At 59.4% G+C, this 57,186-nt stretch carries 51 protein-coding genes and 2 pseudogenes (1 of these 53 only partly in view); 27 read left to right on the top strand and 26 right to left on the bottom strand.

The window, feature by feature from the left end:
• Positions 1–84, top strand: a pseudogene (locus HGP16_RS26820) (glycoside hydrolase family 3 C-terminal domain-containing protein) (its annotated part extends 1,524 nt beyond the left edge of the window); the annotation flags it as partial.
• A gap of 101 nt (positions 85–185) precedes the next feature.
• Here the strand turns inward: HGP16_RS26820 and HGP16_RS26815 are convergent.
• Positions 186–2,261, bottom strand: coding sequence for a bifunctional diguanylate cyclase/phosphodiesterase (locus tag HGP16_RS26815; protein ID WP_168843013.1), 2,076 nt, complete (start codon positions 2,259–2,261; stop codon positions 186–188).
• A gap of 497 nt (positions 2,262–2,758) precedes the next feature.
• Between HGP16_RS26815 and HGP16_RS26810 the strand changes: the two genes are divergently transcribed.
• Positions 2,759–4,051, top strand: coding sequence for a TadE/TadG family type IV pilus assembly protein (locus tag HGP16_RS26810; RefSeq protein WP_168843074.1), 1,293 nt, complete (start codon positions 2,759–2,761; stop codon positions 4,049–4,051).
• Between the two features lie 37 nt (positions 4,052–4,088).
• Here the strand turns inward: HGP16_RS26810 and HGP16_RS26805 are convergent, their stop codons facing one another.
• Entirely contained in the window at positions 4,089–4,526 is a 438-nt protein-coding gene (locus HGP16_RS26805) for a helix-turn-helix transcriptional regulator (RefSeq protein WP_312867336.1), read from the bottom strand.
• A gap of 221 nt (positions 4,527–4,747) precedes the next feature.
• On the bottom strand, positions 4,748–5,659 hold the full coding sequence (locus HGP16_RS26800) for a LysR family transcriptional regulator (protein WP_168843011.1): 912 nt from the start codon (positions 5,657–5,659) through the stop codon (positions 4,748–4,750).
• A 140-nt stretch (positions 5,660–5,799) separates the two neighbouring features.
• Here HGP16_RS26800 and HGP16_RS26795 point away from each other — a divergent pair, with 140 nt between their 5' ends.
• The 4 genes from HGP16_RS26795 (at position 5,800) to queE (ending at position 8,865) form a co-directional block, all read left to right on the top strand.
• The gene (locus tag HGP16_RS26795; protein WP_168843010.1) at positions 5,800–6,906 is read left to right on the top strand and encodes an aldo/keto reductase; all 1,107 of its coding nucleotides are present in this window, start codon (positions 5,800–5,802) and stop codon (positions 6,904–6,906) included.
• A gap of 167 nt (positions 6,907–7,073) precedes the next feature.
• Positions 7,074–7,784 (top strand): 7-cyano-7-deazaguanine synthase QueC, encoded by a 711-nt coding sequence (gene queC, locus HGP16_RS26790; RefSeq protein ID WP_168843009.1) that lies wholly within the window; start codon positions 7,074–7,076, stop codon positions 7,782–7,784.
• Positions 7,784–8,140, top strand: coding sequence for a 6-carboxytetrahydropterin synthase QueD (gene queD, locus HGP16_RS26785; protein ID WP_168843008.1), 357 nt, complete (start codon positions 7,784–7,786; stop codon positions 8,138–8,140). The genes queC and queD overlap by 1 nt, the downstream gene beginning before the upstream one ends.
• Positions 8,137–8,865: a 7-carboxy-7-deazaguanine synthase QueE gene (gene queE, locus HGP16_RS26780; RefSeq protein ID WP_168843007.1), complete on the top strand. Its 729-nt coding sequence runs from the start codon at positions 8,137–8,139 to the stop codon at positions 8,863–8,865. Before queD ends, queE begins: the two co-directional genes overlap by 4 nt.
• A gap of 65 nt (positions 8,866–8,930) precedes the next feature.
• Here the strand turns inward: queE and HGP16_RS26775 are convergent, their stop codons facing one another.
• Positions 8,931–9,287 carry an ArsR/SmtB family transcription factor gene (locus HGP16_RS26775; RefSeq protein WP_168843006.1) on the bottom strand — a complete coding sequence of 119 codons (357 nt, stop codon included), beginning with the start codon at positions 9,285–9,287 and terminating at the stop codon, positions 8,931–8,933.
• A 328-nt stretch (positions 9,288–9,615) separates the two neighbouring features.
• Here HGP16_RS26775 and HGP16_RS26770 point away from each other — a divergent pair, with 328 nt between their 5' ends.
• Positions 9,616–9,819: a hypothetical protein gene (locus HGP16_RS26770; protein WP_168843005.1), complete on the top strand. Its 204-nt coding sequence runs from the start codon at positions 9,616–9,618 to the stop codon at positions 9,817–9,819.
• 103 nt (positions 9,820–9,922) lie between these two features.
• Here HGP16_RS26770 and HGP16_RS26765 read toward each other — a convergent pair whose 3' ends face one another.
• Positions 9,923–10,813 (bottom strand): SMP-30/gluconolactonase/LRE family protein, encoded by an 891-nt coding sequence (locus tag HGP16_RS26765; RefSeq protein ID WP_168843004.1) that lies wholly within the window; start codon positions 10,811–10,813, stop codon positions 9,923–9,925.
• A gap of 90 nt (positions 10,814–10,903) precedes the next feature.
• Here HGP16_RS26765 and HGP16_RS26760 point away from each other — a divergent pair, with 90 nt between their 5' ends.
• Positions 10,904–11,323 carry a heme-binding protein gene (locus HGP16_RS26760; protein WP_168843003.1) on the top strand — a complete coding sequence of 140 codons (420 nt, stop codon included), beginning with the start codon at positions 10,904–10,906 and terminating at the stop codon, positions 11,321–11,323.
• 52 nt (positions 11,324–11,375) lie between these two features.
• Here HGP16_RS26760 and HGP16_RS26755 read toward each other — a convergent pair whose 3' ends face one another.
• Positions 11,376–12,407: an L-idonate 5-dehydrogenase gene (locus HGP16_RS26755; RefSeq protein WP_168843002.1), complete on the bottom strand. Its 1,032-nt coding sequence runs from the start codon at positions 12,405–12,407 to the stop codon at positions 11,376–11,378.
• Between the two features lie 10 nt (positions 12,408–12,417).
• The gene (locus tag HGP16_RS26750) at positions 12,418–13,365 is read right to left on the bottom strand and encodes a 2-hydroxyacid dehydrogenase (RefSeq protein ID WP_168843001.1); all 948 of its coding nucleotides are present in this window, start codon (positions 13,363–13,365) and stop codon (positions 12,418–12,420) included.
• 89 nt (positions 13,366–13,454) lie between these two features.
• Between HGP16_RS26750 and HGP16_RS26745 the strand changes: the two genes are divergently transcribed.
• The 5 genes from HGP16_RS26745 to HGP16_RS26725 all read left to right on the top strand — a co-directional run bounded on the left by HGP16_RS26745 (position 13,455) and on the right by HGP16_RS26725 (position 17,086).
• On the top strand, positions 13,455–14,213 hold the full coding sequence (locus tag HGP16_RS26745) for an SDR family oxidoreductase (protein WP_168843000.1): 759 nt from the start codon (positions 13,455–13,457) through the stop codon (positions 14,211–14,213).
• A complete protein-coding gene (locus tag HGP16_RS26740) occupies positions 14,188–14,724 on the top strand; it encodes a gluconokinase (RefSeq protein ID WP_409526865.1) in 537 nt (178 codons plus the stop codon). Before HGP16_RS26745 ends, HGP16_RS26740 begins: the two co-directional genes overlap by 26 nt.
• Complete coding sequence (locus HGP16_RS26735; protein WP_168842998.1) at positions 14,721–15,608, top strand: NAD(P)-dependent oxidoreductase; 888 nt, start codon at positions 14,721–14,723, stop codon at positions 15,606–15,608. The genes HGP16_RS26740 and HGP16_RS26735 overlap by 4 nt, the downstream gene beginning before the upstream one ends.
• Positions 15,605–15,937 (top strand): hypothetical protein, encoded by a 333-nt coding sequence (locus HGP16_RS26730; protein WP_168842997.1) that lies wholly within the window; start codon positions 15,605–15,607, stop codon positions 15,935–15,937. Before HGP16_RS26735 ends, HGP16_RS26730 begins: the two co-directional genes overlap by 4 nt.
• 129 nt (positions 15,938–16,066) lie before the next feature.
• Positions 16,067–17,086, top strand: coding sequence for a LacI family DNA-binding transcriptional regulator (locus HGP16_RS26725; RefSeq protein WP_168842996.1), 1,020 nt, complete (start codon positions 16,067–16,069; stop codon positions 17,084–17,086).
• Positions 17,087–17,143: 57 nt separating this feature from the next.
• Here HGP16_RS26725 and HGP16_RS26720 read toward each other — a convergent pair whose 3' ends face one another.
• Genes HGP16_RS26720 through HGP16_RS26710 form a run of 3 tightly spaced genes read right to left on the bottom strand, consistent with a single transcriptional unit; the run spans position 17,144 to position 20,862 of the window.
• Positions 17,144–18,238: a substrate-binding domain-containing protein gene (locus HGP16_RS26720; RefSeq protein WP_168842995.1), complete on the bottom strand. Its 1,095-nt coding sequence runs from the start codon at positions 18,236–18,238 to the stop codon at positions 17,144–17,146.
• A gap of 40 nt (positions 18,239–18,278) precedes the next feature.
• A complete protein-coding gene (locus HGP16_RS26715) occupies positions 18,279–19,349 on the bottom strand; it encodes an ABC transporter permease (protein ID WP_168842994.1) in 1,071 nt (356 codons plus the stop codon).
• Positions 19,350–19,365: 16 nt separating this feature from the next.
• Positions 19,366–20,862, bottom strand: a complete 1,497-nt coding sequence (locus tag HGP16_RS26710) for a sugar ABC transporter ATP-binding protein (protein ID WP_168842993.1) — start codon at positions 20,860–20,862, stop codon at positions 19,366–19,368.
• 442 nt (positions 20,863–21,304) lie between these two features.
• On the opposite strand from HGP16_RS26710, the gene HGP16_RS26705 reads away from it, so the two are divergent.
• Positions 21,305–22,237 carry an AraC family transcriptional regulator gene (locus HGP16_RS26705; RefSeq protein ID WP_312862965.1) on the top strand — a complete coding sequence of 311 codons (933 nt, stop codon included), beginning with the start codon at positions 21,305–21,307 and terminating at the stop codon, positions 22,235–22,237.
• A gap of 42 nt (positions 22,238–22,279) precedes the next feature.
• On the opposite strand, the gene HGP16_RS26700 is transcribed toward HGP16_RS26705, so the two are convergent.
• Positions 22,280–22,690 (bottom strand): hypothetical protein, encoded by a 411-nt coding sequence (locus tag HGP16_RS26700; RefSeq protein WP_168842991.1) that lies wholly within the window; start codon positions 22,688–22,690, stop codon positions 22,280–22,282.
• 447 nt (positions 22,691–23,137) lie between these two features.
• On the opposite strand from HGP16_RS26700, the gene HGP16_RS26695 reads away from it, so the two are divergent.
• Positions 23,138–24,280, top strand: coding sequence for a polysaccharide biosynthesis/export family protein (locus HGP16_RS26695; protein ID WP_168842990.1), 1,143 nt, complete (start codon positions 23,138–23,140; stop codon positions 24,278–24,280).
• Between the two features lie 11 nt (positions 24,281–24,291).
• Here HGP16_RS26695 and HGP16_RS26690 read toward each other — a convergent pair whose 3' ends face one another.
• From HGP16_RS26690 to tssA, 14 genes are all read right to left on the bottom strand, one after another.
• Positions 24,292–25,176 carry a protein kinase domain-containing protein gene (locus HGP16_RS26690; protein ID WP_168842989.1) on the bottom strand — a complete coding sequence of 295 codons (885 nt, stop codon included), beginning with the start codon at positions 25,174–25,176 and terminating at the stop codon, positions 24,292–24,294.
• Positions 25,177–25,199: 23 nt separating this feature from the next.
• On the bottom strand, positions 25,200–26,591 hold the full coding sequence (gene tagF, locus HGP16_RS26685) for a type VI secretion system-associated protein TagF (protein WP_168842988.1): 1,392 nt from the start codon (positions 26,589–26,591) through the stop codon (positions 25,200–25,202).
• A gap of 10 nt (positions 26,592–26,601) precedes the next feature.
• Positions 26,602–30,081, bottom strand: a complete 3,480-nt coding sequence (gene tssM / locus HGP16_RS26680) for a type VI secretion system membrane subunit TssM (RefSeq protein ID WP_168842987.1) — start codon at positions 30,079–30,081, stop codon at positions 26,602–26,604.
• Positions 30,078–31,601, bottom strand: a complete 1,524-nt coding sequence (gene tssL / locus HGP16_RS26675; protein WP_168842986.1) for a type VI secretion system protein TssL, long form — start codon at positions 31,599–31,601, stop codon at positions 30,078–30,080. Before tssL ends, tssM begins: the two co-directional genes overlap by 4 nt.
• Complete coding sequence (gene tssK / locus HGP16_RS26670) at positions 31,598–32,938, bottom strand: type VI secretion system baseplate subunit TssK (protein WP_168842985.1); 1,341 nt, start codon at positions 32,936–32,938, stop codon at positions 31,598–31,600. The genes tssL and tssK overlap by 4 nt, the downstream gene beginning before the upstream one ends.
• Positions 32,935–34,128 carry a type VI secretion system-associated FHA domain protein gene (locus HGP16_RS26665; RefSeq protein ID WP_168842984.1) on the bottom strand — a complete coding sequence of 398 codons (1,194 nt, stop codon included), beginning with the start codon at positions 34,126–34,128 and terminating at the stop codon, positions 32,935–32,937. Before HGP16_RS26665 ends, tssK begins: the two co-directional genes overlap by 4 nt.
• A complete protein-coding gene (tssG, locus tag HGP16_RS26660) occupies positions 34,118–35,143 on the bottom strand; it encodes a type VI secretion system baseplate subunit TssG (protein ID WP_168842983.1) in 1,026 nt (341 codons plus the stop codon). The genes HGP16_RS26665 and tssG overlap by 11 nt, the downstream gene beginning before the upstream one ends.
• A gap of 21 nt (positions 35,144–35,164) precedes the next feature.
• Positions 35,165–36,946, bottom strand: a complete 1,782-nt coding sequence (gene tssF / locus HGP16_RS26655) for a type VI secretion system baseplate subunit TssF (RefSeq protein ID WP_168842982.1) — start codon at positions 36,944–36,946, stop codon at positions 35,165–35,167.
• A complete protein-coding gene (gene tssE / locus HGP16_RS26650) occupies positions 36,939–37,448 on the bottom strand; it encodes a type VI secretion system baseplate subunit TssE (protein ID WP_168842981.1) in 510 nt (169 codons plus the stop codon). The genes tssF and tssE overlap by 8 nt, the downstream gene beginning before the upstream one ends.
• Positions 37,441–38,265 (bottom strand): type VI secretion system accessory protein TagJ, encoded by an 825-nt coding sequence (locus HGP16_RS26645; RefSeq protein WP_168842980.1) that lies wholly within the window; start codon positions 38,263–38,265, stop codon positions 37,441–37,443. Before HGP16_RS26645 ends, tssE begins: the two co-directional genes overlap by 8 nt.
• A complete protein-coding gene (gene tssC / locus HGP16_RS26640; RefSeq protein WP_246703633.1) occupies positions 38,262–39,665 on the bottom strand; it encodes a type VI secretion system contractile sheath large subunit in 1,404 nt (467 codons plus the stop codon). Before tssC (HGP16_RS26640) ends, HGP16_RS26645 begins: the two co-directional genes overlap by 4 nt.
• A gap of 47 nt (positions 39,666–39,712) precedes the next feature.
• Complete coding sequence (gene tssC / locus HGP16_RS26635; RefSeq protein WP_168842979.1) at positions 39,713–41,191, bottom strand: type VI secretion system contractile sheath large subunit; 1,479 nt, start codon at positions 41,189–41,191, stop codon at positions 39,713–39,715.
• Positions 41,192–41,303: 112 nt separating this feature from the next.
• Positions 41,304–41,816, bottom strand: a complete 513-nt coding sequence (gene tssB / locus HGP16_RS26630; protein WP_168842978.1) for a type VI secretion system contractile sheath small subunit — start codon at positions 41,814–41,816, stop codon at positions 41,304–41,306.
• 106 nt (positions 41,817–41,922) lie between these two features.
• Entirely contained in the window at positions 41,923–42,894 is a 972-nt protein-coding gene (gene tssA / locus HGP16_RS26625; RefSeq protein WP_246703635.1) for a type VI secretion system protein TssA, read from the bottom strand.
• Between the two features lie 304 nt (positions 42,895–43,198).
• Here tssA and tssH point away from each other — a divergent pair, with 304 nt between their 5' ends.
• The 12 genes from tssH (at position 43,199) to HGP16_RS26565 (ending at position 56,347) form a co-directional block, all read left to right on the top strand.
• Positions 43,199–45,955, top strand: a complete 2,757-nt coding sequence (tssH, locus tag HGP16_RS26620; protein WP_168842976.1) for a type VI secretion system ATPase TssH — start codon at positions 43,199–43,201, stop codon at positions 45,953–45,955.
• 66 nt (positions 45,956–46,021) lie between these two features.
• Positions 46,022–46,498 (top strand): Hcp family type VI secretion system effector, encoded by a 477-nt coding sequence (locus HGP16_RS26615; protein WP_168842975.1) that lies wholly within the window; start codon positions 46,022–46,024, stop codon positions 46,496–46,498.
• A gap of 116 nt (positions 46,499–46,614) precedes the next feature.
• Positions 46,615–47,163 carry a hypothetical protein gene (locus HGP16_RS26610; protein WP_168842974.1) on the top strand — a complete coding sequence of 183 codons (549 nt, stop codon included), beginning with the start codon at positions 46,615–46,617 and terminating at the stop codon, positions 47,161–47,163.
• 6 nt (positions 47,164–47,169) lie between these two features.
• On the top strand, positions 47,170–49,326 hold the full coding sequence (gene tssI / locus HGP16_RS26605) for a type VI secretion system tip protein TssI/VgrG (protein ID WP_168842973.1): 2,157 nt from the start codon (positions 47,170–47,172) through the stop codon (positions 49,324–49,326).
• Positions 49,327–49,333: 7 nt separating this feature from the next.
• Positions 49,334–49,723, top strand: coding sequence for a hypothetical protein (locus HGP16_RS26600; RefSeq protein WP_168842972.1), 390 nt, complete (start codon positions 49,334–49,336; stop codon positions 49,721–49,723).
• 1 nt (position 49,724) lies between these two features.
• Entirely contained in the window at positions 49,725–51,014 is a 1,290-nt protein-coding gene (locus tag HGP16_RS26595) for a DNA/RNA non-specific endonuclease (protein WP_168842971.1), read from the top strand.
• Between the two features lie 3 nt (positions 51,015–51,017).
• On the top strand, positions 51,018–51,410 hold the full coding sequence (locus HGP16_RS26590; RefSeq protein ID WP_168842970.1) for a hypothetical protein: 393 nt from the start codon (positions 51,018–51,020) through the stop codon (positions 51,408–51,410).
• Between the two features lie 491 nt (positions 51,411–51,901).
• The gene (locus tag HGP16_RS26585) at positions 51,902–52,222 is read left to right on the top strand and encodes a hypothetical protein (RefSeq protein ID WP_168842969.1); all 321 of its coding nucleotides are present in this window, start codon (positions 51,902–51,904) and stop codon (positions 52,220–52,222) included.
• A 9-nt stretch (positions 52,223–52,231) separates the two neighbouring features.
• Positions 52,232–53,248 (top strand): DUF2169 domain-containing protein, encoded by a 1,017-nt coding sequence (locus HGP16_RS26580; RefSeq protein WP_168842968.1) that lies wholly within the window; start codon positions 52,232–52,234, stop codon positions 53,246–53,248.
• Positions 53,242–54,297, top strand: a complete 1,056-nt coding sequence (locus tag HGP16_RS26575) for a hypothetical protein (protein ID WP_168842967.1) — start codon at positions 53,242–53,244, stop codon at positions 54,295–54,297. Before HGP16_RS26580 ends, HGP16_RS26575 begins: the two co-directional genes overlap by 7 nt.
• A 5-nt stretch (positions 54,298–54,302) precedes the next feature.
• A complete protein-coding gene (locus tag HGP16_RS26570) occupies positions 54,303–55,289 on the top strand; it encodes a DUF4150 domain-containing protein (protein ID WP_168842966.1) in 987 nt (328 codons plus the stop codon).
• 35 nt (positions 55,290–55,324) lie between these two features.
• The gene (locus HGP16_RS26565) at positions 55,325–56,347 is read left to right on the top strand and encodes a type VI immunity family protein (protein ID WP_168842965.1); all 1,023 of its coding nucleotides are present in this window, start codon (positions 55,325–55,327) and stop codon (positions 56,345–56,347) included.
• A 314-nt stretch (positions 56,348–56,661) separates the two neighbouring features.
• Here HGP16_RS26565 and HGP16_RS26560 read toward each other — a convergent pair.
• A pseudogene (locus HGP16_RS26560) lies at positions 56,662–56,973 on the bottom strand (integrase core domain-containing protein); the annotation flags it as partial.
• Positions 56,974–57,186: the final 213 nt, after the last annotated feature.

Raw genomic sequence — 57,186 nt, 5'->3', positions numbered from 1 at the left:
GCCAATGCCGCCGACATCCGCTCCACGGTGACGATCGAGCTTGCAGATGAATGGATCGGCGAAACCGGCGACCGTTCGATTTGACGTTACGGTCAGCAGCAAACGGATCCGGGGGGATGGGCGCCAGGGCGCAACGACTGCGCCCTTGGACGACCGGTCAGCGTGCCGTTGCGTCCGGAACGCTCCTAGCGACGGCGCATGCGTTGCGGCGGAATGCGTCCGGAGAATGGTGATTCCTCGTCCTCGTCGGCAGCCGTCATCTGAAAGATCTGCGCGACCGGCTTCGGCCGCCCAAGGAAGAAGCCCTGTGCTTCGTCGCAGCCTTCGACGCGCAGGATTTCCAGCTGATGATCGGTTTCCACACCCTCTGCCAAAACCGGAATTTCCAGGCTCTTGCCGAGTGTCAGCACGGCGCGCACGATTGCTTTTGCCTGGATGCTCCGGTCTACCTCGTTCATGAAGGATCGGTCGAGCTTGATCTTGTCGAATGGGAATGAGCGCAGTGTGTCGAGCGACGAGTATCCGGTTCCGAAATCATCGATGGCGATGGTGACGCCCAGCGCCCGGATCTGCCGAAGCACATGCAAGGTGCGGCTCTTGTCGGCGATGATGGTGGACTCGGTGATTTCCAATTCCAGCCGTTTTGGCGACAGGCCGGTTTCAACAAGGATCGAATGAACCAGCCGGGCAAGATCGGCATGGGCGAATTGTACCGGCGAAAGATTGACGGCGATCTTGTAGGGCTTGTCCCATGATGCGGCCTCCCTGCAGGCGGTACGCAACACCCATTCACCGATAACGAGGATCGTGCCGCTCTCTTCCGCGATGGGAATAAATTCCGCAGGCGGCACGGCGCCGTGCTCGGGATGGTACCAGCGGACCAGAACCTCATAACCGCAGATCTCGCCGGTGCTGACGGAAGTCTGCACCTGATAGTGCAGTTCGAGCTGATCCAGCTCGACCGCGCGGCGCAGATCTTGCGCCAGCATATGCCGGGCGCGCGCCGCCTCATCCATTTTGGACTCGTAGAAGCAGACCGCGCGACCAACATCGGCCTTGGCGCGATACATGGCGAGATCGGCATTGCTCACCAGGCGCTCCTCATCGATGCCGTCATCCGGATAGACAGCGACGCCGATGCTCGCGCCGGTCGCCGTCTCGAAATCATCGATGCGGATGGGCTCGAACAGGGTCTTTTCAAGGCGAGCCACGAAATCCAGGAGTTCGCTTTGAACCTGGAACCGTTTGGTTGCGGCGAACTCGTCGCCGCCGACACGTGCGACGAACTCTCCATCCTTGACGAGACGCGCAAGCCGCCGGCCGATCGCCTTGAGGGCCTGGTCGCCGGCCTTGTGACCACGCAGGTCGTTGATCTGCTTGAAGCGGTCGAGATCGATGCCGATCACGGCAAGCTTTGCGCCGTCTTCCTTGGCATGTTGCATTTCGCCCTGAAGATAATCGGCGAAGCTGCCGCGATTGGGCAGGCCGGTCAGCAGATCGTTCAATGCCATATGCTGGAGTTTCTGGATGGATTCGCGCGAGGCGCGCTCATCGATCATGTAGCTGGCGACGCCCGTGCCGATGATGATGAGCCCGCCGCCGGCGACCGCCACGGCCATGGCCTTTAGCGCATAGGAATCGGCAAGTCCGGCGCCGGTTACCAGCGGCGTGACCGATACGGCTGTCATCGCGGTAAAATGGAGCGATACGACGGCAACGACGAAAAGGACGAGTGCCGCAAGTCCTGAAAAATGCGAGGGACGACGGATCGCCTGATGGTGGGCGAGCGTGGCGAAGATCACCGAAAGCACGACGGAACCGACGACATAGCTCTCATTCCACTCGACAATTCCATCGACGTGATAGGCCATCATGCCGGTATAGTGCATGGCGGCAATCGCAAGGCCGACGACGGCACCCCCCACTTCCGGCGCCATCCGTGACAGCTTGGACAAAGCGATTGCGAAACCGAAGGCGCAGCCGGTCACGGCCAGAAGAAGGGATGCCATGGTGAGGATCGGATCAAAGGTAACCGGCGCTTCGACCTGATAGGCCAGCATGGCGATGAAATGCGTGCACCAGATCGAGGATCCTGCCGCGACCGCTGTCAGGAAGATCCATCCGCCGCGTTGAAGTCCGCGTGTCTTTCCCGCTTGCCGCAACAGGCCGAACGTGATCCATCCACCGCTGATGCAGACAAATGCTGCAAGAAGAACAAGCCACAGATTATGTTCCGTGAAAATGCAGGAAAGAACGCGCACGCAAAAGATCCCAACTACGGTCAATAGGTGAGGGGAGTCCTCAACTAAAGCTGCAACCTAAAGTCAACGGCGCGCCTTTTGCGGGTAAACACTGAAAATCGGGTAAAGACAGTTGAGCAAAAACTGTGACAGGCGGGCGTTATTGCACGTACTGTCCTGACTGGGTTTGCGAGTTTTGCGGAATTATTTTTTCGAAAGCCACCGATTGCAATTCAGACGTACGTCATTTCTGCTCAAAAGAGGTTTTTATTTTCGTTCCTCTGTCAGGTAGTTTCTCAAACATAATTTGAATACTGGTAAATTTTTCGTGGAGGCTAGCAATATAAAATAGAGATATTGCTTTTATCGGAATTTCAATATTTTGGTGCGATACTATAAATTAGTATATCTGAAAATGATAATACTTGTAATCGACGAATGTTTTGAGAATGCAACTTGTATAATAGAGAGCTTGCCTGGTGAAGAGAGTCTGGATCCGCCTACAGTCGTTCGATGCAATGTATAAGCTCTTGCGAAAATTGCTCGCGGAGAGAGCGGGCAACTTTGGGATGACGACTGCTCTTATTGCCGTGCCGTTGATTGCGGCGGGTGGCCTGGCGCTTGATGTCACTAACGCCATGCTCGTCAGGACGGAATTGCAAAACGCCGCCGATGCAGCCGCGGTCGGTGCAATCGCCGATTCGTCCCCGGCAGTTGCGGCTGCCATGGCCATGACGAAGGACGGCACCGTCACGATCGGTCAGGATGATGCCAACAAGCTCTTTCTAGGTCAGGCATCCGGCGATCTTCCGAACACGCCTGTCGCCGTCAATGTCGCGGTGACGCGCACGGGAAACGTCGTCTCGTCGACGGTCAGCTTCTCGGCCAATGTGCCGACCACGCTCAGCCAGATTATCGGGAAGACATCCATTCCCGTGAGTGGTTCCGCATCCGCGCAGTATCAGACGGCGACCTTCATGGACTTCTATATGTTGCTGGACAACACGCCTTCGATGGGAGTTGGCGCGACGACAACTGACATCCAGGCGATGGTGTCCCACACGTCCGATAGCTGTGCTTTTGCCTGCCACAATCTCGATAACCCCAACAACTACTACAATCTTGCGAAGAATGTGCTCAAGATCAACACCCGTATCGATGTCGTGCGACAGGCGACGCAGAAGCTGACCGATACCGCGGTCGCCAATCGCGTCACGTCGGATCAATATCGGATGGCCGTTTATACTTTCGGGACGCAGGCCGAAAAGGTTGGCCTGACCAATGTATCGTCGTTGTCATCCGACATGACGCAGGTCAAAGACACGACGAGCGCGGTTGATCTGATGACGGTTCCCAAGCAAGGCTATAACAATGACCAGGATACAAGCTTTGACACGATGCTGACGCAGCTTGCGCCCATCATAGGAACAGGCGGCAGCGGTACAACCAGTACGGATCGGCAGAAGATTCTCTTCCTCGTCACCGATGGCGTCGGCGACAGCAACAAGCCGAACACCTGCACTAAGCCGACGACCAATGGCCGTTGTCAGGAACCGCTCGATACGTCCTTTTGCCGGCCGTTGAAGAATCAGAACATCAAGATCGCCATTCTCTATACGACCTATCTGCCGCTGCCGACCAACGGTTGGTACAATCAATGGATCGCGCCTTTCCAATCGCAGATTGGGACCAATCTGCAGAACTGCGCCTCGCCTGGCCTCTACTTCGAAGTCAGTCCGACACAGGGTATTTCCGACGCGATGAACGCCTTGTTCCTGAAAGTCATTCGCACGCCGCGCATTACAAGCTGACGGCAGGAAGCGCGATCGCCAACGCGCGAGCAGCGATCTAGGCCACGGTAAGCGACTTGATCAGGCCCACAATTTTTTGACGCGTCCTTGCATCCTTGATCTTTGCAAAGGCGCGATTGAGTTCGACGCCTTCCTCGGATGAAAGGAAACTGACGAGGTCGTTCTTGAACGCATGCGCCTCATTGGTCGAAGCATCGTTGCTCGACGTCGGATTGTCGAAGAAATGCGAGATCGGAACGCCAAGGCTCTCCGCCACGCGTTGCAAACGACTTGCACCAACACGATTGGTGCCTTTCTCGTATTTCTGGACTTGCTGGAACGTTAGATCCAGCCTTTCAGCCAACGCCGATTGGCTCATGCCTAGCAAACGACGTTGCGCGCGTATGCGCTTGCCGACTTCGACATCGATGGGACTGGGCAGTCTTTTGGGGGAGCTATCTTGCACTGGATCCTCATGTCTTGACCGTGAAACCACCCATCAAACCTGGGGGAGCCGATGGACGGAGGCGAAGGCCGCGAAACCTCTTAAGCGGATTCTTTCCAAGCCTTCCGCCTATGACTGCCGGGTGCCATGAAAAACGGCAACGTCAATTCACCCCGATGGAGGCAGAGCCGTCTGTTTGGTGCGCATTCGGTACAATACCTGCGCAATTTGACTATCCCGGAAAGGTGCTGACGCTAAAAAAGCGCTCCCGCCTAGCCAGCGGACGACCCGCGACCGAGATGGCGCACCGTTTCGATAAAGGCCCGCAGCTTTGGCGCCAGCTCGGCGCGACGCGGGAAGTAAAGGAAAAGGCCGGCCTCCGTGACGGCATGGTCGTTCAGGAGCTGAACAAGCCTGCCGGATGCGATTTCCGACTGCACAAGCGGTTCGAAGACATAGGCCAGCCCTACGCCGGCCAAGGCCAGCTCGATTGCCGAATGCGATTCCGTGACGATTGCCTGGCCGCGCACCGTGACGGCGACATCCCGCCCATTCTCGACGAATTCCCATTGATAGAGGCCGCCGGAACGCATGAGGCGGTAGCCGATGCAATTGTGACTGGAAAGATCGCCGAGCGTGTTCGGGCAGCCGAAACGTCCGATGTAATCAGGGGAGGCGACGATGACCGATCGGAAGGGCGGCGTGAGGCGGACGGCGACCATGTCCTGCGCGATCATTTCGCCGATACGTATGCCGGCATCGAAGCCCTCGGCAACGATATCGGTCAATCGCTCATCGGAGAAGATCTCGACCTCGACTTCGGGATAGCGTTCGGCCATGGCTGCTATCACGCGGGTGACGGCAAGCGGCAGGCAGACACGTGACGCATTGATACGCAGGAGGCCGCTCGGTCTTCCCTGGACGGCCTTTATGCGCTCGATGCGCTCATGAATATCCTGTAGCGCCGGGGTGATCGTGCCGATCAGGCTCCGACCTGCCTCGGTCAACGCCACGCTGCGCGTCGTGCGCGCAAACAGCGGTTGTCCGAGCCTTTCCTCCACCAGCCGTACCGCATGGCTGACGGCCGATGCGCTCATTCCCAACTCGCTGGCGGCGGCCGCGAATCCACCTCGGCGCGCGACAGTGGCGATAACAGGCAGATGTGACAGCAGATCGCGATCCATTCATGCATGATATCGCATAATGCATGCAAATTAAATGATCTTATCGAATGGCCGAAAAGCAGCGAACTTAGTGGCATCAAATCGCTGCGGGTCCCTTCGATCATCGAACTCAGGCTTGCATGTCAAAGAGGAGCATCGCTATGAGCATAGAGTTTTACACGCTTGGCAACAGTGGCTTGAAGGTAACGCGGCTTGCCCTCGGCACCATGACGTTCGGCACGGAATGGGGTTGGGGATCGGACAAGGCAGCGGCGCGCGCCATCTTCAATGCCTATGTCGACGCCGGCGGCAACTTCTTCGATACGGCCGATGCTTATACGGGTGGCACGTCGGAAACCTGGCTCGGCGAATTCATTGCCGAACGCGGGTTGCGCGATGACGCGGTGATCACGACCAAGTTCACCATGAATCTTACCGCCCGCACGCCGAACGCGGCAGGCAACGGCCGCAAGAACATCCTGCGATCCGTCGAAGGCTCGTTGAAACGCCTCAATACGGATCACATCGATCTTTATCTCATGCATTGCTGGGATCGCCTGACCCCGCCGGAAGAGGTGATGCGCACCTTCGACGATCTCGTTCGCTCCGGCAAGGTACGCCATGTCGGCTTGTCCGATGTGCCCGCCTGGTACGCCAGCCGCGCCCAGGCCGTTGCCGAGCATCGCGGCTACGAGCCGATCTCGGCGCTGCAACTGGAATATTCGCTGGCCGAGCGCAATATCGAGAACGAGTTCGTGCCGTTCGGCACGCGCTATGGCGCTGGGATCATGGCCTGGAGCCCACTGGCGAGCGGCCTCTTGAGCGGCAAATATCGCCCAAGCGGCGAGGGCGAGACCGCCGGCCGGCTCGAGACGGTGCGCGGCACCACCAATCCCGGCTTCCAGAAATTTACCGATCGCAACTGGGCCATCGTTGCCGAACTGGAGAAGGTGGCGGCGGAGCTCGGGCGCAGCATGGCGCAGGTGGCAGTCAACTGGGCGATGACGCAGCCCGGAATAGCCTCGATCATCGTCGGCGCTACGAAGCTGGAGCAATTGAACGACAATCTCGGCGCCTTGGATTTCGCAATACCATCCGAGCTACGCCGCCGTCTCGACGAAATCAGCGCCCTGCAGCCGGCCTTTCCCTATTCGTTCTTCGGGCCGGAGGTCCAGGGCGGCCTAACCGGCGGTCAGACGGTCGGAGGCAAGCCTGCCGGTTACTATCCGGATCTGAATATTTCCGGACAATTTGCCGGCGTCAGCTAATTCCGTGGCAATAATCATCAGCGCGCCAGCACTCGCCGGCGTGTTGTCTTGAAATAGAGCGGATGCCTTGTTTCCTCCGAGTTCTGCTGTTAGAGACCGCGCCGTGGCGTCGAAGAGCCATGAAATCCGGTCGCAGCCCACCCGGTCAAAACAAGGGATCTTGTACTATGAAGACTATCGTCATCTGCTCCGGCGGATTGGACTCGGTTTCGCTCGCCCATAAAGTCGCAGCCGAACATCAGCTTATCGGCCTCGTCTCCTTCGACTACGGCCAGCGCCATCGCAAGGAACTCGACTTCGCCGCCGCTTGCGCCAGGCGTCTGGGCGTCCCTCATCAGATCATCGACATCACCGGCATCGGCAAGCACCTCACCGGATCGGCCTTAACCGACGATGTCGATGTGCCGGACGGGCACTATGCCGAAGAAACCATGAAGGCGACCGTCGTGCCGAACCGCAACGCGATCATGCTCGCGATCGCCTTCGGGCTGGCGGCCGCCCAGAAGGCGGATGCGGTCGCCGTTGCCGTTCACGGCGGCGACCATTTCATCTATCCGGATTGCCGGCCCGGTTTCATCGATGCATTTCAGCAGATGCAGAACCACGCGCTCGATGGCTATGCCAGCGTTTCCCTCTATGCGCCCTATGTGACTATCTCGAAAGCCGATATCGTCACGGATGGTGCACGGCATCAAATGCCCTTTGCCGAGACCTGGTCGTGTTACAAGGGCGGAGAACGCCATTGCGGCCGTTGCGGCACCTGCGTCGAACGGCGCGAAGCCTTCCATATCGCCGGCATCGCGGATCCCACCGATTATGAGGATCCGGATTTCTGGGTGTCGGCGACATCGGGCTTTGTCGCTGCGGAGGTGAAGTGATGTTCCGCATCACCAAGGAATTTCACTTCTCAGCCTCGCACCAGCTCTCGCATCTTCCCGACGACCATCAGTGCGCGCGCATGCATGGGCACAATTACATCGTCGTGGTAGAGCTTTCGGCCAGCGAACTCGATCGGAACGGCTTTGTGCGTGACTATCATGAGCTGCAGCCGCTGAAGCGCTATATCGACGAGGAATTCGACCATCGCCATCTCAACGATGTGCTTGGCCATGATCGCGTCACCTCGGAATACCTGGCCAGGCATTTCTACGACTGGTGCAAGTCTCGCCTGCCGGAGACATCGGCGGTGCGCGTCAGCGAGACGCCGAAGACCTGGGCGGAATACCGGCCATGAGCGAAGCGCGCATTCGCGTAAGCGAGATCTTCGGGCCGACGATCCAGGGTGAGGGTATCCTGATCGGCCTTCCGACAATCTTCGTGCGCACCGGCGGCTGCGACTATCGCTGTTCCTGGTGCGATACGCTGCACGCGGTCGACAGCGACTACCGCGATCAGTGGCAGCCGATGTCGGTCGACGAGATCTGGTCGGAGGTGACGCGGCTTTCCGGCGGCAAGCCCTTGACGATATCGCTGTCGGGCGGCAATCCCGCAATCCAGCCTCTCGGCCCGCTGATCGCGCGCGGTCATGCCGAGGGCTATCGTTTCGCATTGGAAACGCAAGGGACCCTGGCGAAGGATTGGTTCGCCGAACTCGACGTGCTGGTGCTGAGCCCGAAGCCGCCATCGAGCGGTATGGCGACGGATTGGGGCGCATTCGACGACTGTCTGCGCATGGCGGCTCGCAAGCCGCAGGTCGCGCTGAAGATCGTCGTGTTCAACGACGTCGATTACACCTATGCGCGCGAGGCCGCGTCGCGCTATCCCGACCTGCCGCTTTATCTGCAACCCGGCAATCACACGCCGCCGCCGCCGGAGGCCGACGATGCCATCGTCGATATCGAAGGCATCGTCGAGCGCATGCGCTGGCTCGTCGACAAGGTCAGCGGCGACCGATGGTTTGAGGCAAGAGTGTTGCCGCAATTGCACGTGCTGATTTGGGGCAACAAGCGCGGCGTTTGAGCCGCTGCGATCTGGCCTCTTTCGTTATCGATGTCGTGCGGCCTCAAGGGCCGCAAGGCGCCATGTCACGATTTCTTGCCGTGAGCACCCTCGTCGGTCGCGTCTGGTGACATTGGCCCGAGTTCGGCATCGAACAGCTTCGACAATGTCTTCAGGATCTGCCGAACACCGGGGTGATCGCAGGTATAATATCTGAATTGCGCCTGGCGGCGCACTTTCACGATACCGGAATGATGCAGCCGCGTCAGATGCTGGCTCAGCGCCGATTGCGATATTCCCAGCTTCCTGGCTAGGCTGTTCACATCCTCTTCGTGGCGTGAGAGATGAATGCAAACCTCGAGACGTTTGGGATTGGAAAGCTGGCTGAGAAGATCTGCATGATAGATGAGGCGCTCATCTTCTGTGGTCTGATCTGAATACATGGCGCGGCCGATCATTGATGTTTAAACTGCAAAGCCCCGGCATCGCGCGATGATGAACGCAAAAGTTGCAAAATTATAGTCTAAATTATTGCAAAAACGTTGCACCTTCGCGGAGCAAACGGACCTCCCATTCAGGCCGATCGTCACCGATCAACCTTTCTACAACCGAAAACTAGGGTCCTGTTGCAGTTTGGGAATATGTTCCACCGTTCGTTTTTGCAATTATTCTGTAACAAAATCGAACGAACTGCCTTGTTTTTGTCCGTCTTTTGACATCGCGCTGCTAATTAAGCCGTTTATCTTCTGCTCCAACGAACAGGAGGTAACCATGACCCATAGGGACTTGACGATCGCCGAAGTTCTTAGAGACCCGCTGATCCGCCAGGTCATGCGCGCAGATCACATATCCGTTTCAAGGATGGCGAACCTGCTGCAGGATGCCGCCCGCAGGCAGGAGCTTGCTTTGTCTGCCAACATTGCACCGATTGCGCATGCGGCCGCGCGGTCGGTACCGCGGATCGATTTGCGCTGATATTATCTACCTGGATTTGTCGACGGCAATCGCCACGGGATCGGCGATTGCCACTATTTCCCAGCGTTCCCAATCCCGGTTTCGCAACGTGCTGGGCCTGCCGTCAGAGTGCGCCGCTCCGGTTGAGCGAGATCGCATAGACACTGGTCGTCGCCGTCATGAAAAGCTTGTGCTTGCCACGGCTGCCGAAGCAGAGGTTGGAGACGGTCTCCGGCACCAGGATCTTGCCCATGAGGTGACCGTCCGGCGCGATGCAATGCACACCATCGGCGGCTGAAGACCAGAGATTGCCGTCGCTGTCGAGGCGCATGCCATCGGCGCAGCCCGGTGAAATCGTATGAAACACGTCGCCACCGGACAGCCGCCAGTTTTCTCCGACATTGAAGACGCGAATATGCTGCGGGTCGCTACCATGCATGCGGCCGGTATCGGCGACGTAGAGCTTTTTCTCGTCGGGGCTGAAGGCAAGTCCGTTTGGGCAATTGAAATCCGTCAGGACAGCGGAGATCGCGCCGGAGGGATCGACACGATAGACATTGCAGGGCAATTCCTGCTCGCTTCTATGCCCCTCATAATCCGTCGCAATGCCATAATGGGGATCGCTGAACCAGATGGCACCGTCCGAGGCGACGATGACATCATTCGGCGAGTTCAGCCGCTTGCCCTGATAGCTGTCGGCGATGATCGTGGTCGATCCGTCATATTCTGTACGCGTCACGCGCCTGCCGCCATGCTCGCAGCTGACAAGCCGGCCCTGCCGGTCGCGCGTATGGCCGTTCGAAAAATTCGAAGGCTCGCGAAAGACGCTGACGCCGAAGCCCGGTACCCAGCGCATGATGCGGTTATTGGGAATATCGGAAAAGAGCAGGCAATTCAGATCTCCGAACCAGACAGGTCCTTCCACCCAGTCGAATCCGGTGGCAATTTGTTTGACGGGAGCGTTGCCGAGGATGAATTTCCCGAAGGCCGGATCGAAAATCTCGAAGAACGACATTATGACAATACCTCCCATAAGGTTACATCTGGAGATCGATGTGTTATCGATAACATATAGAATTGAGTCCGCAAACGGGAGGATAGTTGCATGAGCCATGTTCTGACGTCGAGTGTCTTGAGCGACGAAGGTGTGACGACGCTGTTGACGGCGGCCATCGCCGCGGCCACCGCGATGGGGCAGCCGCAATGCATCGTCGTGGTCGACCAGTCCGGCGTGACATTGGGCTCCTTTCGCATGCGCGGTTCACGTTTCCAATCGCTGAAAAGTGCCGCGGCCAAGGCACAGACGGCCGCCTCCATCGGTGCGCCAAGCCATTCCTTGCCGGAACATGCCAGGGTGCCGCTTGCGGTTGCAACCCATGGCGGGATGACCGGCTTGCGCGGCGGCTTGCCGATCCGTGTTGCCGGCACGCTTGTCGGCGGCATCGGTGTCGGATCGGGCTCCGGCGAGCAGGACGAACAGGTAGCCCGCGCCGCCCTTAAGGCAATCGGCGCCGATCTCGACTAACGGACAGACGACCTCCCTCTGATCCTGCCGATCCGAGGGAGGTCGCAAACGGTCAGGCGAAGACGATTTGCGCCTTCATCGCCTTGCTTCGATCCGAGGCGATCTCGAAGGCACTGATCGCCTCGGCGAGCGGCACGGTGTGGGTGATGAGCGGCCGCACATCGATAAGGCGCTTGCGCATCAGATCGACGCCGACTGAAAACTCCTCATGGAAGCGGAAGGAGCCGCGCAGCTCCAGTTCCTTGGCGGTAATCGCCATCATCGGCAGGCTCATATCGCCGCCGAGACCGAGCTGCACGATGATCCCACGCGGACGAAGTGCTGCGATACCGCCGACCAGCGCGGCGGCAGCGCCTGAGCATTCGTAAAGGACATCGAAGGTGCCCTTGTCGGCGGAATAAGCAGCAAGAGCCTCCGGCTCATTCTTCGTATTGATGATCCTGTCGGCGCCGGCCTGCTTGGCGAGCGAGAGGGTGAAATCCGAAAGATCGGTCGCCACGATCTCGGCGGCGCCCGCCCGGCGCGCAGCCAGGATCGACAGGACGCCGATCGGGCCGCAGCCGGTGACCAGAACGCGCTTGCCGAGCATCTCGCCCGCGCGCCGCGTGGCATGCAAGGTCACGGCCAGTGGTTCCGCCATTGCCGCTTCGCCAGGCGTCAGCCCATCGGCCGGCACGCATTGGATGGCGTCGGCGACGAGTGTTTCGCGAAATGCGCCCTGGATATGCGGAAAGGGCATGGCGCTGCCATAAAAGCGCATGTTGAGGCATTGATTGGGCAGTCCTTGCAAGCAGTAGCGGCAGGTCCGGCAGGGGCGGGAAGGGGAGACGGCAACGAGCTGACCGAGCTCGAGGCCTTGCACGCCGGAGCCGAGTGCGATGACGGTGGCGCTGACCTCGTGTCCCAGGATCATCGGCTCCTTCAGGCGCACGGTGCCGAAGCCGCCGTGATGGTAGTAGTGCAGGTCGCTGCCGCAGACACCGCCGGTCGCGAGCCTCAGCTTGACTTCTCCCGCACCCGGCTCTTCCCCCGGACGATCCTCGATCCGCACATCCTTGGCGGCGTAAGCGACGATGGCTTTCATTTTCCTCTCCTCAAAGAACGGGTGTCGGCAGAGCCTGGCCGGCGAAGTGGGCGACCAGATTGTCACGCACCAGCTGGCCCATGGCCTTGCGCGTCTCCACGGTCCCGGAGGCATGGTGAGGCTGCAGCAGCACATTGTTCAGCGCCAGGAAGCGCGGATTGAGCTTCGGCTCGCCTTCGAAGACGTCAAGAGCGGCCGATCCGAGCTTGCCCGTCTCCAGCCCGTCGAGCAGTGCGTCTTCGTCTATATTGGAAGCTCTGGAGATGTTGATCAACATGCCTTCCGGGCCGAGCGCCTCGATCACCTCGCGGCCGACAATATGCCGGGTTACCGGCGAAGCGGCGAGCGTGACGAACAGGAAGTCCGATTGTTTGGCAAGCTCGACCGGATCGGCCAAGAAGGTCATGTCGGATGCGTAGGATTTCGCCTCGACATCGGAATAGGCAATATGCATGTCGAAGCCCTTCAGGCGCTTGGCGACTTCAAAGCCGATGCGGCCGAGGCCAAGCACGCCGGCACGCCGTCCCCAGACGCGCCGCTTGAGAGGGTAAAGCCCCTTTTGCGCCCAGCTGCCGTCACGCACCCAGGTCTCGGCGCCAATCATGCCGCGCGATAGGCACAGCATCATGGCAATCCCGAGATCCGCAACGTCGTTGGTCAGGACGTCGGGCGTGTTGGTAACGCGAATGCCGCGCTCGCGGCAGGCTTGCAGGTCGACGGCATCGAAGCCCACACCATAGACCGAAATGACTTCGAGATTCGGGCAGGCCTCGATCATGGCTCGATTGGCGCCGAGTTCGCCGCGTGTGGCAATGGCCTTGATCGACGATCCGACGTCGGCAAGCAGTTTCGCCTTGTCGACGGCCTCGAAATAGCGATGCACCCGAAATGCCGCATCGAGCGGTTCTTGATCCCATTGCGGATAGGGGCCAATCTGCAGGATTGATGGCCTGTCCATCTTTTCACGTCCTCCCTTGACATCAAATGTTATCGATAACATAAACGGGGAAGACAACCATTGTCGAGTTAAAAAAAACGGAGGAAACGATGTCTCTTGGCCTCTTCGATCTGAAAGGGCGGCGAGCCCTGGTGACGGGTTCTTCCCAAGGCATCGGGCTTGCGCTCGCCAAAGGTTTGGCCGCGGCGGGCGCCGAGCTGGTTCTCAACGGACGCGATAAGGAAAAGCTTGCCAAGGCAGCTGAAAGCTTCGAAAGCAAGGTGCACCTGCTGGCATTCGATGCCACGGATCACGAGGGCGCGCGCCAGGCTGTCGATACTTTTGAGGCGCAAACGGGCGCGATCGATATCCTCGTCAACAATGCCGGCATGCAATTCCGCACGACGCTCGAGGATTTTCCCGCCGACGCCTTCGAGCGGCTTTTACGCACGAACATATCGAGCGTCTTCAACGTCGGTCAGGCCGTTGCACGGCACATGATCAAACGCGGCGCCGGAAAGATCATCAACATCGCAAGCGTGCAGACGGCACTGGCGCGGCCGTCGATAGCGCCCTATACGGCAACCAAGGGTGCCGTCGGCAATCTGACCAAGGGCATGGCGACGGATTGGGCTAGGCACGGGCTGCAATGCAATGCCATCGCGCCCGGCTATTTCGATACGCCATTGAATGCAGCCCTCGTTGCCGATGCCGAATTTTCGTCCTGGCTCGAAAAGCGCACGCCCGCCGGCCGCTGGGGTCGCGTCGAAGAACTGGTCGGCGCCTGCATCTTCCTCGCCTCCGACGCCTCCTCCTTTGTCAACGGACACGTGCTTTATGTCGATGGCGGCATCACAGCTTCGCTCTGACGATGCCAGGCTGCAGCGCTACGTCGTCATGGGCGTCAGCGGTTGCGGCAAGTCGTCTGTCGGTTCGGCGATCGCGATGCGCCTTGGCGGCATCTATGTCGATGGCGATGATCTTCATCCACCGGCCAATGTTGCCAAGATGAGTGCCGGCATACCGTTGACCGATGCCGATCGATGGCCCTGGCTCGACAAGGTCGGTCACTACCTGGCTTTGGCGGATGAGACGGCGCTGATCGGATGTTCGGCGCTGAAGCGCATCTATCGTGATCGGATCCGCGAGGTTGTCGGCGCGCCGGTTTCCTTCATTCATCTTGCCGGCACGCGAGAAACGATCCTGCGGCGTTTACAGGCGCGGCCGGACCACTTCATGCCGCCGGCGTTGCTCGACAGTCAGTTTGCCGCGCTCGAGGTACCCGGCGCTGACGAACGGGCGATCACCGTCGATATCGATCAGCCGCTGGACGCGGTGGTGGCGGCCATCATAGCCGCATTGGAGGAGGACCAATCATGAGCAACAAGGTGGCGTTGATCGGCGCCGGCGCAATGGGCGGTGCAATCGGCTCCCGCCTGGTGGAGACCGGCAATCATCTGACGGTTTTCGATCCCAACACGGACAAGGTCGCCGCGCTGACTGCAAAAGGCGCCATGGCAGCCCCCAGCGCTGCGGAGGCGGCGAGCGTTTCCGATTTCGTGATTCTGAGCCTCAATTCGCCCAGGATTGTGCATGCTGCGGTATTCGGCCCGGGCGGCGTTGCCGAAGGGGCCAGGCCGGGAACGCTGATCATCGACATGTCGTCGATCGATCCCGACGCGACGAAGGCGCTTGCCGCCGAGGTTGCGGAAAAGGGACTGCGCTGGGTGGACAGTCCGCTTTCCGGCGGCGCGGCGAAGGCGCTGATCGGGCAACTGACCCTGATGGCCGGCGGTCGCGAACAGGATGTCGCGGAGGCGCATCAGGTCCTGCGTCACGTGGCCTCGAATTATACGCATATGGGGCCTGTCGGCGCGGGCCAGACCACGAAGCTGATCAATCAGGTTCTCTGCGCATTGAACTTCCTGGCCGTCGCGGAGGCGACGCAATTGGCGCTCGATGCCGGCGTCGATGCTGACAAGATCCCGCAGGCGCTGAAGGGTGGGCGGGCCGATAGCGCCATTCTGCAGGAATATATGCCGCGCTACGTCACCAAGGATTATCGCCGCACCGGCAGGATCGACAACATGGTCAAGGATCTGAACGGCGCGCAGGATCTCGCCCGCAGGACCAACACGGCCATGCCGCTGACGGCGGTCTGCGCCGAGATACATCGCATGCTGACGGCCTCAGGCCTCGGTGGCGAAGATCAGGCGGCATTGATGGAATTCTTTAAAGGGCCGAACAAGGAGATCGCCGGATGATTACCCGATACGCATTATTCGAGGGCAAAGTCAGGGAAGGGCAGGCGGAAGCGTTTCGCACCGCCGTCATGGAAACCATCCTGCCAAAATGGAAGCAGTTTCCGGGCGCCCTTGACGTACGGGTCACATTCGCCGAAGCACGCGACGAAGGCGCCCCTGAATTCCCAATGATCCTGGCCGTCAATTATCCGGACATGGCTGCCGTGGAAAACGCACTTGCAAGCCCGGTCCGTGCGCAAGCGCGCGCGGCAACAGAAGCCGTCCTCTCCCGGTTCTTCGAAGGACGTATCCATCATCACGTGACGCTTGCGCATGAGTTCCAGCTATAGGCTGCCCCTCGCAAAAAGCGTTTCGGGGCCACGCCCGAACGGCGCTCCCACATCGGGGTAAAAGGGCGGGCTCTTGCCATCCATGGGAGAGGCATATTACTCTGATGGTAACGATAACATAGGCCGTCGATGAGCAACGATCGCAAAACGCCCACCATGGCAGATATAGCCCGCGTCATGGGAGTCTCTCCCATGACGGTATCGCGCGCCTTCAAGGCCGATAGCCTCGTCAGCCCGGAGACGCGCGAAGCCATCCTCAGAACGGCGGAGGAACTCGGCTATGTCTTCGACAGTACGGCCTCCAATCTTCGTTCGCAAAAGTCAGGCTTTGTCGCGGTCACCATTCCCTCCATCAACAATGCCAACTTCGCGGAGACTGCCGGCGGCCTTTCCGATATCCTATCCAAGCGGGACATGCAGATCCTGTTTGGCTACACGAACTATAATGTCGAGGAGGAGGAGCGGCTGATCGAGCAATTGCTGCGCCGCAAGCCGCAGGCGATCGTCGTGACCGGTGGCACGCATACGGACCGTGCCCGCAGGCTCCTGCAGACCGTCGCCATTCCAGTGATCGAGACCTGGGACATCCCGGCCGATCCGATCGGCCACTATGTCGGCTTTTCCAACACGGCCGTCATGCGGGATATGGTGGACCATTTCGTAGCCCTTGGCTGTCGGCGCATCGCCTTCATCGGCGGCGATGTCGAGAGGGACTCGCGCGGCAGCGAGCGCCGCTTTGGCTTCATCGCGGCGATGCAGGCGCATGGCCTTGATGCCACCCGGCTGATCGCCGCGGGATCGCCGCCGATTTCTATGCGGGAAGGCGCCAATGCCATGGCGAAGTTGATCGAGCTCTATCCGGATACGCAGGCCGTCGTCTGCGTCTCGGATCTTGCCGCCTACGGCGCGCTCACCGAATGTCGCCGACTTGGGATTCCGGTGCCAGAGCGCTTTTCCATCGGCGGCTTCGGCAATTATGAAATCGGCGAAGTCTGCGTGCCGACATTGACGACGATCAACGCCTTTGCGCGGGAAATCGGCGAGCGGACCGCGCAACTGATCCTGGATATTCTCGATGGCACACAGCCAGTCACCGATGTTAGGATTTCACCGCAACTGATTGCGCGCGATAGCAGCCGCCGAGTTTAGCATCTTGCCGAATGATATGGCGCGACCCGTAGGCCGCGCCATATCGTTTCAACGGGATCACTTGCCCCAGATCTTCTTGTATTCGTCCTTATAGCCGTTATCCGGATCAAACGTGTTTTTCGGTCCGCCATCGGACTGGATATTGTCGGCCGTCACGACATGCAGCGGCGACAGGTAGCCCGACCATTTTTCGCCGGCGAATGCGCGATTGAGTTCGTCGATCAGCTGCCAGCCCTGAAGATTGAGGGGTTCGGCCACCGTGACCTTCTGGAATTGACCGGCGCGGATGCGTTCATAGGCCGATTGCGAGCCGTCGCCGGCGGCGACATTGATCGGTGCGTCGGTGCCGCCCTTGCCGGCGGAGGCGAGCGAGGGACCCATGAAGTCGAAATAGAGGTCGTTGATCGCAAGTGAATGGGTCCAGCTGTCACCATATTTCTGCAGGAGCGACGTCGTGAGCTGCGGCATGCGCTGCGACGTCTCGGCGATCGGGGTGTCGACGTATTCCAGCACCTTGCCGCCTAGCCGCTCGATTTCCTGCTTCATCCTGTCCGCCTTGGCGATGGCGATCGCATAGGTGGAGTCGGTGAAGATGATGACGCCCGGCTTGCCCTTGGCATCGACGAAGGCCCAGTCGGCGGCGGCCTTCGAGACTTCCATGGCGTCGGTGCTGACATTGGCGAAGAGGCCGTTCTTGTCGTCGGGGCCGATGACCGGGCCCGCATGCCAGGCGACCAGCGGGATCTTGGCGGCTTTTGCCTGCTCCAGCGCCGGTGCCTGCTCGACGGCATCGAAACCATCGATGATAATGCCGGCCGGCTGCAGCGCGATCGCCTGACCGAAGGCAGCCGTGCGACCGCCGATCGAGCCCGCGCCGTCGAGAACCTTCACCTGCCAGCCGATGGCCTTGGCTGCTTCCTCGACACCGTTGCTGACGCCGAGAATGCCGCCATTCTTGAGGTCGCCCGCAAGCACGACGATGGTCTTGCCGGCCTGTGCCTTCGGGCCGGTCGTCGGGCCGTCCCATTTGGTCACCGGCGTCGCATATTTGTCGACGACGGCCTTCGCATCCGCCATCGGATCGGCATAGGCCTGGCCGGCGCACAGCACGAGAACGGCGGTGGTCGCCTGCAGGAATTGTCTACGGTTCATGTCGTCTCCTCCCTTTGGACATTTGAACTTCAGATGATTTTCATTTCTCCGCCGGCTTGGCGGAGAGTTGCGGTGCCTGGGCCGGCGCCATGCGCCCTGCATGGCTGCGGCGTCGCTGCGCATAGCCGGCAATGCCGATCGCGACCAGCAATGTGACGCCGTTGAACAGAGGCTCGACATAGAAGGAACCGCCGAATTGCTGGATGCCGGCAATGCCGACCGCTAGGATGATGACGCCGATCATCGTGCCCCAGACGTTGACGCGGCCCGGCTTGATCGTCGTCGAGCCAAGGAATGCGCCGACCAGCGCGGGCAGGAGATATTCAAGCCCGACGCTTGCCTGACCGATGCGCAGCTTGGAGGCAAGCAGCACGCCGGCAATGGCGGCAAGCGTGCCCGAGGTGACGAAGGCGCCGATGACAAAACGACGAACCGGGATGCCGTTCAGCGCGGCGGCTTTCGGATTGGCGCCGATCGCGTAGATGTAGCGGCCGATCGGCAGATATTCGAGGACGATCCACATGACGAAGGCAAGGCCAAGGACGTAGATGCCGGTGATCGGCAGGCCGAAAACCATGGTGCCGTTCAGTGCATAAAACCCTTGCGGCAACATGCCCACAACCTGCCGGCCGCCCGTATGCCAGAGCGCGATCGCATAAAGGACAGTGCCTGTGCCGAGTGTTGCGATGAAGCTGTCGATCTTGGCAATTTCCACCAGAAGGCCATTCAGGAAACCGGTCAGCGCGCCGAGCGCAATGACGATAAGCACGGCGACCGGCCACGGCAGGCCGAACATTGTCTGAAGGCTGATCGCAAGCACGTGCCACAGCACGATGCCATAGCCGATCGTCAGATCGATGCGGCCCGCCGCCATCGGGATCATTGCCGCAAGCGACAGGATGGCGATGATCGTCTTATCCGAAACGATCGAACGCAGGTTGAGCATGGTCGGAAACGTCTGCGGCAGCAGAATGGAGAAGAGCACGATCAGCAGCACGGTCAGGATGACGAGGCCGTAAACGGGCAGCAGACGCTGGACCTTCTGGCCGAAGCTCATAGCCGAAAGCTCGGCGCGGGTCGGCTCGAGCGCGTTGGATTCGATCGATTGCATGATGTTTCTCTCCGGTTCAGGCCGCTTCGGATGCCGATGCGGCGGCGATGACCGCCGGTGTTGTGAGGTTAGCGCCGCTAAGCTCGCGCACGATCCTTCCGCGCGAAAATACGAGGGTGCGATGGCAGATATGGGCGATTTCCTCGAAATCGGTTGAGACGACGAGAACGGCAAGGCCAGCCTCGACTGCCTCGGCGATCAGGCGATAGATGTCGGCCTTGGCGCCGACGTCGACGCCGGCCGTCGGATCTTCGGCGATCAACAATTTGCGACCCGTCGCCAGCCATCGTCCCACGACGACCTTCTGCTGGTTGCCGCCCGATAGTGCCTCGATGGCGAGGCTTTGATCGTTGGGCCTGAGACCGACGCGGGCGCCGAGAGAGTAGGCCGCTTCCGCCTCCCGGCGCGGCGACAGGAACGAAAACAAGCTACGCCCCGACGCACCAGGGTTCAGGAAGGTATTTTCACGCAGGCTGAGCGACATGGCGACGGACTCTTCGGTCCGGTCCCTGGCGATCAGGCCGATGCCGGACGCCATCGCTGCGACCGTGCTGGAAAGGTCCGGCTCGCTCCCGTTCAGTCGCACCGTACCGTGCGATGGCTCGCAGCCGAACAGCGCGCGTCCGATCAGTTCCTGCCCCGCACCGCGCAAACCGACAAGACCGAGCAATTCCCCTTGCCGAATATCGAAGGACACGGGTCCGGCGCCGCGGCAGGAAAGCTCCTTGACAGAAACGACTGCAGGTCCTGCCGCTCTTTCCGCCTTGACGAACAATTGGTCGGCCTTGCGCCCGACGATCATGCGAATGAGCTCATCCGGCGTCGTCTCCGAAACCGGCTTCTGGCCGACCAACTGACCGTCGCGCAAGACAGCGACGCGGTCGGCAATGCGGAAAATCTCGTCCAGCCGATGCGAGACGTAAATCATGGCCACGCCGCGTTCTTTGAGCGGCCGAATGGCCGCAAACAGCTTCTCGACTTCGTCGGCGGGCAGGCTGGCGGTGGGTTCGTCAAGGACCAGCACATCTGCTTCGACGGCGAGTGCGCGGGCGATTGCGACGAGTGATTTTTCCGTGCGCGTCAGTTCCTGAACGCGGGTCGAAGGATCGAAGTCGCAGCCCACGAGCTTCAGCGCCTCTGCCGTGCGCCGCTCCGTCGCGCGCCAGTCGATCAGGCGGCCGCGCAGAGAATAACCCTGCGCCAGCCCGACATTCTCGCCGACCGTCATCCACTCGATCAGCCCGAGATCCTGGTGGATGAAGGCGACCGGCTGACGCTGGTTAGGCTGCGGCGGGCGGTGATGATAGGGCTTGCCGCGAAACAGGATCTGTCCGCCATCGGGCTTGTAGATGCCTGCCAGCGTCTTGATGAGCGTCGATTTGCCTGCGCCGTTTTCACCAAGAAGCGCCAGGATTTCACCCGGCCGCAGATCGAGCGAAACATTCGACAGGGCGCGCGTTCCACCAAACTCCTTGGTGATCTCGCAAAATTCGAGCAGCTTTCCGTCGTCCATCCCGCTCCTCCCAAAGCTTCGATGGAAGGAGGCTATGTTATCGATAACATTCCGTCAAGGCCTTCTGCTCCGAACCTCATTGCTGGATGCGTTCCTTTAATGTTGAAAGAATTGTAATCTGTATTTCCGAAGTGATTTTCTTTATATCTAAAATAAAAAAACTGATGGCCGCAATCATCTTATGAAATGATGATCTTTTCTCGCCAAACGTTCATAGTACTAACTAGAGTTGTATCATCCTCTATTTGGACTAATATTTCTTAGGTAGTGCGCTTGGATCACATCTCGTCTAAAATTATTTGCCGGAGATATGAATGACGAGCTGCCGCCGCACGCGTTGAGAAATTCTAAAGGAAGGCGTCTCAATGCGTGCATCTGAGGAAAATTTTTGACGTACGTTACTCAATCGATATTCAAAATTGACAATGCCGATGCTGAGGAGATGACGGCACATTATGCGAGAACCCTATTTCCCGCCGTCGTCGAGCCTCTCAAACGACGCGCTTCGATTTCGGTGGAGGACCGACATTATACGGTCGGTTCCTGCAGCGTGTGGAATGGGAAATGTCATTCCGGAATGAGCGTGACGCTTCCCGGTGGTCCTAATGCCTACGGTCTCTATCTCCCAACCATGGGCAAAATGTTGATCGATGCAGGAGGGCGACAGCTGGTATCGGAGGCAGGCGAGGGCCTGCTTGCAGATATGTCGTCGTTCGAAAAGCTGACCCTGGAAGAGCGGCGCGGCCATATGGGCATGGCCTTCGAAAAATCGGCAATGATCCGTCAGTTGAGCGAATTGCTGGACGCGCCCGTTCTCGACGATCTGGAAATGGGCGGCGCCGTCGATCTCATGACGCAAAGAGGCGCGCAGATCGCGACACTCGGAAATTTGATCTGGCAGAATTTGACGGTTGACGATGCGGACCGCTCGTCCCTGGCGTTCAGCGAGCGTCTGCTGCAGGCGATGATGATCGCGCTGTTGGAAGTGGTGCCGCATGCCTATTCAGCGCACTTGCGCCGGCCGGTTTCACCGGCGATGCCAAAGCAGTTGAAGCGCGCCGTCGAATTTATGCATGCCAATGTCGGCGCCGACATCCGGATCGGTGAAATTGCCCGCGAGGCCGGAACAAGCGTGAGGTCGGTTCAGGCCGCTTTTCAGCAATTCAAGAACATGACGCCCCTTAACTATCTGAGGATGATCCGTCTGCAGGGCGCTCGCAAGGCGTTGATGGACTGCGGACCTTCACGGCCGGTCGCCGAGATGGCACGCGATTGGGGGTTTTCCCACATGGGGCGCTTTGCGGCGCTCTATCATCAGGCCTTTGGCGAAATGCCGTCCGAGACTGCGAGACGGCCCCGGAACGGCGATAGGTAAGATGAGGTCTGCCGAGCGAACAAGGTTTCGCCCGCAGGCGGTTCATTCGCCGACCGCATTCACGATACGGCAGAGATTCTTGCCGACGCCCGGCGCCACCTGGCCCTGCTGCACGATGAAGACCGCATCGACGCGGCTGCCCTTGCCATTCTTGCGCACGACCACGCGCAGAGTTTGCGGTCTGCCGGATCCGCTCGTTTCCTGCTGCGCGGTCAGCGTGCCGAGTTTCTTCTCCACGTTCACATCGACAAAGCCTTCGGCCAAAACAGCGCGCGACACCTTGTCGAAGGCGGCGGTGGTATTGACGGACGGGAAAACCATCCAGGTCTTGTAGGTGATGCCCGTCACGAGCGGCACGCCGCTGCTCTCGTAATGATCCGAACAAGCGTCCGCGAACGCCGGGGCGGCGGAAAAAACGCCGAGCGCAAATACGCAAGCTATCCTTGTAATCATGATTTCATAGCCTTTTGCTACTGAGAAAGACGGTCAGGTCAACGCGTAATCTTGATACTATTTTGGAGAGAGTGCGTCTATCGAGGAAACACGCGTGAAGGGAGGGTTTCGACGGAAATGTATCATCGTCGCCTTGCACGCGTCGCTTGAGTGAAAGAGGTTTCATCTTCTAAATGATTATGGACGACCGTGTCTGCATCCTGCATTCCCTATCGCCGTGGTTGCCGCCTGATTCGTAATTTCTCCGTGTATTTCGGCCGTTAAGTCGTAGTCGAAATGAATGCGGAGGCGTGGTCCCAACCATCAAAGCGGGTGATCGGTTGCTATTTGGACACAATCGTAAACAACCGGACTGTCATAATTCATTATTTATTAGCCCGGCATATTGCCTCCCGCCCTGTGGTTGATATTTCTGCCTTGCTTCTAACATCCGAAGGAGATTCCGGAATGCGGAAATGGGCGGCGATTTTACCCTTGGTTGTCCTCAGCGCCTGTGCAAGGCCGTCTGACGGGCCAAGCGCCCTTAATATCCGCAATGCCAGGATGCCCGACACGCAGCGGAAGATTCCGGTCGTGCCGCTCTCCGAGGCTCCGATGGGCGCGCAGGTCGTTGCGCCGTCCTATGCGCCCACCGATCTGGGGCTCGCAAGCCTCCGCTCGGGCGGCTATTCCAATGCGCGGCTGCGCGCGGGAGACGTCTTCGACGTGACCGTGCTCGATACGGGCGAGGATGGTTTGTTGTCCGCGACCCAGAGCAAGTCGCTTAATCTGGGTCGCTTCACGGTCGATCCGAAGGGTTTTGTCACGATGCCCTACGTCGGTAAGCAGAAGGTGAGCGGTTCGAGCCCGGAAGGCGTGCAATCGCAGATCGTCACCGCCCTTAAGGGCTCCTCGGTCAATCCCCAGGCTGTGGTCACGGTCGTCGACCAGCCTTCCAACGCCGTGACGGTCGATGGCAAGGTTCGCTCGGCTGGACGCTTTCCGCTGACGGCGCGCAAGGAGCGCGTGCTCGATGTTCTCGCGCTGGCCGGCGGCGCATCCTCTGCGCCCAGCAATACCACCGTTACAGTGACTCGTGGAACGCAGCGCGCCACCGCGCCGCTCGCTCGCATTCTCCAGGACGATAAGCAGAACGTGTATCTCGTTCCTGGCGATCAGGTCTTCGTCGACGGAGCGTCGCAAACCTTCACGGCGCTTGGCGCCTTCAAGAGCGTCGGTGAATTTCCGCTGGAACCGGGCAAGACGACCTTGGCCCAGGCGCTTGCCCGCGCCGGTGGTATGCTCGACGATCGTGCTGACTCCCGCAACTTCTACCTTTTCCGGAATCAGAAGATCTATTCGCAGGTTGCGTCGAGCCTAGCTAAGAGCGCCAGTGCGCCGACCGTCGTTTCGGTCAAGCCAGTCATCTACAGCGTCAACCTCAAGCAAGTCTCTAATTTCGTGCTGATGCAACAGTTCAAGATGCAGGATGGCGACACGATTTACGCCAGCAACGCAGACATGGTCGATGCCGCCAAGCTGTTGACCGTCTATCAGAAGAGCGTGCCGACGGCTGCCGCCCCGCTACCGGGCAGTTCATCGTCGAACTGACAGGGTTCGGACTAGACCTCGTCTATCAAGGCAATGGCCGCCGTTGCACTCGGCGGCCTGCTCGATGGGCTTTGATCTGCCAGGTGCTGCGCGACGGCCGTCAACCGCGCAACCGTTTCATCGGCCTCGTCGCAATGATCGAGAAGCAGTTTCATCACGCAACCGGCCGAATAAAGATCGGCACGCGGATCGGCGCCGGGATCTCTTAAGAGTTCCGGCGCGCTGAAACCCGCTGTTGCGGCCTTCGCAATATCCAGGTCGCGATAGCGTGCCCCGTATTCGATCGTCGTGCCGAAATCGGTAATCTTCAGCCGCCTGAAGTCGTCTTCGCATAGCAGCAGGTTGGCGGGCGAAATATCGCCGTGGACAAAGCCAGCCGCATGAATTGCATTAAGCCCCGCAAGCAGGGACCGCATAGCCGCCCTGACATCCCCCAACGAAATCGAGCTGGCGGCCAATCGTTGCGGCAGCGATGGCCCGGCCCATTCCGCGATGATTGCGGGGCGGCCATCGGCCAGGCGGATGGCGCATTGCACGGCGGCGAGATGGACATGGCAAAGGGTCATGCCTATCCGTGCCTCCCGCAACAGCAGGGCCTTGGTGACGGCTTCGTCGGCTCGCTCGGCGCTGATCGTCTTCAGCGCATGCCGCGTTCCCAGATCGCGATGGCGCAACCGGCTGATTTCCGTCCGCTCGTTGCGATGCACGACCGCTTCCACCAGAAACGTGTTCGCGACGAAGCTCGGCTGATCGTCGGCGATCGAGGGCAGGCGCCGATCCAGCGCATCGCGCAATCGATCGGCCAGAAGATCGCTCATGGTCTTCGGCCGCTCGGTTTCGCCGTCGTGGGTGATGAGATGCAGCAGCTCGGCAAAGCGCGTTGCGATCTCTTTCATCTCATTGGTGCTTGGATCTCCGCTCATTGGGCGCTGATGACGATTGCGCTGACGTTTTCGCGGCAGTTGGCGATGAGCGCCTCCTGGATCAGCGCCTCGGCTGCCTGTTCCAGAGGTGTCTCGATCAGGATCTCGGCAATGATGCGATCCGTAAGCGCGCGGGAGAGCGGGCCACTCACAAGCAGCAGGCGATCGCCGCGGCTAAGTTGATCGCTAACGGTTTCCGCGACGAACTGATCCTTCAGCCCCAGGCCGCGGCCAAGCGTGCGCCGAAGCCCAATGTCGATATGATCATGCGTCAAAAGCCGCATCAATCCATCGCGCAGCAGATAGCAGCGCGCGTCTCCTGCCCATATGGCCGCGAATTCGTCATCAAGCACGATTGCAACCACGAAACTGGCAACGGCGGCTTCTTTTTCGGAATTTGCGCCCTTGGCGCGAAGGATTGCATGTGCGTGGCTGAGTTTGCCTTTGACGTCCTGCACCAATGCTTGCGCGCTCTCGCGTTCGGGAATGCCGGCGAGGATCCCGGTCGTGATCCTTGCCGCCTCAATGGCACTGAGGCCATCGCCGACGCCATCGGCAATCGCGAAGATGCGAGGTGCGCTGACGAGAAGGGCATCGGCATTCAGCGAAAAACGTGTTCCCGGATGACTGGCGCGACTGTAATCTATCGTCCAATCCACCCGGGTTGCCGGTGCGACCTGCACCTCTTTGTCCGGTGTGTCTGGAACGGATGCCGCAGCGCGCACCAACGGCTCCGTGGCGATGGGCGCCCGGATGGCTTCGGCTGTCACGAGCTTGACGAAATCCTGCGCCGTGGGTGCTGCCATGGTGCGAAATCCCTTGCCATGGCGCGTGCCGGGATTGATGCGCCACCAGAGCGAGGCGGGCGGGCCGGCCTCGCCCGCGGCAGCCGATTGCGCCGTCGCCGATCGCTTGTCGGCAAAGGGCGAGCGAAGCCGCTTGGTGCCCTCGATGAAGCGCTGCATGTCGAAGTCGGCGTTGTCGGAGGTTTCTGCGAGCGCTTCTGCCGCTGTAAACCAGCTGTCATCCTCGCAAAGATCGCGCAGCTGACCGGAAAAGCGCTGCAGCTGTGCGACGATGATCAGAGGGAAGCTCCGTCCGACACGATCGCGGCTCGGCAGGAGCACGCCCGCAACGGCGGTCGGCCCCCAGATGCCGCTGCCGACCACGAAGCGCCAGGCCGTCGTCGCATGAAAAAGCCGGCGCCATTCCTCGCCCAACGTCGCTTCAAGGGCGATGAGGCCGCCGTGAATCCATCGGTCAAGCTCGCTTTGCAGGCGCAATCCGAGGGCGGAGGAAACGAAATCGCCATGTGTCGGCAATTTGCCGAAGAAGCCGATCGCATCGGCCTGCATCGGCGATTGAGCGCGGGGAAGGGCATCGTTCATCGGCAGACCATCAGAATTGTGCCGGGCAGCTGAAGTCGGAGAATGCCTGCAGCCGGAAAGGATTGAGCACCGAGCCGAATTGCACGTCGAATTCCGCTTCTTGGCCTTTGTCTTCGAATCTGGCACGGAAGAGATCGGGGGCCTGAACCGTCACCTTGGCGGCATCGAACAGGCGGAAGGGCGACCAGTCGCCGGTCTGTGTCATGGCCTCCTGCCAGCCTCCCGGCAAGAATGCGATCTGAGATTGGTTCTGTGCGCCGGCCGCCGGCCAGGCAATGGATTTCGGGACTATGCGTCCGTGGTTATAGACGACGCGTTCGCCAACGATATCCATGATTACAGCATTGGCCGAGTCCGACAGCGAGACGGGCTTGATATTGATCGATATGGCGGGTTTCTCGCTGCCAGCCGGGAAGAAGGCGTTCTCAATCTTGCTGGCATTCTCGAACTGCGCGATCGCTTGGCTCGGAATGCTGTCACCACCGAAGGTGCCGCGCCAGCCCCATGGCTGGGCACTGGTATCGACAAAAGCCTCAAGCCGGTTCTTGAAGAAGTTCTGGAATATGCCCTGCGGTCCAAAGAGCCGAACGAAATCGGCCATGGCGATATCCTGGCTGGATGTCCGGTCGAAAGGATAGCGACCGGTGACGATCCGAGCGCAAAGATCGGCGCCTTCGGCCGCCCAAAGATCATTGATGCGGGCGCGGGCCGTCTTGACCGCCAGCGAGCCGATATCGGCTGCAACCGCCACCATCCATGCATCCGCCGGTGCGGGCAAGCCGCGCGCCTGCTGCAACAGATCCTGGTTGGCATTGGCGAGCTGGCCGCCGGCGTCGAAGACGCGGGCAACCTCCGCCGTCGAATTGGCCGCACGCGACAACTGACTGTAGATATTCTGCAGGATTGGCTGGAGGCTCTGGATATGGGAGCGCGGCTTGTCGCTGCTAGCGTCCTTTCCGTCCTGCGACGGTTGCGCATTGGCGGAATTTACTTCAAGTGCGGCACGCAGTGGACCGTAAGGATCAGGTGCATTGACAGCACTTGCTGTGGCGGCCGTAAGTGCCGCATCCGGAGCATCGTCTAGCGAGGCGACTTCGGCGCCGGCAGCCGGACGCAGATCCGTGGCTGCGGCGATTGATTTCAGCACCATCTCCACGGGGCTTGGATTGGCCGCCAGAATGCGCGCCGTCTCGGTCGCGTCGGCAAGGTTGCTCGACGGGCGCACTTGCATATCGGCGAGGAGCGAAGACCAGCGCTGCTGGAAAGCATCAAAATAGAGTTGTAGCGCCGCCTGCGAAATCGCGTCCGTAGTCATCCCATAGGACGCCGCTCCACCGTCACCGCGAACCCATTTCTCCCTGAGTGCCTCGGCTGCTGCCGCTGCGATCGACGGCAGCACCACGTCACGATAGCCCTTGCCGGTGAAAATGCCGGGAATGCCATCGCTGAGCGTCGCCTTGGATTTCCGCTGGAAGATCTGAGCGCCCAGCGGCCCCAAAGCATCGACCGGAAGCCAGGCGTCAAGCCGGCGCGCCTGTCGCGAATGGATCACGATGTCATAGGCGCGAGCCGCAAGACTTTGCGTATGGATGGTCTCCCGCGCCTTGGCAATCAAGGTGTTATCCAGCTCGATCGCGGGCAGGCTGCCTGCAGCCATTGCCTCGACATGTTCAACGAGTGTCTTGCGCGCGGCAGATCGTCCTTCCCCGCGATAAAGTGCCGCAAACATGTCTTCCGATTGCTGCGAAACGAAATCCTTGTCGATCGGCCCCATGCCGCCGAGCATGCCGTATAGCTTCAAGGCATCGAAGGTCTTCTGGACGTCCGATGTTTGTTTGAGCTCATTTTGAATCTCCACCAGCATGGGCGGCAAAAGGAGCGAATTGAGCGCCCGCTGATAGGCGCCGCGCTGGCGGCTGACAATCTTGTCTTCCTGGTCTAGGCCGAAACTCGTCGGCCAGACACGCGCCTCATCGAAGCCGCTGGTAACAGCGCGCAGATTGTCGAGCGCCGGCAAGATCCGCAGGAAATCCGCGTCGGTGACATCGCGCACCGGGATGCCGGTCGCAAGCTTCTCGTAGTTGTCGATGCGCCGTTCGGCCGCAGCGATCGCGCGGGAATTCTGAAAATAGGTTGCCGTCCAGCCGGTGAAGACGATCGCAAGCGCGATTGCGGCTGCGCTATAGGCGATGCGCCTGATCATGGCCTGGCGGCCGGACAGGCGCCTGTCGCGCGCGACCAGCGACGCCTCGCCGAAGATGACGTCCTTGAACAGACGCGATAGGAAATAGCTGCGGCGCGTTCGCGGTGTTTCCGTTTCCCGGCTCTGTGTGCCCGAGGCGAAGTAGACCCCGCGCATCAGCGGCGCTTCGACAAGATTGGATGACGAGCAAAGTTCGCTCAGTACTTCCTGCAGGCGTTCGCCGAGCGAAGCTAGCTCCGCGGGGAAGCGGAATATGCGGCCGCGCACCTCGACATTCGGCTCCTGCTGCAGCCGCTCGATCAGCATGGCATCGACCCGCTGCTGCAAAAGCGCGAACTCTTCCATGAAGCGCTCGGGCAGGTTTTCGCCCTTGTAGCTTTCGTCGAGATTGAAAGTCGTCCCCCAGACCTGCTCGCGGTCTGTCTTGGCAAGGCCGTCGAAAAATTCGACGAAGCCGGTCAATAGATCGGCCTTGGTCAGGATGACGTAAACAGGTACGCGCGCGTGGAGGAATTCATCGAGCTCCGATAGCCGCTTGCGGATGGAGCGCACTTCGTCGAGCTGGGCTTCATGATCGCGGCCGAGCAGGTCGCCGATCGAGAGCGTAATGAGGGCACCGTTGATCGGCTGGGAACGGCGATATTTGCGAAGGAGGCCGAGAAAACCTTCCCATCCGGCCTTCGATGCGCCGTTCAGATCGTCCTGCGTCGTGTAACGACCGGCAGTATCGATCATGATCGCCTCGTCGGCGAACCACCAATTGCAGTTGCGTGTGCCGCCGGCGCCCTGCACGGAACTGCTTCCCATCGCATCGCCGAGCGGGAACTTCAGTCCCGAATTGGTCAGTGCCGTCGTCTTTCCCGATCCGGGTGCGCCGAAGATGACGTACCAGGGCAGTTCGTAGATATAGCCGAAGCGCTTCTTGCTGATGCGGCGCAGCAGCAGCAGCGCCTCCTTCAGGCGGCCATGGATTTCGCCGACTTCGGCCTGCTGGCTGGCTGCATCGTCGGCGATGCCGTCCACGAACGCCTTGTCGCGCTTGCGCGCGCGTAGCCTCGCGATCAGCATGTAGAGAAGCCAGGCGGCAATGATCACGCCGATCGCGATCATCCGCGCGCCTGTACCCGCCAGTGGCTTGAAGTTGCCATAACCGGCCATATAGCCGTAGAACCAGATGACAATGCAGATCGCCGCGACCCAGATGAGCGATATGAAACGCTGACCGAGAAGGCCAGCATAGGCCGAGACGTAGGAGCGAAGCGTGTAGAACGCGCCAAGCGGATTCATCGGCCACCCCCCGTCGTTGTCGCGGGCGCCGGCGCTTTGCCGGTCTGCGTTTGTGGCGTCGCTTGCGGGTTGAGGGCAGCATCGCCGAGGCGCTGCGCCGGATCGGTCAGCACCAGAATTTCCGTTCGGCGATTTGCCTCGCGGCCCTCGGGCGTATCGTTGCTTGCCAGAGCATCGCTGTCGGCGCGGCCCTCGGTCAGGATAGCCTCCTTGCCGGTGTAAGCTGCCAGGATGTTGCCAACGGCGCGCGCGCGCGCTTCGGAAAGATGCCAGTTCGATGGGAACTGCGCGGTGCGGATCGGCACGTTATCGGTATAGCCGACCACGACGGCGCGGAATTTTTCCGAGGCCAGCGCGCCGCCGATGCGCTGAAGAAGATCGCGGAATTTGTCGCTGACTTCGGCACTGCCGGTGTCGAACAGGCCGGAATTGTTGATGCGCACAAGCAGCCGTCCGTTGGAATTCGACAGCGTGACGAGCTTGCGATCGACTTCCGGCTGCAGGAAGGCCAGAAGATTGTCGAGCGGGCTCGGCTGCGCCTTGACCACGGGCGGCGGCATGTCGGGCTGCTTGGTTGCCGGAGGTGGAACTTGTACGGTAACCTCTTTCGGCTTCTCGATCAGAACGCTTGGCGTATCGCGCGGCGGCAGATTGGCGAGACGCTCGAAAGTGGCATCAGAGGCCCTGTTGAGGGAAAGCGTGAAGAACATATAGCCAAGCGCAAAAAGTAGCGCGAGCACGGAAAGGATCGTCCAGAGGGCGACTGCCGTCCGCAGTGGCTTGTGGCGCGCGGAAACACCGCGCCAATGCGGCGATAGCTCGCGCTCGAAGACGCCATATTGGCCAAGCAGTGTCTTATAAAGGCTGTCGCGAATGCGACCAAGCTCCAGCGAGCCACGCGGGGAAACGCGCGTCCGGCCCTCGAAGGCGAGCGACAGGCAGAGATAGATGAGGAGCAGCAGATCCTTGTTGGTGCCGGGGCTCTGCTGAAAATGATCGAGAAGATCGAAGACGCGATCGCCGCCGGTGACATCCATGTGGAAGGTCGAGACCAGACCGGACCGCGCCCAGCCGGCGCGAACGCCCCAGCGCTTGCTTAAGACCACGTCGTCGATGGTCGCGCAGACGACATAGTGCGCCGCCCGTGCCCGCTCCGGGCTGATGCGGGCGCTGGCAAGATCGCGCTCATAACGGCCGACCGCATCGATCGTCACCCGCCGCAGTTCGGCAATGTCGGGCTGCTCTTCGGTGTTGCGCAGGCTATGGGCGAGATTGAGCAATGGCGCCGCCGAACGTACGATGGTGGGAACGTCCTCACCACCGAAGCGAAAGCCGCGGATCAGGGCATCGACCGACCAGCCGCCGCTCGCATCGCCAGCCTTGCCTCCTGCTTTCTGGTCCAGTTCTTCGTCCAGAAAATCGGCCATCTTGCGGGCCGTCTCGTTCTTGCGGGCACCGTCCTCGGTCAGCTCGATGATCGTCGGCAGCTCGTGCCAGGGTGTTGAGCGTGGTGTGTTCATTCTCTCAGAGCCCACAGTTCCATCTCCAGGCCAGGAAAGTCGCCCGCAAGATGCAGGGCGATTGCGCCGGAGGTATCAAGCTGTTTCCAAAGCGGATTCTTCGTATCGAGTTCGAAGTAGATCGTGCCTGAGCGGTAGGGCAGCTGCCGCGGCAGCACGGGGAGCGGCCGGACGGGGATGCCCGGCAGCGCGACATTGACAAGCTCGGCGATCCGCTCAACGGGACCAACCTTGATCTGCGCCGGCAGCTTGCGGCGCACATCTTCGGCCGACATCTCGGCGCGCACGGCAAGCACGAAGCCGGCATCCTTAAGCAACGAGCGATCGTTGATGGTGCCGACGCGCACGTCGTGACGCCGTTCGATGAGCTCGATCGCGACCGCCGCTTGTTCCAGCACTGCTGAAAGAGAAGAGCGTAGATCATTGAAAACAGCCGAAAATGTTGCCTTCAGATCGTCGTGCCGATAGGGCGGAAAATCGCTGGCGCGCTTGCGGTCGGTGGTAAAGGTGGCCAGCTCGCCCGCGAGCTGGATGCATTCCTCATAAAAGGTCATCGGATGCATCCGCGACGCATTCGCCGCGATATGGCGCAGCATCGGATCGGCGCGATTGAGGATATGGAGCAGGAAATAGTCGCCCACCTCGGCGGTGCCACGAACCGTGGGATCGCCGATGCGTTCGGCAATCGCCTCGGCGCGATGGCGCACGATGCCGAGCAATTCGGTGATGAGCTCGTTCAGCCGCGCCTCGGCGGCACAATTCAAGGATGGCGCGATATAATCCGGATCGAGGATAACCGCCCTGTCGGAGCGGACTTCGATGATGCGGGCAAGCCCGATCAGGTCATAGCCGGCAAGTTCGTCGCCGGTCTTCAGATAGCGCAGGCTCAGGCGGCCGACATCGATCGGCGCCATGAAGTCGGTCTCCATATTCGCATCCGGCGCCTCATACTGCGAGGCGGTGATGCGCACGCTATTGCGCATGGCGCTGCCGTTCATGGCGACGTCGGCCTTGCCGGGCTGGCGCGCCGGCAGGGCCAGATAGACGATGGCATTCTTTGTCGAGTCGTCGAGATCAAGTGGAGGAGGCAGGTCCGCATCGATCGGCGCTTCAAAGGGCGTGCCGTCCGGCAGGATGCCGCGCAGGTTAGACAGCGCAAATTGGCCGATGGCAAGCGCGCTGCGATCAATGCCGATTTCCGCGATGCCCCAGGGATAGGGCGCAAGTCCCCGGGCAGTCGTGCGGACCAGCCGCTCCGTCCAGCGGTCGGCCTGCTGGAAATGCTGCACGCGAAGGAACATGCCTTCGTTCCAAACCACTCGGTTTTCGTTCTTCATCGGGTGTTGCCCGTCCTCTCTAAAAAACTGCTGTTATGCTGTTCGTCGCGGCCATCCGTAGCGGCCTGGAACGCCTCGGCCAGCAGGTCGCGGACCGAAATACTTTTGCCGTCCTTTTCGAAGCGGCTGCGATAGGACTTCCAATAGTCACGGCTGCCGCGCCAAAGAGCCTTGCGCGGGGAGGCATCGACCTGCGCTTCGATCATGCGCGGCTCGAAAATCCGGCTTGCTTCGCGCACGAGATTTTCAAGGCCGGCGTTGAGCGCGGATTGCCTTGAAATAAGCGATCGAAGGCGTTCAGCGAGCTGGTCGGTCCGTTCCCGGCTGAACAGCGAGGCCGATGAATGCGCGCTATCGTTCTCCACGCCGAAGATCGATGCCTCATCGTCGAGGGTCTGCTCCAATGTGTCGACAAGGGCTTCGAGCTGCCGAAGCGGATCGAATTGCAAAGTCAGGCTCGTATCGTCCGTCCCTTGATCCGCTTCATCCATGGTTCGGATATCGTTGGCCGGGACGATCGTTTTGGCAGTCTCGGTGGCATCCCGGCCGGTGCTGCGGGCAACGGCAACGGAGACATGTGTCGCCGGACCATGTTCCAGCTGGCTGCCAAGCTCGAACTCCGAATTCCAGTCGTCCGGAAGGGTTGGCTTGATGCCGGCGATATCAGGCGGACCGTTCCAGCCGATATCGACGTTCCTGCTGGATGATTTGCTTTTTTTGGAGGATTGCGGAACCGATGCGATCCAATCATCGCCGCCCCGCTGACCAAGTACGCCGGTGGCTGTGCTGCCGCCCGGCGCAATATCGGCAAGGATAGAAGAGATCGTCATGGTTTCATCACTGAGGCGCAAATCGGCGGCCGGATCGTCGATATCGCGATCCGCCTCCCCGGTGATGACGACGTTGAAGGTGACGTCGCCGAATGTGATCCTGGACTTGTCCGAAAGCCTTGCCGTCTCTCCTTCCAGGATCGCTGCGCCATCCACATGGGTTCCATTGGCGCTCTGGTCGCGCAGCAGAAAACCGACGCGGTCGCGCTCGATCACGCAATGAACTTTCGAGATCAGCCGATCCGGGTCGGAAACCTGCCAGTCGCAATCCGGCGACCGACCGAGCGTGCGCTTGCCGCGTTCGAAAAACCAGCCCTTGCTGGCGCCCTCTCCGGAGACTTGCCGCAGCTCAAGCCGCATGGGCGCCTCCTTGCTTCGAGGGACTACGGTTCACCCTGGGTTCGACGATAACGGCATCGCCGCTGTCGCGATCTGCCGCAGCGACGCGTGCCCAGCTGTTCCATCCGAGTCTCGGCGGGTCGCCCGACTGGCCAAGCTGGCAGAAGGGGATATGCTCTTTCTTCAAAACGATCTGGATGTCGAAATCGAGTGACGGACCGACATAAAGGCGCGTCAGCGCAAAGAGCGCATCGATGTTGCTGCTACCAGGCGAAAGCGAGCGGTAGTCCTCATAATCGACCGGCCCGATAACCACACGGAAACTGCCGCCGAAATCATGGATCGCGGCACCCGCTGTTGCATTGACGCCCAGCTGCACGCCCTGCGGCTGCCCCATTCGGCTGCGCTCCTCGACGGGAATGGAAAGCCAGCGGCCCTTGAACAATTCGATTTGAATCGGCAGCCCGCTGAATTCCCGTAGCATCGCTTGCAGGTTGACCGCATTGCGCGTCTGCGCTGCAAAGAAACCGGAAAACCTCAGGATCAGCTCGTCATCCGGCCGAACCCGCTCCTTCAGCCTCGCCGTGCCGAAGCCCGAAAGCGCAAACAGCGCCGTAATGAAGGAATTTCCGCTTCTGTCCGGGCTCCATCGCATGCGGCGGGCAAGCCGGTACTTCTCGCAGGCATCGACGAAAAGCTCCGCGAGACGGCTGGTGAAGAGATCGAAGAAGCTTGAAAACCCATGAGCGCGATTGCGCTCTTCGCGCATGACAAGCTCATTGTAGCTCGGCGGCATGGCGCCGAGAGGGCCAAGCAGGCCGGCCATGCTGGCCCGCACCGAACCCATCATACCCTTGCGCTTGAAGTCGCTAACCGCAAGGGGGGCCGGCGAAACGCCGACCGGCGAGGATACCGTAAGGTGATCGCCGGCCGCGTGCTGGGCGATGCGAAAGGCCGTCGTCGGCTCGAAGCGACCGGGGTCGCGTTCAAGCAGCGCGGCAAGCATTTCGCTATCACTTGGCCGAAACTGGTCCATCGCCTTCAAATCATCCTTTCGTCAAAGCAGCGGTCGTTCGGCGGCGCGAGCCGGCCAGACGGCAATCGGCTTCGATTGCCCCTTCATCGAGATGGAGAGGCGGGTGAAACTGTTGATCGAGGTGTAAAGCCCGAAAAACCGGTCGAGAACGCTGCCGAAGAGATAGGCCGAGGGCCTATCGATGGCAGCCGGATCGAACTCGAGGCGGATATCCGTGCCCGTCACCATCCCGCCGCTGCCAAGGCGTGTCATCGAACTCTTGGCGTCGACCCGCACCAAGGCATCGGCGAGCTGCCGCGTCTCGCGGCTGTCCCTGAATGCGTAGAGCGCCAGCATGTCCTTCAGTGCAGCGCCATCATTGTCGAAGATGGACAGATGGTTGAGCTGAAGATGCGACATGAGCCGCCAGTTGCGCCCCTGCTGCTCGTTCATTCGCACGGACGGCGTCGGCGCCATCAGGGCTTCGACGGCCTCCACCGCCTCGCTGCCGGAGGCGAGCTGCAGACGGGGATGGCCGCCGCCAAACGGCAATTGCTCGGGCAGTTCGCGATTGAGGCAAAGGGCGTCGATGCTGGCGATCCTATCGACGGGATCGCTTGCGCGGCGCGCCCGATCCACGAAGGTGATTTCCATGTCCGACGTGTGGTCGTCGGCATCGAAACGGCGCGCGCACTGCCAGAAAAGCGACGAGGCACCGCCTTTCAAGCTGCGGCCGAAGAACGGCTGGCACTGTTCCTCTTCGCCGGTCCGGGCCGATAGGAGCACCTTTTCGATCGCATAGATCTCGCGCGTCTTCTGTCGCCTGGCATCGGGCAGCACGCGATATTCCGTGCGCGTCCCGTCGAGCGCGATCGGCTCGCAGGTCTGACGGAACAGATTGACGATCGGGGTGGCATTCAGGACGAAATCGCGCGCCGAAATGGCTCGCTCCAATTTGGCGCTGGTTTCGTCGAGATAGATGAAGATTTCCAGCGTCTCGCCACGCCATGCCTTCAACCCGACGATATCGACGAAAAGGAATTTCTGCGGCAAGGCGAAGAATTCCGTCAGCAGCCGATAGCCGGTGAAGCTCGATGTGGGGTAGGGCAATATAGCTTCCTCCGGCTCGAAGCCGACGGGACGAAGAGCCTTGGCCGGTAGCATGACCGGAGCGCGGTCATCGGCATGCTGGGCCAGAGCGATGCCGAGCGTATGATTGACGAGAAGCTCGTGAATGGCGACCGCCTGCTGCCAGGAAGAGCCGATATGAAGCCGAAGCTGGTCGAGGCCGATCTCGCTGAACGGCTTATTGGTGTCGCGTGCCCGGATCGAAAGGCGCAAGCAGCCAGCAGCCCCCGCGTGAGGAGAGGGCGGCGCATTGATCGGATGGCCCGCCAGGGAGGCCGAAACGATCTCTATGGGAGCAACCTGGGTGTCCTGCGTGGTGCGGAAGCGGCAGCTCTCGCCGCCGATCGGCTCTGCGAAGATTTCCGTATGGCGCGGCACGGTCTGTACGGATGCCAACATGGCGCTGGGAGCAAAGCGCACGATGCTCATCGACGGTAGCGGTGCCAGATAGTGCGGATAAAGCGTTTCCAGCAGGCCATCCGTCAGTTCCGGAAACTCGTCGTCGAGCTTCTGGCGCACGCGGGCCGCCGAATAGGCGAAGCTCTGGATCAGCCGCTCGACATGGGGATCATCGGCGACTTCGCCTGTCACACGCAGGCGGCCGGCAATCTTCGGAAAAGCGTCGGCAAACCGGGCTGCCCGCTTGCGGATGGCAGCAAGCTCGTCGTTGTAGCGCTGCAGAAAACCGTCAGCCATTGTTGGCCTCCACCAGGAAGCGCTGGGTCGACGGGTCGATCGTCGATTCAAAGCTGATGGGCGGCATGCCCTCATGCACGCGGAAGGTTGCCTGAATGCGCATGCGCAGGGCGCGCTCACCATTGCCCCGGCTCTTCAGGATGTTCACCCGCACGTCGGAAAGCCGCGTTTCGAAAAGCGTGATCCGCCTCTCGATCAGCCGGGCGAGGCGGTTCTTGGCTTCGTCGGTCACAAGATTTGCCGACACCATGCCGTCGACGCCGAAAGACACCAGCGCATCGCCGAGTTCATCATGGATCGAGGGCGGTGCCGTCGGGCGGCGGCGGGTGTTGAGCAGGGCTTCGAGATCGCGGCGGATGCATTCGCGCAGTTCACGCAGCTGCTCGGCCGAGGTCTGCGGCGGATCCTGCAGGCGGTCGGGATTTTCGTCGATCAGCCGATCGATGATCGATCTGGCGACGACCCTTTCCCGAGGCCTGTAGCGTTCCAGCGGATCAACCATGGGCGGCGCGCCTCGTCCCGTCGGAGCCGGAGACCGTTTCAAGCGACGTCAGATCGTGGAAGGAAACAAGATCGTCGCCGGCCAGGAAGCATTTCTGGCCGCGGCCGGTGGTGATGCCCGTCGCCTCATCGACCCATTCGGTCTCACGGCCGAGCAGCAGCCTGGCACCCGTGGTGCCGTGGTAGATCGCAGGCAGGAGGACGGGCGCGCTTGCCCCGTCCCCGAGTTCCAGCTCGGCCCTGCGGAAGGCGAGATCGCGCGGGCGCGCGATCGGTTCGACGTGAAGGGAGGCAATCCTCGAAAAGTCGATCCAGAGATAGGCTCCGCCCGTCATGATGACTTCGAGAGCATGTGGAATGCGGTCGTCGAGATCACGAAAGTCCGAAACGAGCTGGCCGTTCCAGTTCATCGGTCGTTCGCCCCTGATCTCCTCCAGGGACCGCAGTGTGGTGGACGTATCTGCAGAACGGTCGAGATGCGCGATCGCAACCTTCATCGCCGCCTGGTCGAGAGCCGTCGGGCCGTTCGGGAAATCCGGTGCGGCCGCCTCTTCGAACCAGGCCGAACGCGCCGCCATTGCCCGCAGCTGATTGCGCAGCATGGCAAAGCCCATCATGTCTTCCGGCGCAAACGTCGTTGCAAGATTGCACTGCGCGTCGGCTCGTGCGTAATCGCCGGCAAGGATCAAAAGATCGATAAGGAGATGTCTTCCGTCCTTGTCCGTCGGTGCCGCCTTCACATGCGCTTTCGCCTGCTCGATCGCATCGTCGAGCGCGTTTTCGCTGAGGGCTTCGGCGATCTTGGCGGCGAGCGTCATGCGGATTTCCTTTGCGGCGTGTTTGCGGAACGGGAGAGCGCATGCGTCGCGTTTGCCGTCTCCGCGATGAGATGAAAACTGGTCGATACGTCATCGAGCTGAAAGTGCGGCTGCAGCCGCACGGTACAGGCGAACATGCCGGGCTTGCCCGGAACTTCGTCGACGCTGATGCCGGCCGAGCGCAGCGGGAAGCGCGTGCGCAGCGACAGGTCCGCATCGTCGTTGCCGAGCGTGTAGCGCGACAGCCAGTCGTTCAGCTTGCGTTCGATCGAGATTGTATCGGCAAGCCGGCCGATCTCGTCGCGCATGATGACCTTAAGGTAGTGCGAGAAGCGCGAGGCGCAGAGCACATATTGCAGCATTGCCGCAATGCGCGCGTTCTGCCGGGCGTGCTCGCTCGTATAATGCGGTGGTGCATGCAGCGACTGGTTGGAATTGAAGATCGCTGAGGCGGAAAGATAGGTGGTCGCGACGGGCACAATGCCGAGCTCGCACAATTGCTGCTCCTGCGCATTGGTCAGGCGGATTTCGACAGGAGCCTGCTGCGAAAGACCATTGCTTTCGATGCCGAGATCGTAGGGCGCCAGTTCCTCCTGGCTCAGCATGCCGCCGTCGATTGCATCCTGCGTCACGCCGCGAATGTCGGCAAACCAGCCGGATTCGACGAAATTGCGGATGACGATCATCGCGAAGGCGAAGGCGCCGTTGCCCCAAAGCAGGCTGCTGCCGTCGGCTGCGATGCTTTCGCGAAACGGGAATTGATCGTCGCGGTCGCGAGAATAGGCCTCGTAGGGAGCCCGCATCAGGATCCGTGGAGCGACGAGCCCTAGGAAGCGGGAATCCTCGCGCGCCCGAAGCCCGTTCCAGCGGATGCGGGCAGGATCATAGGACAGCCACGAAAAATCCTGCACGCGGTTGAGTTCGCTGAAATCCTGCAAGCCGATTGCCTGCGGCGCAGCTGCCGCCATGAAGGGGCAGAATGCCGCGGCCGCGGCCATGCCGATCTGGGTCAACGCCCCCACGGTATCGCCCCCGGCCGGATCCTGTGGCGAAAGCTCGTAATCGCCGATCAGCAGTCCGAACGGCTCGCCGCCGGGCATGCCGAATTCGCGGCTGTAAATCAGCTCGAAAAGATGGCTTTGGTCGAACTCCGTCGTCCGTTCGAGATGGCGCGTCAGTTGGGGCCAGCTGACGCTGAGGATCTTGACCTTCACCTCGTCCGACTGCCCTGTATAGCGCATGAGCATGGCAAGCCCGCGCCACCGCGCTTCCATCGCCTGGAATTCGGGGTGGTGCAAAATAGCATTGACCTGCCGGTTTAGCGCATCGTCGATCATGGCGATCACGCGATGCGCCTGACGGGGCCAGGGAGCTCTCGGTTCCATCGTCGTCGCGGTCATGGTGCTGGCTGAAGGTGCGCGGCGAGGCGATCGCCGCGCCACCTCTCCTAGTTCTTGCTCGGGATGCGGGCGACCATTCTAAGCGAGGTGGTCAGCTCTTCCATCTGAAGCCAGGGCCGCATCCAGGCGACGGCGTTATAGGAGCCGGGCTTGCCCGGAACCTCCTGAACCGTCACCTTCGCGTCGCGCAGAGGATATTTTGCGCGAGACTCTTCACCCGCATCGTCATTGGCGTTGACGTAATTGGCAATCCAGCGGTTCAGCCAGTTCTCGCAATCCTGCGCTTCCATGAAGGAGCCGATCTTGTCGCGGCCCATCACCTTCAGGTAATGCGCAAAGCGGGACGTCGCCATCATGTAGGGCAGGCGGGCGGAAACGGCCGCATTGGCGGTTGCCTCCGGCTTGTCGTAGAGCTTCGGCTTGTGCGTCGTCTGGGCACCGAAGAACACGGCATAATCGGTGTTTTTGTAGTGGCAGAGGGGTAGGAAGCCGAGCTTGCCGAGTTCGGCGTCGCGGCGGTCGGTGATGCCGACTTCGGTCGGGCATTTGAGGTCGAGATCGCCATCATCGCTCGAGAAGATGTGCATCGGCAGGTTTTCGACCTTGCCGCCGTTTTCCGCGCCGCGGATCGCCGTGCACCAGCCGCTTTGGGCAAAGGCGTCCGTCAGCCGCGTTCCCATCACATAGGATGCGTTCATCCAGCAATAGGAGTTGTGATCGAGCTCGCCGGTCTTCGAATGTTCGGTCTCGTCGAAGGCGAAATCGTCGATCGGGTTGGTTTTCGGCCCATAGGGCATGCGGGCAAGCACACGGGGAAGAGCGAGCGTGACGAAACGCGAATCCTCGCTGTCGCGCAGGCTGCGCCATTTCGCATATTCGACCGTTTCGAAAATCTTCTCCAGATCGCGCGGACGGGCAAGCTCACGATAATCGTCGAAGCCGAACATGCGCGGGCTGGCGGCCGAAATAAACGGCGCAAACGCGGCGGCGGCAATCGACGAAATCGCCTGCAGCGTCTGCACGTCGTCGAACGAATTGTCGAATTCGTAGTCGCCGATGATGGCGCCCATGGGTTCGCCGCCCGGTGTGCCGAATTCGTCTTCGTAGATGGACTTGAACAGCCGCGACTGGTCGAACTCCACCGCTTTCGCCAGATCCTTGGAGACGTCGCGCTTCGACGCGTTCAGGACGCGGATCTTCAGGTTGACGCTGGTCTCGCTATTCTTGACCAGATAGTGAAGGCCGCGCCAGCTGCCTTCCAGCTTGGCGAATTCCGGCGACTGCATGATCGCGGCGAGCTGCCGCGAAATCTTGCTGTCGAGTTCGGCGATCGCCTTGTTGAGGGTGATCGTTAGATTGCGATCATAGGTGACGGTCCCCTTGAGAGCCTGATCGGTCAGCGTTCTTAAGAGATCCTGGGCACGGTCGGGCTCGGTTTGCCGGGTTGCGGCTACGATCTGCGACAGCAGATTTTCATCGGGCGCAAACTCGGCCTCTTTGGTCTTCAGTTGGCTTTCAGCGCTCATTTTTTCGATCCTTGCGGAAAGTGCGGGCGATAGCGGTGGAGCTCGATGCCTGCCGTTATCGGCTGCTTGAAACAGGATTGGACGACCGGCGCCAGCCGGCAATCGACGACGATCAGCTTGCGGTCGGCTTGTCGGCCAGACCGAGTTCGGACATCAGCTTCGAGAGATCCGTCTTGTTCTGCAGGACATCCTCGAGCAGCCGCTCCAGCTCTTCGGATCGGTCGGCCTTGCTCATGAGGTCGCGAAGCTGGTTGCGGGCATCGAGGAGCGCCTTCAGCGCGGGCACCTGATTGACGACCGAGCCGGGCTCGAAATCCTGAATGCTTTCGAATTTCAGCGAAACGGGAAGCTGCGAACCGTCGCCCTCGAGCGTGTTTTCGACAGCGATGTTCAGGCCCGGCGTCATGCGGCGCATCACATCGTCGAAATTGTCGCGATCGATCTGCACGAACTTGCGTTCGCCGAACGGTTTCAGCGGTTGGGTCGGATTGCCCGAGAAATCGCCGAGCACGCCGACGACAAAGGGCAATTCCTTGACGACCATGGCGCCCTCGGTCTCCACCTCATACTTGATGTGGACCCTCGGCTTGCGCACTCGTTCCAGTTTTTCGTGAACACTCGCCATAAAGCTTCTCCTTCAAATCCCAGCGGCAATTTCGCTCTTCACATGTGGCACAACTCGCCTTTGGAAAGAGCGGGTTGCAAAAAGTTCAGGATACCAGTTCTATTTGTCATCCCGTCTTGTTCGACTTCGGCTGAATGCCCGCCGCCGTTAGAACGGCGTTGCGGACCTGCGCCTCCGGCAGCAGTTCGGCCAATAGTTCCGAAAAATCCATGCGTCCGCGCCGGACCATCGTCTCGATCGACATGGAGATCGGCGAATGCGGTTCCGTGCGGCGAAAATAACGCGCGACGGCCAGCAGCAGCTCGAAAGCCTCTTCGCGCGAGCCGATCTGCTCGGCGCCCAAGGGGCGCGGGCGACCTTGCGCCGGCTCGCCCGAACCTTCCTGCTGCTGCGGATCCACGTCGGCCTCGGCTGCCTGCGTTTCGATGCCGGCAAGGGTCCGAAGCGCTGCGGCAGCCTCGTGCAGGACATTGTGCGTATTCGAGCTGGGTGGCGCCATCTGTCCGCAGCGCTCGTTCAAAATGGACACCAGCCGATCGAAAGCTGCGATGCAGCCCTTCACCATTTCCAGATGCGAGCTCATCGCTGCCGTGCCGGCTTCAAGGACAGCCTGGTTCAGCTCATCGCGCCGTTTCACCTCGTTGGGCCGTTGCGACAACTGAAAATCCCAAAGGGAAAATTGACCGAATTTCATTCCGGGAACGAGCGGCGACAGCCTGATCGCCTGAATGATGGTCCCTTCGCCGCCGACACCATTAAGACCTGAAAGCGGGGCAAGCCGCTCTTCGATATCGTCTGCTCCGACGGAATGAAATTTCTCCCAATGCTTGTCCAATAGCGACGCAATCGCCTGGTAGACATCCCTTAAACCCTCGAATCCTCGCAGACGTAATTCCGCCTCGGCCAGCCATGCTAATACTTCGAGGTCCTTACTTTTAGAAGAAACAATCTGCAATCCAAGATTGCTAACATCTGTCCAAAGAGGTGAAAGACTAATATTTTCACCTGGTGATATACCTCGTTCCGTAGCGCGAGCCTGGTTTCTGGCGTCTTTTATTCTATAGTATATTTCGCGCATAGAAGTATTGTTGCGCACATTTTCTCCGCATGGCGCATTTTCTTCAAATGAATTCTCTATGTCGCGGACGTTCAGCAGGATATTAGCTCCATAGCTCGAACTACATCGTTTAAGGGCGTGATACTTATGTCGATATATTCCTTTGTCAACCATGTCTATTCTGCAACGAATTTGTGACAATTCCGATTTTTGACCACATGAAAAATTTTTTGTTGTCCGTCTGGACTCCGGAGAATAACCGCCCTAGTTGTTGCCGCGACATGAAGGTGTGGTTGAAATGAAACTAGAGGGAGGAAACTTCTAGGTGTCGAATATCGATCTCAATCGCCTGATCAGAACGCTCGAGCCAGCATTGCGCGTCGGCCTCGAGGCTGCAGCGTCGCATGCAGCACGTGATCGGCATGCGAATGTCGATGTCGCACATTGGATAGTCTCCTTATTAGAGTCATCGGAAGTTTGCTCTTTTTTTGAAGAACTTAGCGTGTCATCCGCGGCGCTGCGCGCGGAGCTTGATAACGCCATTGCCGAACTGCCGAGAGGGGATGGTGCCGCCCTCGTGCTCTCCCAAAATTTGCTGGCGCTGATGCGGGAAGGCTGGCTTGTCGCCTCGCTTCAATGCGGCCGCAACAGCGTTACGCTCGCCGATCTTCTGACCGCGCTCACGGATGACCAATCGCTGCGGATCATGGCGCGGGGCATGGCGCCATCGCTACGCAACCTCGATCGCAATATTCTCGAAAAGCGCTTGAGCGCGGCTCCGTCTCAGGATGCCGCCTCGCCATCGCAACATTCTGAAGCCGTTCCCGCCGCCGGCGAGAACGAATTTCTCCGCCTCTACACCCGCGACATGACGGCCGATGCCAAGCTCGGCCGCATAGATCCGGTGATCGGACGGGATCGCGAACTGCGCCAGGTCATCGATATCCTGATGCGGCGCCGGCAGAACAATCCTATCCTGGTGGGCGAGGCGGGGGTCGGCAAGACGGCCGTGGCCGAAGCGCTGGCGTTGGAAATTGCCGCCGGAAGCGTGCCTGATATGCTGAAGTCCGTGCGTATTCTCCTCCTCGATCTCAGCCTGCTGCAGGCCGGAGCCGGCGTGAAAGGCGAGTTCGAGCGGCGCCTGCATGGCGTGGTCGCCGCGGTGCGCGCCGCCGCGGAGCCGATCATTCTCTTTATCGACGAGGCGCATGGTCTAATCGGCGCCGGCGGCCAGGCCGGGCAGGGCGATGCCGCCAACATTCTAAAGCCGGCACTGGCCCGCGGCGAACTCCGAACGATTGCCGCGACGACGTGGAGCGAATACAAGCGCCACATCGAGAAGGATGCGGCACTGACCCGGCGTTTCCAGGTCGTTCAGGTGCTGGAGCCCGATGAGGAAACCGCCATCCGCATGCTGCGCGGCATTGTCGGTAGCTTCAAGGCTCATCACAAGGTGCGCATCCGCGACGAGGCGCTGGCTGCCGCCGTGCGTCTTTCCGCCCGCTACATCCCGGCGCGGCAGTTGCCGGACAAGGCGATCAGCCTCATCGATACTGCCGCTGCCGCCGTGTCGCTTTCCCGACAGACCGTTCCCGAGGCGCTCAAAGGCTTGCGCAACGAGCAGGAGATGCTGGAGGCGGAAGCTGCAGCACTTTTAGCCGAGCCGGTGACGCCTGAGCTCACCGCGCGGCTTGTGATCATCGAGAATGAGAAGCGCGAGGTGCTGCTCGAGATTGAGCGTTTGCAGGCCAAATTCGACGAGGAAATCCGCCTGTCGAAGGAGGCGGACCGGATCGAGGCATCGTTTAGCGATGCCGGTACGCTGCAGGCCGAGGAGAGTGCGCCCGCACGGGGCGACCAGACCCATGAGGGCAATGTCGCGCTTTTTCCCGCGAGCGGTTCCTCGGAAGCCGCTCGCGCGGCGCTGGCGCAAGCTGAGCGCAACCTTGCCGATGTTGCCGGCGAGACGCCATTGGTTCCGCGCGTCGTCGACAAGGAAGTGATCGCTGGTATCGTCGCCCGCTGGACTGGTATTCCTGTGGGCAAGCTGCTGTCGGATCAGGTCGAGACCGTCAAGACGCTCGACGCAAGGCTCAAGGAGCGCGTGCTTGGCCAGGACGCCGCGATCGCGCGAATTTCGGCCGCCATGCGCTCGGCGCGCGCCGGCCTTTCCGACCCACGCCGCCCGCCTGCCGTCTTCCTGCTTGTCGGCATGTCGGGAACCGGCAAGACCGAAACGGCGCTGTCTCTCGCCGATCTTCTTTATGGCGGCAGCCAATATCTGACGACCATCAACATGTCCGAGTTCAAGGAGGAGCATAAGGTTTCGCTGCTGCTCGGATCGCCGCCCGGCTATGTCGGCTACGGTGAAGGCGGCGTGCTGACCGAGGCGGTCCGCCGACGTCCCTACGGCGTCCTGCTGCTGGACGAGATCGACAAGGCACATCCGGGCGTCCAGGAGGTGTTCTATCAGGTCTTCGACAAGGGGACGCTGCGCGATGGCGAAGGCCGCGACATCGATTTCAAGAATACCACGATCGTCATGACCGCCAATACCGGCTTGGATCTGCTGGCGGCACTTGCCGCCGATCCGGAGACCATGCCCGAGGGTCAGGCGCTTGAAGCATTGCTGCTTCCCGAATTGCAGAAGCATTTCAAGCCGGCCTTCGTCGGTAGAACCACGGTGCTGCCTTTCATGCCGCTGAACGGCGAGACGTTGAGCGGCATTGTCGATATCCAGATAGGCCGCATCCGCGATCGTGTCTCAGCCTCCTACGGGACCGCGGTTTTCCTGTCGGAACCGGCCCGTGACGCGCTTGTCAGCCGCGCGAAGGCGAGCGAGATGGGCGCGCGCGCCATCGAGACCATGATCGGGCGCGATCTTCTGCCCGAATTGTCGACCTTCTTCCTCGATGCCGTTGCCGAGCGGCGCAAGATTGCCGGCATCAGCATCAGTTTTCACGATCACCGCTTCCTCATCGAGGAGAAGCCGGTGAACGACCATGAATTCGCTGACCCCGAACAAGGCGGCGCGGCGAATGAAGCAGCCCCGGACGAGCGAAACGTCCGGATGCGGCATTAGACGGAAAGGTAAACCCGCCTTGCAGCGACAAGGTGAAATTCAAATTCAAACAGGAGAGTTGAGAGCATGCCGATTTATCTGCAGATCGACGGAATTCAAGGCGATGCCACCCATGAGCAGCACAAGAAGTGGATGGACATCGAAGTCATCCACTGGAACGTCTCGCGCAACATGAAGACGTCGGCCGGTTCCGCAGCGAACCGCGAAGCTTCCGAGCCCACCGTTTCGGAAGTCATCCTGACCAAGGTCAGCGATTCCTCGTCGACCAAGCTGTTCCAGGAAGCATGCTCGGGCCGTACCGGCAAGCAGGCCGTCATCCATCTGGTGACAACAGGCAATCCGGGCGATACCTACATCGAATACACGCTGACCAATACGCTGATCGCCAGCTACTCGGTCGATTCCAGCGGCGATCGCCCGGTCGAGACGATCAAGCTGAACTTCACCAAGATGGAAGTGAAGTACACGCCTTACGACGACTCGCAGACGCCGCAGTCGCCGATGATCGCTTCCTACGATCTGGCAACGACCAAGGCTGCCTAACACCAGCATCGTTTTCCGGCGCGTTGCAATCAACGCGCCGGAATCGTGCCCAATGCCAGATCGCTGCGGCGGCTGGGATTTGAACATTCTCGACAACCTTTTTCATCGAGGTCGCCATGGTAGATTTTTCCGTTTCATCGCCGGCTCTGCAAATGGAGCCGGTGAAGCAGACCGACCTTCCGCCGATCAAGCGCGCGGGCCGCGGTCCTTCCTACGATTACTTCTCATGGCCGCAAGGTCCGCGCGAATATGCCGCCCGCAACCAGGCCGCAGGTGCGTTCGCTTCTGGTCTCCGGTCCGTTATGGAAAAAGCCAATGAGATGTCGTTGACGCATTGGCTGAAGGTGTGGCTGCAAAACAACGAGCCTCACATCATCCGGGAAATGGACGTCAACCACCATTCGGCCTTTGTCGCTCAGTTCAACTATACGGTGACTGATGCCGAGGTCCGGACCTACATGGTGCGCGGTGCCTATCTGCTCGGCACGGTCGCTTCGCGCGCCGATATCGGCAAGATCCTGACGCCGGACGTGCTCTACGGTCCCAGCATGCGCGAAACCGTGCCGAATGGCACCTTGTACCAGATCGCCTATCTGGTGGGCGGCCGCAAGCAGGTGGTCGGCAGCGCCGGCAAGACGGGCTCGGCAAGTTCACTGGTAGGATAAACGCAGATGAACGATCAGCCTTCGGCCAATGATTTCATCCAGGCGACCCGAAATCTCCGGGTCGTCTCACCGCTTGGTACGGACCAGCTCTTGCCGGAGCGGGTGACGATAACGGAAGGCGTGTCCGCACTTTTCGACATCCAGCTTTCCGTGCGCGCCAAGCGCGAAATCATCCAGCCGCAGGATCTGATCGGCCGGCTCGTCGATGTCTCCATCGAAGTTCGGCAGGCCGAAGATGGCGGTGACGGCGTTCGCCGTCCCTTCAACGGTCTGGTGACGAGCCTGCAGGAAGGGCCGCCGATCACGCGCGGTCTGCGCTCCTATTCGATGGTCTTGAAGCCGCAAATGTGGCTGCTCTCGCAGCGCTCGGACTGCCGCATCTGGATGGACAAGACCAGCATCGATATCGTCGAAACGCTGTTTTCCGAACATGGAATTCCGGCCCCCGATGTTTCCGGCGTGGTGACACCGCCGCCGCCACAGCATTATTCGGTGCAATGGAACGAAACGGATCTGGATTATCTGACCCGCCGTTTCGAGGAAGACGGGCTGTTCTACTGGTTTTCCCACGAAGACGGCAGCCACCGGCTGCATGTCGCGGACGGCGCGAATTCATGGGCGGGGCCGTCGCCATCCGCACAGGGCGAGGGCATGGTTCGGCTTGCCCAAGGTTCGACCGACCGCAACCATATCAATGAATGGATGAGGCATTACGCCTATATCCCCGGCCAACGCGCCGGCGCCGACTGGAATTTCGAGACGCCGCAAATGGTGCCGGGTACGACCACACCATCACTTGTGCAGATGCCGGGCGCGATGAAGCGTGAGCTTTACGAATATCCGGCCCGCATCTCATCGATTGCGGAAGCCGAAAGGGCGCAGAAGCTGCGCATGCAGGCAAGTGAGGCCGACCACAATCGCGTGGTTGGGCGTTCGACCTCACGCATATTGGAGGCAGGCCGCCGCTTCACGCCCTATGAAGTGGCCCATCCGGAGCATGTTTACGAGGAACACGTGATCGTGCGCGCAACCCACGTCGCGCTCGACCCCTCCTACGAAACCAATATGGACCAGCCGGAATATACCAATGATTTCGAAGCGGTGCCGTCGCGCGTCGCGATGACGCCGCATCGCAAGACGGAGCGGCCGCGCATTCGCGGCACTCAGGTCGCGATCGTCGCCGGCCCATCCGGCGAGGAAATCCATCCGGATCAATACGGCCGCATCAAGCTTTGGTATCCCTGGGATCGCCGCGCCAAGAAGGACGGATCGGATACCTGCTGGGTGCGGGTCGCTCAGAACTGGGCCGGCGGCACATGGGGCGGCCAGATCATCCCGCGCATCGGCATGGAAGTCATGGTCGCCTTCATCGACGGCGATCCGGACCGGCCCCTGGTAACCGGCGTGGTGCCGAATCCAGCCAATAGCGTGCCTTACACGCTTCCCGCGAATAAGACCAAGTCCATCTTCAGAACGCAGACCCACAAGGGTAATGGCTTTAACGAGCTCTCCTTCGAAGACGAGAACGGACGGGAAGAAATCTATATGCACGCTCAACGCGATCATCGCGTGCACGTCGAAAACTCCCATTCCAAACGCATCGATAATAACCAGGCGGAGTCGATAGGCCACAATAAGTCGATCGAGGTCGGCAACAATCACCACGAAGTCATCGGCGGCAATATGACGCTAATGGTTGGGCCAAACATCCTGCAAAAAGGTGTCACGGCCGCGATGGGGATATTGCGCGACACAGTCGGCAACGTTCTTACGAGCAAGCTTGGCGGCTTCACGGATGTCCTTGGCTTTCTCTCTCAAGCTACCATGGGCGAAGGCAATATGATCGTCGGCGTTGGCAAGAACAAGGCGGAAACCGTAATGGTGTCGTCTACGGAAATCGTCGGTGCGGCAAAGGCAACCACGGTCGGGGGCGGGTATCAGCTAACGGTTGGCGGCGTGAAGAATGAGAGCGTCGCGATGGGGTCATGGGAGGAGGTGGGGCAGACCAAGGTGTCGATGATTGGTTACAAATACGAGATCATTTGCGGAAAATCTCGAATAGTCATGGAGCGCGATGGAACGATTACCATTGAGGGTGTCAAACTCAACATCAAGCAGGATACATCCGTTACGATGACTGCTGGAAAAATTGACATGAATTGAGGATGTGATGGCGACAAAATTCCTCACTGGCACCTGGGAGGGCGATGAAACGGACAATCAGCAGAAACGCGATGACCGTCGAAATGCCTTTTGGGAGGAACTTGGTATCACCCCTGCGCGGGATACGGCCGAAATTGATATTCCGGTCTCGCAACGGATGGATCTTTTCCGATCGCTGGTTCAGCAAACGATATCAGGTCCCGAGGCCAACTCGCAGATGAAGGGCATCACGCTTGCGGCTGCACAGGCAATCGGTGACATGGCGCTCGGATCGTTGGAGCCAGGTGTGTCGAGCCTGGCGTTTTCGTGGAATGAACTGTTGCCGATTGAGATGAAGAAATTCTTTCAACAATGGCATGTCACCGCTTTTGAAGCATCCATAATAGACGGTGCATGAGATGGGTCTTGGCACCGGTGCTGCGAATAATTTGACCAACGCGGGTAACAACCTAGGCGCGGGTGCGGATATTACAAAAGGAACGCATGCAGATAATGCGTGCTCGATTGTAGCTTATACCGGCGAAAAATTCTACGAATATGTCGCTATAGCAAAAATGGTTTATGTGCTGGCGACCGACGCGGAAGCGCGCAAACAATTGATGGCAGGCGTTTCCGAAAGTGGTTTTGGCCATCTCATGTCGGGCTATGGCTATTCCGAAATGGCCCAGAGCAATTTCCAGTTATCCGCAACGGAGCAGATTCTCAGTTGGTTTGGGTTGGGGGACAAAGACAAAGCTGCAAAATATGCCGAGGATGGCATGAATATGCAACTTTTGAGTCAGTCGGAATATAGTAAGGCCGCTGACGCGATAGCTGGCTATTTCAGCGAAACATGGAATGCAATCAAAAAGCGGTTTACGCAATGCGGCTGGTTGTACGGAATTGCAACCTTGACGGTAGACGGGGTCTTTCTGGTCGGCGACCTTGCGCTGGGTGAAGGAATAAGCGCTGCCGCCAAGGCGATGTTGAAATCGCTCAAGGTTTTCGTCCGTGTCGTGAAGGCTGGGGAAGAGGCGGGCAAAGCCTCGAAAGTTATTGTCGAATTCACGCATGCGTCTGGCGGTAAAGTGGAACGTGAATTTGCTGTAGATCAACTCGAGCGCGAGTTTGGAAAGCCTGAAGATCATCATCCAGGGGTAAAGACAGAAGACCCAAATTATAATCCGTCCCCTGAAAATGAGCTGAAGAATGGCGAGGCAGCTGGCAAGCCGAAGTCGAGCAAGCTTACGCATGGCAGAAATGACAATGAAATCACTTACGATCCGGCAACCGGCAGACCGATCAATGCGAAAGGCACTCTGCGCGAGGATTTTGGAGGCACGGCCAGAGGTGACAATGCCACGGCCATTGGTAAACTCGGCGATCCGGGTGATCAGGGCGGCCATCTCGTTGCGCACAGGTTTATGGGCAATACGCCGGATTATGGTATCGCTCCTCAAGCTGGTAATCTCAACACCGGCGCATGGAAAACAATGGAGAATGAATGGGCCGACTGGGTAAACAAAGGCTACGAAGTCAATTATAACATCGACGTCAATCCGCCTGGATCGGTGCGCCCGAGCAGCTTTGATGTGGAGTACACCATTCGCGATCCCAAAACGGGAGCCGTTAAATATAGCAATGAGAAGCGCTTCAAAAACCAAGCGGGTGAAAGCTTCAACAGAATTCGATTTCGGGACATGGAGTAATAAATGTCGGAAAACCTTGAACTCATGGGCGATATTGCACGAGCAATCGTAAGTTCGGGCAAGATGCAGGGTGTCGAGTGGGTCGAGATCTCAATTGTGGTTACAGTTGATGAGAGCGGTGAAGCAAGCGAGATATTTGGCTATGCTTACGATGAGAAGGGAAATTATACCGCTGTTGCACCAAAGTTGCGTGAGATCGAGCAGCCAGTAGCCGCATACCGAGAGTGGCTTCGTCAAGACGGAGACACGGGCTTTCGAAAGATCCTATTCCAATTCAATCGTGTGAGCCGCAAGGTTAACGCTGACTTCGAGTATGAAGACCTCGCGCGTTGGCAGGTAACACCAAAGAACGTCGACACCATCATCGCGCAGCTTCGCCCTAACCTTGGAGAATAGGGCATTGTTGGATAGCCCCTACAGAAATGGTGGAGCGATTGTTTCGCTTGCCGATGAGCGGCAGCGACGGCGTGAGCATCTAACGGCTGTTGTACGGTCGGTTCTTGCTGCGGATGTGCTTGCGGATGAGCGTTGGCAAACCATGGCTGTCGTATTTTCTATTTCTGATGGCGGGCGGAATTTCGGTAACAGTGGCTACGCCTATGACGCGGATGGCCAATGGTGGGCTTTCAGTTGCTCGATAAAGGACGTGAAGCCTGCGGTGATTGCGTTTCTGGGCGATTCTAATCGAGGGGTCCCACAGACCTTGTGTCGAGTACTTCTTCAGTATGACAGAGAGAGTCACCGCGCGCGCCTTGTTTCGGAAATCGGTACTCCCGAATGCTGGTCCATCACGCCAGGGACGGCACGAACCATGATAAGGGAGCTTCGGCCTAAATTCGATAATTTCGCTGGGAATACTTCCGTATGAAAGGAAGGCCGCATAATTTATGCGTTATCTACAGCGAGCGTCGTGTGAGGCCATGTATTCCAGAGAGAAACTACTCGGGTCCAAAATCATGAATGATATTCCCAAGAGAGCCCTTTTTGTCGAAGCCGTTGCCTTTGATGAGGACGGCGCATGGTCGAAATTGCGCAAGCTTGCCGATATGCTGGAAATCGACGCTGATACGGGCGCAATGACGATCCGCAATGGAAAATCATCGCTCACGCTTCGTAAGGATGGCAGCATCATCGTGCACGGCGTGTCGATCGCTCAGTCTGCGGAACGGCATATATCGCTTGATGCCGCTACGATTGACCTGAATTGAGGCGCTGTCATGTGGCAGGTTGAGAACCGGACTCCGTTCGCCGCCTTGGGTTACTTTGTTCGTGACCGCGCAGGAATGGAAAATTGGGTCGTTGCGGTTCGCGCGCGCTTCGATGTCCAGGAAAATGGCCTCAACGCTGTTGTAAAAGATCAAGGCGCGATCCGCATTGCGCCCGAATACGAGGATGACGACAGCCTAGAATTGAAAGCGGAGGCCGATATTTCACCGTTTCGGCCCAAAGTCGATTTCCTGCTCACCGGAAGCATCACCGCGCCCGCGGGCCGCGCTGTCAATAAAATGGAAGCCGGTTTTGATCTTGGGGCACATTCGAAGCGCGCGTTAGTTTTCGGCGCCCGCCGGCTTCGTAAAAAATCCGGCAGGTTGCAGCTCGAGGGATACGAGTCCTACCGCGAGTGTCGGCTTAGCTGGCGCAACAGTCTGGGCGGCGCCGACTTCATCAAGGCAGATGGGCCGGCGAATGGTGTCAATCCCATCGGCATGGGCTGGACGTCGGCCTGGCAGGAAATGCCGGAGGGCACGGAAATTTCTCTCCCCTTCATCGAAAGCCCGGCTGCCTTGATCGACGATGGCACTCTGCCGGATCCGCACGGTTTCGGAGCCATTCAGCCGTCCTGGGAGGCCCGTTCGGCGCACGCCGGTACGTATGACGAGAACTGGCGGAAATACGAAGCGCCTTTACCTCCGCAAGATTTTTCCGACCGCTTTTTCCAGGCTGCTCCCGAAGACCAGATATTTGATTTGAAAGGCGGCGAGACAGGCCGAGTGATCGGCCTCCACGCGGGCGGTGATTATGCATTTCGCCTGCCGCAGATCATCATGGAATGCGCCACTTGGATGGGGCATGAAAAAACACAGAGCCGTCCGAGGCTAGTCTCCGTCTTGCTGAATGGAACGCAAAAGACGCTGGAGATGGTTTGGAACACGGCTATTCCCTGTCCGAGGGGAGATATGTCCGTTTCGGGCTGCAATTTGCATGTACGGCAGATGGCGGGAGTGGAATGTTGAGCAGCGCCATGGTCGAAATTCTCGGAGTCGGCTTGCATTGCCCCTTGGGCAAGGGGTTTGCCAATGCCTGCGATGCTTATTTTGCCAATGAGCGGAATTTTACGAAGTCGCGTAAGGGGCCCATTGGCGTCGACGGAATGCCAATGACGCTGTCCTGTGCCATTCCGTTTGAAGATATGCGCAACTTCGAACTGAGACTGCAAAGGCTGTTCGCCGGTGCGGCGGATGATCTCGTAGTTGCCGAGACGTTTGGACCTGTTCCATTACGGATTGTCGCGCCGCGCTGGCTCGTCGGTCATTCGATCGGCAAGCGGCTATCTCTCTGGATAAGCGAGACCTACCCCCATCTATTTTCAGACGTCGAGATCTTAATCGACGGGGAGACCCTTGCTCTTTACGAAATCGTTCGTGGTACGAACGAGATATCGACGGGACAGTTTCCCGCACTGATCGTCGGCGCCATTGACAGCTTCATGGACGCAGAATTTTTGGATATCCTCGCCATGAACAACCGCCTTTATTCACGACAGACGCCCCACGGCCTTATCCCCGGCGAGGCGGCCGCATTGCTTTTGATCGGAAGCGGAGATGCAGGAGCGCATCCACCGGTCGGCGCTTTGAAGTCCCTATTTACTGGGTTTGAGACTGAAAAGCCTTCGTCTCCCAAAGGCGTTGTCGGCAGAGGGCTTGCCAAGCCCTTGCGGCAAGCCTTCGAGGCCTTCGTTCCGGATCGATTTCTTGCCGATCTGAATGGAGAGCGTTGGCGCTCAGAGGATCTCGGCTTTGCGTTATCCGGTGCCCTTATACCAGAACCTCTCGTCCAAGATTTCGAAGCGCCGCTCGGAAACACGGGAGATTGTGGGGCGACGAACGGCATGGTGATGGCGAGCTTTGCGCTTGCATCCAAAACTCACCTGGCAAGTGACGCCGGCGAGCGGGATGGTCATCTCTCAGATAAGAGGGTGCCCATGCGGTCGATCGTTTCGACATCTCATCCCGACGGCCCGCGTTGCGTCGCGGTTATCGAAAGCTATCGGAAGAAGGACTGAAGCCGATGCAGGAGACTATCGCCATCAATGGATTGACGCTCTGCCACAAACATTCCGATGGCTGGGTTCGTTCAACTATGCCAGATGTGTGCAAGAGCCCTGACAAGCCTATCCCCTATACCAACACGGCTTATGCCCGGGATCTTGCCAAAGGCACGACGACGGTATTCTCGCATGGTGGAGCGATGAATGGGGTCAAGGGCTCAGAATTCTATCGGTCTTTTGGCGATGAGCCTGGCGTCGGCGGGGGGATCGTTTCCGGCGTGAACAAGGATCGCGCCACCTTTCTGTCATGGTCGCCGAATGTGTTCATGGAAGGTCGCAATGTTACGCGCCTGACGGATCGCATGCTGCTGAACAAGGGCAATACCATATCGGCGGGGGGATATTATACTGGGCCAGTTAAAGGCCCGCAGCGCGAGATATTGGAGAAGATCTGTGAGTTTGCGTGTGCCTGCAAGGCGGCCGGCACGTTCAGTCAGCGTTGCATCGATGGCAAGATATTGGAGTGGGCTAGCCAGGCAGGGCGCAACGTAACCCCTGGAGGTGCCTATGAAATTGGCGAGGACGGGAAGTGGGCATATCGGCTGGATGACGGCGGTAACCAGTTGAGGGGTGGGCCTAAAGGCACGAAGATGCCGGATTACACCGATCACGATAACAATAGCTTTGGCGAAAATAAATTGCCGAAGGATCGATATCGCGGCAATCAAAATGAAACATACGATGAAATTGGACAGGATACGGATCAGGATCGGAACGACATCAACTTCAAAAAAGACTGTAAATGCGATGATGATGATGGCAACAGGGCCCCTGTTACTCAACCAGCGCCGCAGACGGAGCGAGAGACCGAGCCATCGAATAACGGGAGCTGGTTTAGTCGCAATGCAGGCTGGCTCGTTCCGCTCGGCGTGGGTGCTGTGGCTGTAGGCGCCATTCTGCTTGCTCCGGAAACGGGCGGAGCGTCGCTTGCTGCGCTCGCGTTGTGAAGCTTGATGAAACCTACTCGCAGGTGGAATATAAAGTGACAGAAATCGACTACAATAAAATCCTGTCGGAGTTTAAGACCATATCGGATTTGGCCAAGCTCACGATTGCCGATAAACGCGGCAATCCGGCGCTGCAATTCGGGTTTGTGCTCAAATTATATTTCAGCCATGCTTACGATGACGAAGTTCGTATCCGATTGATCCGTTTGGTGGAGGATTACGGAAAGATCTTTTCCGATAAGATCACTCACTACATGCCCTATGATGGCAACCGCTTAAAACCCACGAAAAATTTCGATTATGTCGGCTATTTTACGGACCGCATGCGTAGCATCCCGCCCGAGGAAAAGGTGGAAGGCTTCGACGCCGAACTCTACGGTTTTTCGGGCGGTGTCGACAGGGATGAACCAACCCCATATCACATCGGCGTTGTGGCGCGGCCCGCTATCGCCGAAAAGCGTTTGGCAAACAAGGATAATGCGCTCGGCCGGCTTGAGGCCTATTTCCCGGCTGACTGGCCGCAGGGAGATTATACGCAACTGCTGAGCGTTCTGACCCGCTGGGCAGCCATAGGTCGGCCGATCCACGGCACTTTTGGTCTAGGCCTCGTTATGGAGGAGGGAGGCGGTCGTGGCCCGTTCATTGATCTCGCCTTTCCATTTCTGAAACGTTTTATCGGCTTTGATTATCCGGATCTGAGCTTGTGGCGCGTCAGGAGTGAGGCAGCGGCAACACCAGTGATACGATCGATCAATTGGCTGACACTAATCGATGACGAGCGCCTTCGGCGGGTTGGGGGCCTTGATAAAATCCGTGCTGCGCTAGAGCCGGAATGCTCCATCCATTCTTATGATGGTGGCATCATTATCCAAGCCGGGCAGGAACCAAGGATCGGGGATGTCAACCGTGGAGAGGCATTGGTCGCGTATCGAAAGGTGGCAAACGTTTTGAAACCACTCCGTTTCGAGGATTTCGGTCGGCGCGGAATCTTCGAAAGCCTGCCACCACCTTTGGACGATCGGGACGAAACGCTGGCATGGCTGCGGCGCTTTGATTGATGCGGTGTTTGGTGCAAGCGCCTGGGGCGGGCCAAGCACCCATCCAACTGCAATGTTGAGGTGATGGCATGCCGATATCGTGATATTCCATCTGAATTCAGGGAAAATGAACTAACGGCGAACGCACGCGACTGGAGCTTTCTTGACAGGATAGCAGTGGCGTTCGAACGCGGCGTACCCATGCTACGCTTTGGTTACGGTACTGATTTCGCCTTGCAGAATGCTACTGGCATCGAAATACGCGAGCGAATGGCTGATATTGTGCTGGAGGACAAGCAGATTTTGCCGATAACGTCTGACCTGCCACTGAAGTTTCATCCATCGGCGGTTTTGAATACGCCGAGTGGCGCGGTGTAAGCAACCGGCGGAAACGCGAAGTTTTCATCAGCGTTGGAGCCGGTTGCGGCGATGGACCCGGCATAGCCTGCCGGGGTCTGGTATCCGAGCGATGAATGCGGGCGGAAATTATTATAATCCTCCGCCCATTCGGCAACGGCGCTTCGGGCATGATCGAGACCGAAGAAGAGGCTCTCGTTCAATAGCTCGTCACGCACCCGGCCGTTGAAACTTTCGACATAGCCATTTTGCATTGGCTTTCCCGGTCCGATGTAGTGCCACTCGACCTTAGAGCACGCTTCGATTTCTCAGAATCGCAGGTTCGCAAATCAGCTGAGATATGATTCTCTGTTCCTACCGGGAAAGGACGGTCGGTAGGGATGACCCAACCATATTCCGAAGATCTTCGCGAACGGGCGATGGCGCGCTTGAATGCCGGAGAAACGATACGATCGATCGCAGCAGCACTTGCGATCGCTCCCTCGTGTGTTTCGAAGTGGAAG

It is taken from the genome of Rhizobium sp. P40RR-XXII (genome assembly GCF_012641405.1).
GTDB lineage: Bacteria > Pseudomonadota > Alphaproteobacteria > Rhizobiales > Rhizobiaceae > Rhizobium.
This window is presented reverse-complemented; position numbering and strand designations above follow the sequence as displayed.

Bases quoted from the DNA above. Each gene is read 5' to 3' on its own strand.
- HGP16_RS26810 (WP_168843074.1), top strand. From the start codon at position 2,759: ATGTATAAGCTCTTGCGAAAATTGCTCGCGGAGAGAGCGGGCAACTTT.
- HGP16_RS26800 (WP_168843011.1), bottom strand. From the start codon at position 5,659: ATGGATCGCGATCTGCTGTCACATCTGCCTGTTATCGCCACTGTCGCG.
- HGP16_RS26795 (WP_168843010.1), top strand. From the start codon at position 5,800: ATGAGCATAGAGTTTTACACGCTTGGCAACAGTGGCTTGAAGGTAACG.
- queC (WP_168843009.1), top strand. From the start codon at position 7,074: ATGAAGACTATCGTCATCTGCTCCGGCGGATTGGACTCGGTTTCGCTC.
- queD (WP_168843008.1), top strand. From the start codon at position 7,784: ATGTTCCGCATCACCAAGGAATTTCACTTCTCAGCCTCGCACCAGCTC.
- queE (WP_168843007.1), top strand. From the start codon at position 8,137: ATGAGCGAAGCGCGCATTCGCGTAAGCGAGATCTTCGGGCCGACGATC.
- HGP16_RS26775 (WP_168843006.1), bottom strand. From the start codon at position 9,287: ATGTATTCAGATCAGACCACAGAAGATGAGCGCCTCATCTATCATGCA.
- HGP16_RS26770 (WP_168843005.1), top strand. From the start codon at position 9,616: ATGACCCATAGGGACTTGACGATCGCCGAAGTTCTTAGAGACCCGCTG.
- HGP16_RS26765 (WP_168843004.1), bottom strand. From the start codon at position 10,813: ATGTCGTTCTTCGAGATTTTCGATCCGGCCTTCGGGAAATTCATCCTC.
- HGP16_RS26760 (WP_168843003.1), top strand. From the start codon at position 10,904: ATGAGCCATGTTCTGACGTCGAGTGTCTTGAGCGACGAAGGTGTGACG.
- HGP16_RS26755 (WP_168843002.1), bottom strand. From the start codon at position 12,407: ATGAAAGCCATCGTCGCTTACGCCGCCAAGGATGTGCGGATCGAGGAT.
- HGP16_RS26750 (WP_168843001.1), bottom strand. From the start codon at position 13,365: ATGGACAGGCCATCAATCCTGCAGATTGGCCCCTATCCGCAATGGGAT.
- HGP16_RS26745 (WP_168843000.1), top strand. From the start codon at position 13,455: ATGTCTCTTGGCCTCTTCGATCTGAAAGGGCGGCGAGCCCTGGTGACG.
- HGP16_RS26740 (WP_409526865.1), top strand. From the start codon at position 14,188: ATGGCGGCATCACAGCTTCGCTCTGACGATGCCAGGCTGCAGCGCTAC.
- HGP16_RS26735 (WP_168842998.1), top strand. From the start codon at position 14,721: ATGAGCAACAAGGTGGCGTTGATCGGCGCCGGCGCAATGGGCGGTGCA.
- HGP16_RS26730 (WP_168842997.1), top strand. From the start codon at position 15,605: ATGATTACCCGATACGCATTATTCGAGGGCAAAGTCAGGGAAGGGCAG.
- HGP16_RS26725 (WP_168842996.1), top strand. From the start codon at position 16,067: ATGAGCAACGATCGCAAAACGCCCACCATGGCAGATATAGCCCGCGTC.
- HGP16_RS26720 (WP_168842995.1), bottom strand. From the start codon at position 18,238: ATGAACCGTAGACAATTCCTGCAGGCGACCACCGCCGTTCTCGTGCTG.
- HGP16_RS26715 (WP_168842994.1), bottom strand. From the start codon at position 19,349: ATGCAATCGATCGAATCCAACGCGCTCGAGCCGACCCGCGCCGAGCTT.
- HGP16_RS26710 (WP_168842993.1), bottom strand. From the start codon at position 20,862: ATGGACGACGGAAAGCTGCTCGAATTTTGCGAGATCACCAAGGAGTTT.
- HGP16_RS26705 (WP_312862965.1), top strand. From the start codon at position 21,305: ATGACGGCACATTATGCGAGAACCCTATTTCCCGCCGTCGTCGAGCCT.
- HGP16_RS26700 (WP_168842991.1), bottom strand. From the start codon at position 22,690: ATGATTACAAGGATAGCTTGCGTATTTGCGCTCGGCGTTTTTTCCGCC.
- HGP16_RS26695 (WP_168842990.1), top strand. From the start codon at position 23,138: ATGCGGAAATGGGCGGCGATTTTACCCTTGGTTGTCCTCAGCGCCTGT.
- HGP16_RS26690 (WP_168842989.1), bottom strand. From the start codon at position 25,176: ATGAAAGAGATCGCAACGCGCTTTGCCGAGCTGCTGCATCTCATCACC.
- tagF (WP_168842988.1), bottom strand. From the start codon at position 26,591: ATGAACGATGCCCTTCCCCGCGCTCAATCGCCGATGCAGGCCGATGCG.
- tssM (WP_168842987.1), bottom strand. From the start codon at position 30,081: ATGAATCCGCTTGGCGCGTTCTACACGCTTCGCTCCTACGTCTCGGCC.
- tssL (WP_168842986.1), bottom strand. From the start codon at position 31,601: ATGAACACACCACGCTCAACACCCTGGCACGAGCTGCCGACGATCATC.
- tssK (WP_168842985.1), bottom strand. From the start codon at position 32,938: ATGAAGAACGAAAACCGAGTGGTTTGGAACGAAGGCATGTTCCTTCGC.
- HGP16_RS26665 (WP_168842984.1), bottom strand. From the start codon at position 34,128: ATGCGGCTTGAGCTGCGGCAAGTCTCCGGAGAGGGCGCCAGCAAGGGC.
- tssG (WP_168842983.1), bottom strand. From the start codon at position 35,143: ATGGACCAGTTTCGGCCAAGTGATAGCGAAATGCTTGCCGCGCTGCTT.
- tssF (WP_168842982.1), bottom strand. From the start codon at position 36,946: ATGGCTGACGGTTTTCTGCAGCGCTACAACGACGAGCTTGCTGCCATC.
- tssE (WP_168842981.1), bottom strand. From the start codon at position 37,448: ATGGTTGATCCGCTGGAACGCTACAGGCCTCGGGAAAGGGTCGTCGCC.
- HGP16_RS26645 (WP_168842980.1), bottom strand. From the start codon at position 38,265: ATGACGCTCGCCGCCAAGATCGCCGAAGCCCTCAGCGAAAACGCGCTC.
- tssC (WP_246703633.1), bottom strand. From the start codon at position 39,665: ATGACCGCGACGACGATGGAACCGAGAGCTCCCTGGCCCCGTCAGGCG.
- tssC (WP_168842979.1), bottom strand. From the start codon at position 41,191: ATGAGCGCTGAAAGCCAACTGAAGACCAAAGAGGCCGAGTTTGCGCCC.
- tssB (WP_168842978.1), bottom strand. From the start codon at position 41,816: ATGGCGAGTGTTCACGAAAAACTGGAACGAGTGCGCAAGCCGAGGGTC.
- tssA (WP_246703635.1), bottom strand. From the start codon at position 42,894: ATGCGCGAAATATACTATAGAATAAAAGACGCCAGAAACCAGGCTCGC.
- HGP16_RS26615 (WP_168842975.1), top strand. From the start codon at position 46,022: ATGCCGATTTATCTGCAGATCGACGGAATTCAAGGCGATGCCACCCAT.
- HGP16_RS26610 (WP_168842974.1), top strand. From the start codon at position 46,615: ATGGTAGATTTTTCCGTTTCATCGCCGGCTCTGCAAATGGAGCCGGTG.
- tssI (WP_168842973.1), top strand. From the start codon at position 47,170: ATGAACGATCAGCCTTCGGCCAATGATTTCATCCAGGCGACCCGAAAT.
- HGP16_RS26600 (WP_168842972.1), top strand. From the start codon at position 49,334: ATGGCGACAAAATTCCTCACTGGCACCTGGGAGGGCGATGAAACGGAC.
- HGP16_RS26595 (WP_168842971.1), top strand. From the start codon at position 49,725: ATGGGTCTTGGCACCGGTGCTGCGAATAATTTGACCAACGCGGGTAAC.
- HGP16_RS26590 (WP_168842970.1), top strand. From the start codon at position 51,018: ATGTCGGAAAACCTTGAACTCATGGGCGATATTGCACGAGCAATCGTA.
- HGP16_RS26585 (WP_168842969.1), top strand. From the start codon at position 51,902: ATGCGTTATCTACAGCGAGCGTCGTGTGAGGCCATGTATTCCAGAGAG.
- HGP16_RS26580 (WP_168842968.1), top strand. From the start codon at position 52,232: ATGTGGCAGGTTGAGAACCGGACTCCGTTCGCCGCCTTGGGTTACTTT.
- HGP16_RS26575 (WP_168842967.1), top strand. From the start codon at position 53,242: ATGTTGAGCAGCGCCATGGTCGAAATTCTCGGAGTCGGCTTGCATTGC.
- HGP16_RS26570 (WP_168842966.1), top strand. From the start codon at position 54,303: ATGCAGGAGACTATCGCCATCAATGGATTGACGCTCTGCCACAAACAT.